34 protein-coding genes, 1 pseudogene and 1 riboswitch are annotated in these 40,549 nt (G+C 72.6%); of the genes and pseudogenes, 27 read left to right on the plus strand and 8 right to left on the minus strand.

Features of this window, described 5'->3' with window-relative positions; translation table 11 throughout:
* Positions 1–34 precede the first annotated feature (34 nt).
* Both G472_RS0117465 and G472_RS0117470 read right to left on the minus strand, forming a co-directional pair.
* Positions 35–1,063 carry a WD40 repeat domain-containing protein gene (locus tag G472_RS0117465; RefSeq protein WP_029009411.1) on the minus strand — a complete coding sequence of 343 codons (1,029 nt, stop codon included), beginning with the start codon at positions 1,061–1,063 and terminating at the stop codon, positions 35–37.
* Positions 1,060–2,019 (minus strand): CobW family GTP-binding protein, encoded by a 960-nt coding sequence (locus tag G472_RS0117470; RefSeq protein WP_029009412.1) that lies wholly within the window; start codon positions 2,017–2,019, stop codon positions 1,060–1,062. Before G472_RS0117470 ends, G472_RS0117465 begins: the two co-directional genes overlap by 4 nt.
* Before the next feature lie 138 nt (positions 2,020–2,157).
* Positions 2,158–2,374, plus strand: a riboswitch (cobalamin riboswitch).
* A gap of 31 nt (positions 2,375–2,405) precedes the next feature.
* Here G472_RS0117470 and G472_RS0117475 point away from each other — a divergent pair.
* The 8 genes from G472_RS0117475 to cobJ are packed head-to-tail and all read left to right on the plus strand — an operon-like array spanning position 2,406 to position 11,558.
* The gene (locus G472_RS0117475; RefSeq protein ID WP_029009413.1) at positions 2,406–2,591 is read left to right on the plus strand and encodes a CbtB domain-containing protein; all 186 of its coding nucleotides are present in this window, start codon (positions 2,406–2,408) and stop codon (positions 2,589–2,591) included.
* A 10-nt stretch (positions 2,592–2,601) separates the two neighbouring features.
* Positions 2,602–3,282 (plus strand): CbtA family protein, encoded by a 681-nt coding sequence (locus G472_RS0117480; protein ID WP_029009414.1) that lies wholly within the window; start codon positions 2,602–2,604, stop codon positions 3,280–3,282.
* Between the two features lie 28 nt (positions 3,283–3,310).
* A complete protein-coding gene (cobW, locus tag G472_RS0117485; RefSeq protein ID WP_029009415.1) occupies positions 3,311–4,366 on the plus strand; it encodes a cobalamin biosynthesis protein CobW in 1,056 nt (351 codons plus the stop codon).
* A 3-nt stretch (positions 4,367–4,369) separates the two neighbouring features.
* Positions 4,370–8,032 (plus strand): cobaltochelatase subunit CobN, encoded by a 3,663-nt coding sequence (gene cobN / locus G472_RS33895; RefSeq protein ID WP_051340951.1) that lies wholly within the window; start codon positions 4,370–4,372, stop codon positions 8,030–8,032.
* On the plus strand, positions 8,029–9,426 hold the full coding sequence (cobG, locus tag G472_RS33900) for a precorrin-3B synthase (RefSeq protein WP_084536723.1): 1,398 nt from the start codon (positions 8,029–8,031) through the stop codon (positions 9,424–9,426). Before cobN ends, cobG begins: the two co-directional genes overlap by 4 nt.
* Complete coding sequence (locus G472_RS0117500) at positions 9,419–10,057, plus strand: precorrin-8X methylmutase (RefSeq protein ID WP_029009416.1); 639 nt, start codon at positions 9,419–9,421, stop codon at positions 10,055–10,057. Before cobG ends, G472_RS0117500 begins: the two co-directional genes overlap by 8 nt.
* Positions 10,054–10,797, plus strand: a complete 744-nt coding sequence (locus tag G472_RS0117505; protein WP_029009417.1) for a precorrin-2 C(20)-methyltransferase — start codon at positions 10,054–10,056, stop codon at positions 10,795–10,797. The genes G472_RS0117500 and G472_RS0117505 overlap by 4 nt, the downstream gene beginning before the upstream one ends.
* On the plus strand, positions 10,794–11,558 hold the full coding sequence (gene cobJ / locus G472_RS0117510) for a precorrin-3B C(17)-methyltransferase (RefSeq protein WP_029009418.1): 765 nt from the start codon (positions 10,794–10,796) through the stop codon (positions 11,556–11,558). Before G472_RS0117505 ends, cobJ begins: the two co-directional genes overlap by 4 nt.
* Here the strand turns inward: cobJ and G472_RS33905 are convergent.
* Positions 11,540–12,325: a cobalt-precorrin-6A reductase gene (locus G472_RS33905; RefSeq protein ID WP_084536731.1), complete on the minus strand. Its 786-nt coding sequence runs from the start codon at positions 12,323–12,325 to the stop codon at positions 11,540–11,542. The genes cobJ and G472_RS33905 overlap by 19 nt on opposite strands.
* Before the next feature lie 32 nt (positions 12,326–12,357).
* Between G472_RS33905 and cbiE the strand changes: the two genes are divergently transcribed.
* Genes cbiE through cobM form a run of 3 tightly spaced genes read left to right on the plus strand, consistent with a single transcriptional unit; the run spans position 12,358 to position 14,749 of the window.
* Positions 12,358–13,602, plus strand: a complete 1,245-nt coding sequence (gene cbiE / locus G472_RS0117520; RefSeq protein ID WP_084536725.1) for a precorrin-6y C5,15-methyltransferase (decarboxylating) subunit CbiE — start codon at positions 12,358–12,360, stop codon at positions 13,600–13,602.
* Positions 13,587–13,991, plus strand: a complete 405-nt coding sequence (locus G472_RS0117525; RefSeq protein ID WP_035692806.1) for a cobalamin biosynthesis protein — start codon at positions 13,587–13,589, stop codon at positions 13,989–13,991. Before cbiE ends, G472_RS0117525 begins: the two co-directional genes overlap by 16 nt.
* Positions 13,988–14,749: a precorrin-4 C(11)-methyltransferase gene (cobM, locus tag G472_RS0117530; protein WP_029009421.1), complete on the plus strand. Its 762-nt coding sequence runs from the start codon at positions 13,988–13,990 to the stop codon at positions 14,747–14,749. The genes G472_RS0117525 and cobM overlap by 4 nt, the downstream gene beginning before the upstream one ends.
* Here cobM and G472_RS33910 read toward each other — a convergent pair.
* The gene (locus G472_RS33910) at positions 14,728–15,906 is read right to left on the minus strand and encodes a cobalt-precorrin-5B (C(1))-methyltransferase (RefSeq protein WP_084536726.1); all 1,179 of its coding nucleotides are present in this window, start codon (positions 15,904–15,906) and stop codon (positions 14,728–14,730) included. The genes cobM and G472_RS33910 overlap by 22 nt on opposite strands.
* 64 nt (positions 15,907–15,970) lie before the next feature.
* On the opposite strand from G472_RS33910, the gene G472_RS0117540 reads away from it, so the two are divergent.
* From G472_RS0117540 to G472_RS33940, 10 genes are all read left to right on the plus strand, one after another.
* Complete coding sequence (locus G472_RS0117540; protein ID WP_029009422.1) at positions 15,971–17,302, plus strand: cobyrinic acid a,c-diamide synthase CobB; 1,332 nt, start codon at positions 15,971–15,973, stop codon at positions 17,300–17,302.
* A gap of 94 nt (positions 17,303–17,396) precedes the next feature.
* The gene (locus G472_RS0117545; RefSeq protein ID WP_051340953.1) at positions 17,397–19,577 is read left to right on the plus strand and encodes a PhnD/SsuA/transferrin family substrate-binding protein; all 2,181 of its coding nucleotides are present in this window, start codon (positions 17,397–17,399) and stop codon (positions 19,575–19,577) included.
* Entirely contained in the window at positions 19,574–20,008 is a 435-nt protein-coding gene (locus G472_RS0117550) for a response regulator (RefSeq protein WP_029009424.1), read from the plus strand. Before G472_RS0117545 ends, G472_RS0117550 begins: the two co-directional genes overlap by 4 nt.
* Positions 20,009–20,264: 256 nt before the next feature.
* Complete coding sequence (locus tag G472_RS37350; protein ID WP_156927161.1) at positions 20,265–22,790, plus strand: PAS domain S-box protein; 2,526 nt, start codon at positions 20,265–20,267, stop codon at positions 22,788–22,790.
* On the plus strand, positions 22,787–24,529 hold the full coding sequence (locus tag G472_RS37355) for a sensor histidine kinase (protein WP_051340955.1): 1,743 nt from the start codon (positions 22,787–22,789) through the stop codon (positions 24,527–24,529). Before G472_RS37350 ends, G472_RS37355 begins: the two co-directional genes overlap by 4 nt.
* Positions 24,526–25,866 (plus strand): diguanylate cyclase domain-containing protein, encoded by a 1,341-nt coding sequence (locus G472_RS33925; protein ID WP_051340956.1) that lies wholly within the window; start codon positions 24,526–24,528, stop codon positions 25,864–25,866. The genes G472_RS37355 and G472_RS33925 overlap by 4 nt, the downstream gene beginning before the upstream one ends.
* A 423-nt stretch (positions 25,867–26,289) precedes the next feature.
* Positions 26,290–26,838 (plus strand): ABC transporter substrate-binding protein, encoded by a 549-nt coding sequence (locus tag G472_RS33930; RefSeq protein ID WP_281173348.1) that lies wholly within the window; start codon positions 26,290–26,292, stop codon positions 26,836–26,838.
* A 9-nt stretch (positions 26,839–26,847) separates the two neighbouring features.
* Complete coding sequence (locus G472_RS33935; protein ID WP_051340957.1) at positions 26,848–27,279, plus strand: ATP-binding cassette domain-containing protein; 432 nt, start codon at positions 26,848–26,850, stop codon at positions 27,277–27,279.
* A gap of 55 nt (positions 27,280–27,334) precedes the next feature.
* Positions 27,335–27,676, plus strand: coding sequence for an ArsR/SmtB family transcription factor (locus tag G472_RS0117580; protein ID WP_029009425.1), 342 nt, complete (start codon positions 27,335–27,337; stop codon positions 27,674–27,676).
* The gene (locus tag G472_RS33940; RefSeq protein ID WP_051340958.1) at positions 27,673–28,632 is read left to right on the plus strand and encodes an SRPBCC family protein; all 960 of its coding nucleotides are present in this window, start codon (positions 27,673–27,675) and stop codon (positions 28,630–28,632) included. The genes G472_RS0117580 and G472_RS33940 overlap by 4 nt, the downstream gene beginning before the upstream one ends.
* Before the next feature lie 190 nt (positions 28,633–28,822).
* Here the strand turns inward: G472_RS33940 and G472_RS0117590 are convergent, their stop codons facing one another.
* On the minus strand, positions 28,823–29,503 hold the full coding sequence (locus tag G472_RS0117590; protein WP_029009426.1) for a GntR family transcriptional regulator: 681 nt from the start codon (positions 29,501–29,503) through the stop codon (positions 28,823–28,825).
* Between the two features lie 79 nt (positions 29,504–29,582).
* Here G472_RS0117590 and G472_RS0117595 point away from each other — a divergent pair, with 79 nt between their 5' ends.
* From G472_RS0117595 to G472_RS0117605, 3 genes are all read left to right on the plus strand, one after another.
* Entirely contained in the window at positions 29,583–30,794 is a 1,212-nt protein-coding gene (locus tag G472_RS0117595; protein ID WP_051340959.1) for a benzoate/H(+) symporter BenE family transporter, read from the plus strand.
* A 164-nt stretch (positions 30,795–30,958) separates the two neighbouring features.
* Positions 30,959–31,207 (plus strand): hypothetical protein, encoded by a 249-nt coding sequence (locus G472_RS0117600; protein ID WP_084536727.1) that lies wholly within the window; start codon positions 30,959–30,961, stop codon positions 31,205–31,207.
* Positions 31,204–31,545 (plus strand): hypothetical protein, encoded by a 342-nt coding sequence (locus G472_RS0117605; RefSeq protein WP_029009429.1) that lies wholly within the window; start codon positions 31,204–31,206, stop codon positions 31,543–31,545. Before G472_RS0117600 ends, G472_RS0117605 begins: the two co-directional genes overlap by 4 nt.
* On the opposite strand, the gene G472_RS33945 is transcribed toward G472_RS0117605, so the two are convergent.
* Positions 31,512–31,694: a DUF2149 domain-containing protein gene (locus G472_RS33945; protein WP_084536728.1), complete on the minus strand. Its 183-nt coding sequence runs from the start codon at positions 31,692–31,694 to the stop codon at positions 31,512–31,514. The genes G472_RS0117605 and G472_RS33945 overlap by 34 nt on opposite strands.
* A 157-nt stretch (positions 31,695–31,851) precedes the next feature.
* Here G472_RS33945 and G472_RS33950 point away from each other — a divergent pair, with 157 nt between their 5' ends.
* Complete coding sequence (locus G472_RS33950; RefSeq protein ID WP_281173349.1) at positions 31,852–36,702, plus strand: DUF4347 domain-containing protein; 4,851 nt, start codon at positions 31,852–31,854, stop codon at positions 36,700–36,702.
* A gap of 14 nt (positions 36,703–36,716) precedes the next feature.
* Positions 36,717–38,690: an O-linked N-acetylglucosamine transferase, SPINDLY family protein gene (locus tag G472_RS0117620; RefSeq protein ID WP_035692808.1), complete on the plus strand. Its 1,974-nt coding sequence runs from the start codon at positions 36,717–36,719 to the stop codon at positions 38,688–38,690.
* Positions 38,691–38,832: 142 nt separating this feature from the next.
* Here G472_RS0117620 and G472_RS0117625 read toward each other — a convergent pair whose 3' ends face one another.
* Together G472_RS0117625 and G472_RS38185 are read right to left on the minus strand one after the other, a co-directional pair.
* Positions 38,833–39,237, minus strand: a complete 405-nt coding sequence (locus G472_RS0117625) for a type II toxin-antitoxin system HicB family antitoxin (protein ID WP_029009431.1) — start codon at positions 39,235–39,237, stop codon at positions 38,833–38,835.
* 51 nt (positions 39,238–39,288) lie between these two features.
* A complete protein-coding gene (locus G472_RS38185; RefSeq protein WP_084536729.1) occupies positions 39,289–39,489 on the minus strand; it encodes a type II toxin-antitoxin system HicA family toxin in 201 nt (66 codons plus the stop codon).
* Between the two features lie 894 nt (positions 39,490–40,383).
* Between G472_RS38185 and G472_RS40240 the strand changes: the two are divergent.
* Positions 40,384–40,549, plus strand: a pseudogene (locus tag G472_RS40240) (IS256 family transposase); the annotation flags it as partial.

The raw sequence follows: 40,549 nt of genomic DNA on the forward strand, positions 1-40,549 counted from the left end.
GGACGGCCGCGTCGATTCCGGCACCCCGGCTCCGTCACCCGCCGCCGGTCGGGCCGCGGGCCGGAACCGGAAGGCACGACAGGCGGCCGGCCTCGGTTCCGAAGAGCAGATAGCGCCCGTCACCGCTCCAGGCAAGCGCGCTTACCGGCGCACCCTCGGGCCGGGCGACCGCCACGGCCGCCGTCCCGTCGAGCGGTGTGATGATCACGGTGCCGTCGTCGTAGCCGGCGGCGACCACCGGCTCGCGCGGGTGCGGCGCCACCGCGGTGACCAGCCCGGCGCCGGCGCCGGCCGGTTGCAGCGGCGCCCGGTCCCACGGGCCGCCGCCGAAGAACGGCCAGCACACCACGCTCTCCGCCCCGCCGGTGGCGAGATGGCGTCCCCGCGCGGTCCACGCCATGGACCGCACCTTGGTGGGGTAGCCGCTCATCATCAGGTCGGCCCTGTCGCGCAGCCGCCAGCCGTGCAGGCCGTTCTCCTGAAGCGTCGTCATCACGTGGGTGCCCTCCGGATGCCAGAGGACGCCGAGGTGGGAGCCCTTCCACTCCAGCGTCGCCGGCGGACCGGGGCGCGCCGTCCACCACAGGCTGACGCCGCCGTACCGGGCAACGGCCAGGCGCTTGCCGTTGGGCGAGAAGGCCAGGCCGGCCACCGTCGCCGGGTGGTCCGCCATCGTCTCCCGCGGCCGGCCGGCCGGGTCCAGCAGATGGACCTGCCGGCCCGCGGCAAAGGCGCGCAGCCCGCCGTGCGGCTCGGCATCCACATGCTCGATCCAGCGCCCCGGCACCTCGGCCAGCGTCTCGGGCGCCCGGCCCGGGGCGATGCGGCACAGCCGGCCGTCATCGCCGCCGCTGAGGAAGCCCGCACCGTCGCCGTCGCGCGCCAGCGCCAGACAGGCGCCGCCGTGGGCCGCGACGACGGCGGGCGGGGCGCCGTCGTCCGCCGGATCGATCAGCCGCACCGTCCCGTCGCCCAGCGCCGCGGCGGCGTGGCTGCCGGCGCGGTTGACCGCCAGCGCGACGACGTAGGCGTCGGTGTCCCACCGCCGTTCCCGGACGCTCATGACGCGGCGCAGGCGGCAAAGCCGGCGCGCAGCGCGTCGGCGTCGAGATTGCGGCCGATCAGCACGAACCGGCTGGTCCGCGGCGCGCCCTCCGGCCACGGGCTGAGATTGCCGCTGTCGGCCAGCATGTGCACGCCCTGCACCACCGTGCGCCGGTTGCTGCCGCGCAAGGACAGGATTCCCTTGTAGCGCAGCAGGTCGGTGCCCCGGACGTTGATCAGCGTGCGGAACCACAAATCGAACGCCGCCGGGTCGAGGGGCCGATCCTCGCTCAGCGACACGCCGGTTACGGACTGATCGTGCTCGTGGTCGTCCTCGCCGAGGAAGTCCGGCTCCATCGCCAGCACCCGGTCCAGGTCGAAGGCGCCGAGCCCGAGGACATGGTCGAGCGGCACGGCGCACCGCTGCGTGCGGACGATTCGGGCGAAGGGGTTCATCGTCCGGATGCGGCGCTCCAGGGCGGCAAGGACCGCCTCATCCACCAGATCGGTCTTGTTGAGCAGCACCACATCGGCGAAGGCCACCTGTTCCTGCGCCTCGTGGCTGTCGTCCAGGCGCCGTTCCAGGTGGCCGGCGTCCGCCACCGTGACGATGGCGTCCAGCCGGGTGCGCGTCGACACGTCGGGGTCCACGAAGAAGGTCTGCGCCACCGGGGCGGGATCGGCCAGGCCGGTGGTCTCGATCAGGATGCCGTCGAAGCCGCCCTTGCGCTTGAGCAGGCCGTTGATGATGCGGATGAGGTCGCCGCGCACGGTGCAGCAGATGCAGCCGTTGTTCATCTCGAACACCTCCTCGTCGGCGCCGACGACCAGCTCGTTGTCGATGCCGATTTCGCCGAATTCGTTGACGATGACGGCAAACCGCTTGCCGTGGGGCTCCGACAGGATGCGGTTCAGCAGCGTCGTCTTGCCGGCACCGAGGTAGCCGGTCAGTACGGTGACGGGGATCACGGACATTGGCTCTTACCCTCCTGAGCGTGGATTTTAAGTTATGTTATAACATAACTTTCCCGCCCGACACCGGTTTGTTGGCCGATCGGGGGTTCCGGCGCCGTCCGACGGCACACGGCACGCTTGCAATCCTCCGGGGGCCCCGCCTAATGTGACCGCGATGGTGCCGCCGGGCCGAAGGGGCCGGCGGTTAAAAGGGAATGCGGTGAGGACGGCGACGTCCGAATCCGCGGCTGCCCCCGCAACTGTGAGCGGCGAGCCCACCCCCCACGAAACCACTGGCCCCCTGCCGGGGCCGGGAAGGACGGGGGGCGGGCGGCGACCCGCGAGCCAGGAAACCTGCCATCGCCCGACATTCCAACCCGCCGGGTGGGCGGAGAGAGGACCTGATCATGACCCGTATCGCCGCAGATGCCGGCCGGCCCGTCGCCGTGCGCCCGGTCGAGACCGTGACCGCCGCCCTGGGAGCACTCCTGCTGGGCTCCTTCCTGCTGTTCGGCGCCGGCTTCGCCCAGCCGGAGGCGATCCACGACGCCGCCCACGACGGGCGTCATTCCTTCGCCTTCCCCTGCCACTGAGCGGACGGCCATGTTCGGGCGGCTCGTCCTGGCCGCCGTGACCGCGGGAGTTCTCGCGGGCGCGGCGGTATCCGTCGTTCAGCAGGTCACCACGGTGCCGCTGATCCTGTCGGCCGAGGTCTACGAGGTGGCCGCCGAGGCCGCCGGCCATGCCGGTCACGCCGCCGCCCATGCCGGCGCCGGATTCGGCTTCGATGCGGCGCGCGTGGGGCTGACCGTGCTGACCAACCTGGTCATCGGCAGCGGCTACGGGCTGCTGCTCGCCGCCGCCATGCTGCTGATCGGGGCGCCGGTGAACCTGCGCCGCGGCGTCCTGTGGGGGGCCGGCGGCTTCGTCGCCTTCACCCTGGCGCCGGCCTTCGGTCTGCCGCCGGAACTGCCGGGCACCGCCACCGCCGAGCTGGCGGCCCGCCAGGCGTGGTGGCTGGCCGCGGCCCTGACCGCGGCGGCGGCGCTGCTGGCCGCCGCCTTCGCGCGCCGTCCCGCGTGGGTCATCGCGGCCCTGGCGGTGGCGGCGCTGCCGCACCTGATCGGGGCGCCCCATGCGGAGCCGGTGGGCAGCCTGACCCCGCCGGAGCTGGCGGCCCGCTTCGCCGCCGTGTCCATCGGCGTCGCCGCCCTGTTCTGGGCGGTGCTGGGTGCCGCCTGCGGCGCGCTGATGAGCCGGCTGCTGCCGGACGACGCCCGCTGACCCCCGCCCCCTGCCGGAAGCACCGCCCATGCCCGCCGCTCCGACCGCCGCCGCGCTCAGCGCGAAGGTCCCCGCCACCGTCGTCACCGGCTTCCTCGGCGCCGGCAAGACGACGCTGATCCGCAGCCTGCTGGAGCAGGCCGACGGGCGCCGCCTGGCGCTCATCGTCAACGAGTTCGGCGACGTCGGCGTCGACGGCGAGATCCTGCGCGCCTGCGGCATCGAAGGCTGCCGCGACGACGACGTGATCGAGCTGGCCAACGGCTGCCTGTGCTGCACCGTCGCCGACGACTTCGTGCCCGCCATCGAGGCGCTGCTGGCCCGCCCGCACCCGCCCGAGCACATCATCATCGAGACCTCGGGCCTGGCCCTGCCCAAGCCGCTGGTCCGCGCCTTCAACTGGCCGGCGGTGAAGACCCGGGTCACCGTCGACGGGGTGGTGGCGGTGGTCGACGCCGCCGCCGCCGCCGAGGGGCGCTTCGCCCCCGACCCCGCGGCGCTGGAGGCGCAGCGCCGCGACGCCGGCACGGTCGACCACGAGACGCCGGTGGAGGAGGTGTTCGAGGACCAGATCCTCTGCGCCGACCTGATCGTCGTCAACAAGACCGACCTGGTGGACGCCGACGGGCTGGCGCGGGTGGAGGCGCTGATCCGCGACGCCCTGCCCCACCGGCCCCGGCTGGTCCACACGGCCGGCGGCCGGGCGGATCCGCGCGTGCTGCTGGGCCTCGGCGCGGCGGCGGAGGACGACCTGGACCGCCGCCGGAGCCACCACGAGGACGACGGCGACCACGACCACGACGACTTCACCAGCTTCGTGGTGGAGCTGGCGCCGCAGCCCGACCCCGACGCCCTGGCGGAGCGGCTGCGCGCCGTCGCCGCCGCCCACGGCGTGCTGCGCCTGAAGGGCTTCGTCACCGTGCCGGGCAAGCCCATGCGGCTGCTGGTGCAGGGTGTGGGCGCGCGCATCCAGGCCCACTACGACCGCCTGTGGAAGCCGGGAGAGGAGCGCACCGGCCGCCTGGTGGTGATCGGCGAAACCGGTCTGGACCGCGCGGCGGTGGAGGCGGCGCTCGCCGGCTGAGCCATGCACCTCCTCGCCACCCGCCAGGAGTCGCTGGAGGCGGCGCCGCAGGCCGTCGACCTGGGACACCGCCCGGCGGACCTGGTGGTGCTGTCCTTCTCCGACAGCGACCTCGGCGCGCTCGCCGCCGCCGCCCGGGCGGTCGGCGCCGACCGGCGGCCGTCGCTGCGTCTGGTCGCCCTCGGCCAGCTCGGCCACCCGCTGTCGGTGGACCTCTACGTCGATGCGGTGATCCGCACGGCGAAGGTGGTGGTGCTGCGCCTGCTGGGCGGCGCCGGCTACTGGCGCTACGGGCTGGAGCAGGTGGCCGCCGCCTGCCGGGAGACCGGGGCGGCGCTGGCCGTGCTGCCGGGCGACGGGCGGCCCGACCCGGCGCTGGAATCCCACGGCACGGTGCCGCCGGAGGTCACCCGGCGCCTCTTCGGCTACTTCGCCGAGGGCGGGCCGGACAACATGGCCAACCTGCTGGCCTACGCCGCCACCCTGGCCGGCACGCCGCTGGCGTGGGCGGAGCCGGCGCCGGTGCCGCGCTTCGGCCTCTACGACGGCTGGCGCGGCGCCGTGCCGGCGGACGCGCCCGCCGCGGCGCTGGTGTTCTACCGCGCCTATCTGCTGGCCGGCGATCTGGCGCCGATCCACGCCCTGGCCGACGCCCTGGCGGAGCGCGCGCTGGCGCCCCGCCTCTACCACGTCTCCTCCCTGAAGGAGCCGGACGCGGCGGCCTGGATGCGCCGCACGCTGGCGGCCCTGCGGCCCGGCGTGGTGCTGAACGCCACGGGATTCTCCGCGCAGGTGCCGGGGGAGGACGGGACACCCCTGGACGCCGCCGGAGCGCCGGTGCTCCAGGTGGTGCTGTCCACCGGCGGCGAGGCGGCGTGGCGCGGCTCCCTGCGCGGGCTCGGCCCCTCCGACCTCGCCATGAACGTGGTGCTGCCCGAGATGGACGGGCGCATCCCCGTGCGCGCCGTCGCCTTCAAGGCGGCGGGAGAGCCCGACCCCGACCTGCAGTTCGCCGAGGTGGCGAGCCGGCCGGTGGCCGACCGCATCGCCTTCACCGCCGACCTCGCCGCCGCCTGGGTGCGCCTGGCGCGCACGCCGCGGGCCGACCGGCGGCTGGCGCTGGTGCTGTCCGACTACCCCGGTGCCGGGTCGGCGGGGGCCGGCACCGGCCACGCCGTCGGCCTCGACACCCCGGCCAGCGTGACGGCGGTCCTCGACGCGCTGCGCGCCGCCGGCTACGGGGTGGCGGGGGCGCCGGCCGACGGGGCGGCGCTGATGCGGGCGCTCGCCGCCGGCGCGGCGGAGGCCGCCCTGTCGCTCGCCGACTATCACGCCCTGGTGCCCGCCGCCGTGCGCCGGCGCATCACAGCCGTCCGGGGCGAGGCGGCGGCCGACCCGCTGGTCACCGACGGCGCCTTCCGCTTCCGCGCCGTGCGCTGCGGCGCCGTCGTGGTGGCGGTGCAGCCGAGCCGCGGCGACGGGCCGCTGACCACGGCGCAGCACCATGACCCCGAGACGCCGCCCGGCCATGGCTACGCCGCCTTCTACGCCTGGCTGCGCCGGGCCGTCGGCATCCACGCGCTGGTCCAGATGGGCGCCCACGGCACCCTGGAGTGGCTGCCCGGCAAGGCGGTGGCCCTGTCGGCGGAGTGCTGGCCGGAGATCATCGGCGGCCCCCTGCCCTGCCTCTACCCCTTCATCGTCAACAACCCCGGCGAGGGGGTGCAGGCGCGCCGGCGCATCGGCGCCGTGCTGATCGGCCACCTGACGCCGCCGCCGGTGCAGGCCGGCCTGCACGGCCCGCTGGCCGAGCTGGAGCAGGCCATCGACGAATACGCCCAGGCGGACGGGCTGGACCCGCGCCGGCTCGGCGTGCTGCGCGAGACGATCCTTGATCTGGCCTGGCGGTCCGGCGTGGCGGCGGACTGCAACCTCTCCCCCGGCGACGACCCCGACGCCGTGCTCGCGCGCATCGACGCCCACCTCTGCGACGTCAAGGAGATGCAGATCCGCGACGGCCTGCACGTCTTCGGCGCCGCCCCCGACGCCGGCGCCCGCGCCCGCCTGCTGGCCGCCGTCGCCCGCTTCCCCCGCCGCCGCGGCGACGGGGAGGATGCCGCCCTGCCGCGGGCGCTGGCCGCCGATCTGGGCCTGCCGACGGACAGCCTGTTCACCGCCCCGCCCGGCACGCCGTGGGACGGCCCGCCCCTGCCCGGCGAACGGGCGCGCACCGTCGCCGACGTGCGCGCGGCACTGGACCGCATGGCGGTGGAGCTGGTGGCCGGCCGCGCCGCGCCGCGGCCGCACTGGACGCGCACCGCCGCCGTGCTCGGCGCGGTGGCGGCGGAGCTGGCGCCGCGCCTGGACGCCTCGGCGGAGCGGGAGATGGCGGCGCTGCTGGACGGGCTGGACGGGCGCTTCATCGCCCCCGGCCCCGGCGGCTCGCCGGCGCGCGGGCGGGCCGACGCCCTGCCGACCGGGCGCAACCTCTTCGCCATGGACCCCCGCGCGGTGCCGACGCCGTCCGCCTGGACGCTGGGCTGGCAGGCGGCCGACGCGCTGCTCACCCGCCATTTGCAGGACCACGGGGCGTGGCCGCAGCGCCTGGTGGTGGACTGCTGGGGGACGCCGGCCATGCGCACCGGCGGCGACGAGCTGGCCCAGGCCATGGCCCTGCTCGGCGTGCGCCCGTTGTGGGAGGGCGGCTCGGGCCGGGTCACCGGGTTCGAGATCCTGCCGGCCGGCGTGCTGGGCCGGCCGCGCGTCGACGTCACCCTGCGCATCTCCGGCCTGTTCCGCGACGTCTTCCCGCAGCAGATCGCCCTGTTCGACCAGGCGGTGCGCGCCGTCGCCGCCCTGGAGGACGAGGACGGTGAGACCAACCCCCTGGCCGCCGCCGTCCGGCGCGAGACGGCGGAGCTGGCCGGCGCCGGCCTGGCCGCCGGGGACGCGGCGCGCCGCGCCGCCGCCCGCGTCTTCGGCGCCGCGCCGGGCGGCTACGGCACGGCCCTGTCGGGGATGATCGCCCGCGGCGAGTGGCGCGACCGCGCCGCCTTCGGCACCGCCTATCTGGAGGGGGGCTGTCACGCCTACGGCGCCGGCCTCGACGGCGTGGCGCTGCCCGCCCTGTTCCGCCGCCGCGTCGGCGGCGCCGACGGGCTGATCCACCACCAGGACCAGCGGGAGCACGACGTGCTGTCCCACGACGGCCATTACCAGTACCAGGGCGGCTTCGCCGCGGCCGCCGCCCTGGACGACGCGGCGCCGACCCTCTATCACCTGGACAGCGCCGAGCCGGACCGGCTGACGGTGCGCACGCTGGGGGACGAGATCGCCCGCACCCTGCGCGGACGCGCCGCCAACCCGCGCTGGATCGCCGGCATGATGCGCCACGGCCACCGCGGTGCCGCGGAGCTGGCGGCGACGGTGGAGGCGCTGTTCGCCTTCGCGGCGACCACGCGCGCCGTGCGCGACCATCATTTCGACCTGCTGCACGAGGCTTATGTGGACGACGACGCCGTCTGGGACTTCCTGATCGAGGCCAACCCCGCCGCCGCGCGCCATGTGCTGGACCGGCTGGAGGATGCGCTGGGGCGCGGCCTGTGGCATCCCCGGCGCAACCACACCGCCCACGCGCTGCACCGCCGCCGCGAGGGCCTGTCATGACCGCGCTGCCCGCCGCCGCCGGGCCGCGGCCGCGCCGGCGCGGCGCCTGCCCCGGCGCGGTCGCCCCCATGATGGTGGGGGACGGGCTGCTGGTGCGGGTGCGGGTGCCGGCCGGCGTGCTGCCCGCCGCCGCGGCGCGGCGCATCGCCGCCCTGGCCGCCCTGGCCGCCGCCCACGGCAACGGCCTGATCGAGCTGAGCCACCGCGGCAACCTGCAGATCCGCGGCGTCACCGCCGCCACCCTGCCGGCGGTCACCGCCGGGCTGGACGCGCTGGGCCTGCTGGCCGCCGACGCGGTGAGCGAGGCCGTGCGCAACGTGCTGACCGCCCCCGCCGCCGGCATCGACGCCGACGCCGTGCTGGACGTGCGGGCGCCGGCGCTCGCCCTCGACGCCCGTCTGGCGGCCGACGCCGCCCTGCACCGGCTGCCGCCCAAGTTCGGCTTCGTGGTGGACGGCGGCGGGCGCGCCCATCTGGCCGACAGCCGCACCGACTTGCGCTTCGACGCCGTGGCGACCCCGGCGGGGCCGCGTCTGCGGGTGGCCGCCGGCGGCACCCTGGCGGACGCCGCACTGCTGGGCCTGTGCACCCCCGGGGCGGTGCCCGACGTGGCCGCCGCCGCCGCCATCGCCTTCCTGGACCTGCGCGCCGCCCTGCCCGAGCCGCCGCGCCGCATGGCCGGGCTGGTGGCCGCGGCGGGGGCGGCGGCGCTGCGCGCCCGCATCCCCGGCCTGGAGCCCCTAACCGACACCGCCGCGCCGGAGCGGCCGGTGCGCACCGTGCTCGGGGTGCGGCCGGGCTGGCTGGGCGTCGCCTTTCCCTTCGGCCGGCTCACCGCGGCGACGCTGGAGACCATGGCCGATCTGGCCAACGCGCACGGCACCGGGGAGCTGCGGCTGACCCCGTGGCGGGCGCTGCTGCTGCCCGGTGCCGGCGGCGCCGCGGCAGAGGCCGCCCGGGCGGCCGGCGGCGTTCTCGACGACGGCGACCCGCGCCTGGCGGCGACCGCATGCAGCGGGGCCGCGGGCTGCGACGTCGGCACCACCGACACCCACGCCGACGCCCTGGCCCTGGTGGCGGCGGCCCCGGCGCTGATCGCCGCCGGCGGCACCCTGCACGTCTCCGGCTGCGCCAAGGGCTGCGCCCGCCCCGGCCCCGCCGGCGTCACCCTGAGCGCACAGGACGGCCGCTACGACCTGGGCGTGCTGGCCTCCCCCGGCGGCCCGGTGCGCGCCCGCGCGCTGGACCCGGCCGCGGCGGTGGCGGCGGTGGCGGCGCTGGACCGGCTGCTGCGTGCCAACCGCCGTCCCGGGGAGGACGCCGATGCGGCGCTGGCCCGCCTGGCGCCCGAGATCGACCGCCTGTTCGCCCGCGAGGAGCCGCCCGGTGCCTGATTCACCCTACGACTACATCCGCGACGGGGCGGCGATCTACCGCCGGTCCTTCGCCACCATCCGGGCGGAGGCGGTACTGGACCACCTGCCCGACGACCTGAAGCCGGTGGCGGTGCGCGTCATCCACGCCTGCGGCATGGTGGACGTGGCGGCCGACCTGATGTTCTCGCCCGACGTGGCGGCGGCCGGGCGGGCGGCGCTGAAGGACGGCGCCCCCGTGCTGTGCGACAGCGAGATGGTCGCCCACGGCATCACCCGCGCCCGCCTGCCGGCCGGCAACGCCGTGCTGTGCACGCTGCGCGACCCCGCCGTGCCGGATCTGGCGCGGAGCATCGCCAACACCCGCTCCGCCGCGGCGCTGGAGCTGTGGCGGCCGCACCTTGCCGGGTCGGTGGTGGCCATCGGCAACGCGCCGACGGCCCTGTTCCGCCTGCTGGAGCTGCTGGCCGACGGCGCGCCGCGCCCGGCGGCGATCCTGGGCTTCCCCGTGGGCTTCGTCGGTGCCGTCGAGAGCAAGGACGCGCTGGCCGCCGCCGGGTTCGGCATCCCCTATCTCGCCGTGCGCGGACGGCGGGGCGGCAGCGCCATGGCGGCGGCCGCGGTCAACGCGCTGGCGAGCGAGGACGAATGAGCACCCCACCCATCCCCACCGGCACCTTCTACGGCATCGGCACCGGCCCCGGCGATCCCGAGCTGATGACCCTGAAGGCCGTGCGCGTGCTGCGCGCCTGCCCGGTGGTGGCCTATTTCTGCAAGCGCGGCAGCCGCGGCAACGCCCGCCGCATCGCCGGCGCGTTCCTGACCGACGAGCACACCGAGCTGCCGCTGGTCTATCCGGTCACCACGGAACTGCCGGTGGAGCATCCCGACTACGGCCGGCAGATCGAGGAATTCTTCGACCGCTCGGCGGCCGAGGTGGCGGCCCACCTCGCGGCCGGGCGCTCGGTGGTGGCGCTCAACGAGGGGGATCCGTTCTTCTACGGCTCGTTCATGCACCTGTTCCTGCGCCTGGCCGGGCGCTTCCCGGTGGAGGTGGTGCCGGGCGTCACCTCGATGGCCGGCTGCGCGGCGCTGCTGCCCACGCCGCTGACCATGCGCGACGACGTGCTGTCGGTCATCCCCGGCACGCTGGGGGAGGAGGAGCTGGTGCGGGCCCTCGGCACCGCCGACGCCGCGGTGGTGATGAAGCTGGGCCACAACCTGCCCAAGGTGCGCCGCGCCGTGCGGGCGGCCGGGCTGGAGGCGCGCGCCTGGTACGTGGAGCGCGGCACCATGGCCGACCAGCGCATGCTGCCCCTGGCCGAGGCGCCGGAGGACGGCGCCCCCTACTTCTCCATGGTGCTGATCCCCGGCCGGGGGCTGCGGCGATGAGCGCCGGCCGCGTCGTCGTCGTCGGGCTGGGGCCGGGCGGTTCCGACTGGCTGACGCCGGAATCGGCGCGCGAGCTGGCCGAGGCCGAGGACCTCGTGGGCTACGGCCCCTATCTGGACCGCGTGCCCGCCGGGCCGCAGGTCCGCCACGCCTCCGACAACCGGGTGGAGCTGGACCGCGCCCGCCTCGCCCTGGACCTGGCCGCCGGCGGGCGGCGGGTGGCGGTGGTGTCGGGCGGCGATCCCGGCGTCTTCGCCATGGCGGCGGCGGTGTACGAGGCCCTGGACGCCGAAGCCGGCGGCACCGGCCGGCGCGACGTGGAGGTGCGGGTGTGCCCCGGCATCACCGCCATGCAGGCGGCGGCGGCGCGGGCCGGGGCGCCGCTGGGGCACGATTTCTGCGCCATCTCCCTGTCCGACAACCTGAAGCCGTGGGATGTGGTGCTGCGCCGTCTGCGCCTGGCGGCGGAGGCGGATTTCGTGATCGCCCTCTACAACCCGGTGTCGCGGGCCCGCCCCTGGCAGCTCGGCGCCGCCTTCGACGCCCTGCGCGCCGTGCGCGACCCCGCCACGCCGGTCATCCTCGGCCGCGCCATCGGGCGCCCGGACGAGCGGCTGACCGTCACCACCCTGGCCGCCGCCGACCCCGCCGCGGCGGACATGAGCACGGTGGTGATCGTCGGCTCCTCCCACACCCGCACCCTTGCCGGCCCCGGCGGCGCCCGGGTCTACACCCCGCGCCGCTACGGCACCGGGGGGTGAGCGTGGCCGCCGGCACCGCCGCCGGGCGCCGCCTCCCGGCGCTCCAGCCACGCCGCCGCCGCCGCGGGGTCGTGCACGACGGGGGCCGGGCCGGGCGGCGGGCGGTCCACCATCACCACGGGAATGCCGCGCCGGCGCGCCGCGTCCAGCTTGGCCCGCGTCGCGGTGCCGCCGCTGTTCTTGCTGACCACCGCGTCGATGCGGTGCTCCTCCAGCAGGGCCAGTTCCGCGTCCGGCGCGAAGGGGCCGCGGTCGAGCAGCAGGGTGAATCGGGGCAGCGCCGGCATGGGGTCCGGCGGATCCACGGTGCGGATCAGGTAGTGCTTCTCCGGCACCGCCGCGAAGGGCGCCAGCTCCTGCCGGCCCACCGTCAGGAACACCCGCTCGCCGAGGCCGCGCAGGGCCGCCGCCGCCGCCGCCATGTCGGGAACGGCGATCCAGCGGTCGCCCGGCTGCGCCGTCCAGGGGGCGCGGCCCAGCACCAGCAGCGGCACCCCCAGCCGCCCGCAGGCCGCGACGGCGTTGGCGGAGATGCGCGCGGCGAAGGGATGGGTGGCGTCCACCACCGCGGCGACCCCCTGCTCCGCCAGCCACGCCGCCAGGCCGTCGACGCCGCCGAAGCCGCCGATGCGGGTGGGCAGGGGCGGCAACACCGGGTTGGCGGTGCGCCCGGCCAGCGACACCGTCGCGGCGATGCGGGGATTGCCGGCCAGCCGGCGGGCCAGCGCCGTCGCCTCCGTCGTGCCGCCGAGAATCAGGACCTTCATCGCACCGCCGCCCCCCGCCATCGAGACCGCCCATGATTAGCACATCCTCCCCGCCGGCGGAGCGCTGGCTGTCGGTCGTCGGCATCGGCGAGGACGGCTGGGACGGGCTGTCCCCCGCCGCGCGCGCGCTGGTGGAGCGGGCCGAGCTGCTGGCCGGCGGGGCGCGCCACCTGGACCTGGTGCCGGAGCGGCCGGGGCAGGCGCGGCTCGCCTGGCCGTCGCCGCTGACCGACGCCCTGCCGGCCCTGCTGGCGCGGCGCGGCCGGCCGGTGTGCGTGCTGGCCAGCGGCGATCCCTGCTGGTACGGCATCGCCACGACGCTGGGGCGCGCCGTGCCGGCGGCGCAGACGCTGGTCGTCCCGGCCCCCTCCGCCTTCAGCCTCGCGGCCGCCCGCCTGGGCTGGGCGTTGCAGGACACGGTCTGCCTGTCGGTGCACGGCCGACCGGCCGAGCTGGTGCTACCCCATCTGCAACCGGGCGCCCGGCTGCTGGCGCTGAGCTGGGACGGCGCGACGCCGGCCCGCCTGGCCGCGCTGCTGCGCGCCCACGGCTTCGCCGCCTCGCGCCTGGTGGTGCTGGAACGCCTGGGCGGCCCGCACGAGCGGGTGTGGGAGACCACCGCGGCGGCGTCCGCGGTGGAGCGCGCGGCCGACCTCAACACCGTCGCCATCGACTGCGTCGCGGCGCCGGGCGCGCGGGCCCTGCCCCGCACCCCCGGCCTGCCCGACGCGTGGTTCGCCCACGACGGCCAGATCACCAAGCGCGAGGTGCGCGCCCTCACCCTGTCCCTGCTGGCGCCGCGCCGCGGCGAGCGGCTGTGGGACGTCGGCGCCGGCTCGGGCTCGGTGGCGGTGGAATGGATGCTGGCCGACCCCGCCAACCGCGCCGTCGCCATCGAGGCGCGCCCCGACCGGGCGGCGCGCATCCCCGCCAACGCCGCCGCCTTCGGCGTGCCGGGGCTGGAACTGGTGCAGGGCCGCGCGCCGGACGCCCTGGCCGGCCTGCCCGCCCCTGACGCGGTGTTCATCGGCGGCGGCGTGACCGTGCCCGGCGTGATCGAGGCGTGCTGGGCCGCCCTGCCCCCCGGCGGCCGGCTGTGCGCCAACGCCGTCACGGTGGAGGGCGAGGCGGTCCTCGCCGCCGCCGCGGCCCGGCTGGGCGGCACGCTGACGCGGGTGGCGGTCAGCCGGGCGGAGCCGCTGGGCGGCTTCCTCGGCTGGCGGCCGCTGTCGCCGATCACCCTGTGGCGGGCCGACAAGCCATGGGGGGCGCCGTGATCGCCGCCGGCCTGGGCTGCCGCCGCGGCTGCCCCGGGGCGGAGATCGCCGGGCTGGTCCGCGCCGCCTTCGACGCCGCCGGCCTGGACGGCGCCGCCCGCGCCGCCGCCGTGCTGTTCGCGCCGGAGCGCAAGCGCGGCGAGGCGGGACTGCCGGCCGCCGCCGCCCTGCTGGCCCTGCCCCTGCGCTTCCTGCCCGATGCGGCGCTGGCCGCCGTGGCGGACCGCTGCGTCACCCGCTCGCCCCGCGTCGCCGCGGCGGTCGGCCTGCCCTCGGTCGCCGAGGCGGCGGCGCTCGCCGGGGCCGGCCCGGCCGGCCGGCTGCTGCTGCCCCGCCTGTCCACCCCGCGCGCCACCTGCGCGCTCGCCCGGCCGGAGACCGCGCCATGACCGTCCACTTCATCGGCGCCGGCCCCGGCGCCCCGGACCTGCTGACCATCCGCGGCCGCGACCTGATCGCCGCCTGCCCGGTGTGCCTCTACGCCGGCTCCCTGGTGCCGCGGGAGATCCTGGCCCACGCCCCGCCGGGCGCCCGCATCGTCGACACCGCCCCCATGACCCTCGACACCATCGTCGCGGAGTTCGAGCGGGCGCACGCCGCGGGGCAGGACGTGGCGCGCCTGCATTCGGGCGACCTGTCGGTCTACAGCGCGCTGGGGGAGCAGACGCGGCGCCTGCGCGCCCTGGGCATCCCCTACACCATCACCCCCGGCGTGCCCGCCTTCGCCGCCGCCGCCGCCGCCCTGGGGCGCGAGCTGACGCTGCCGGAGGTGGGGCAGACCGTGATCCTCACCCGCACCGAGGGGCGCGCCTCGGCCATGCCGGCCAACGAGACGCTGGAGGTGCTGGGGGCGTCCGGCGCCACGCTGGCCATCCATCTGTCGATCCACGTGCTGGACCGGATGGCGGAGCGGCTGCTGCCCCTCTACGGGGCGGACTGCCCGGTGGCCGTGGTCTACCGCGCCTCCTGGCCCGACGAGCGGGTGGTGACCGGCACGCTCGCCACCATCGCCGGGCAGGTCGCCGCCGCCCCCATGGAGCGCACGGCGCTCATCCTGGTGGGGCCGGTGCTGGAGTCCGGGGATTTCCGGTGCAGCGCCCTCTATGACGGGTCGCACCTGCGCCGCTACCGCGGGCTCGGCTCGTGACCGGGGCTGCCGGGGCAGCCGGGGCCGCGCCAGTCCGCCACCCCGGCGACGGCGCCGGCGCGGTCGACCGCCAGCACCTCCACCGCCACCGGCGCGCCGTCGAGCACGCCGAGCGCCACCCCCTGCGCCAGCGCCGCCACGCGGTCGCCCAGCGGCAGGCCGGCGCCCTGCGCCATGCCCAGCACCTGCGCGGCGGTGTTGGCGCCGCGCGCCGCCGCCGCCAGCTCCGGCCCGGCCCCCAGTTCGGCCAGCCGGTCGGCCAGCCAGTCGGTGTCGATGCGGCTGCGCCTGGAGTGCAGGTCCAGGTGGCCCTGCGCCAGCTTGCTCAGCTTGGCGAAGCCGCCGGCCAGGGTCAGCCGCGGCACGGGGTGGCGGCGCAGGTATTTCAGCGTGCCGCCGGCGAAGTCACCCATGTCGATCAGCGCCACCTCCGGCAGCCCGTGGCGCCGCACCGCCGCCGCTTCGGAGGTGGAGCCGGTGCAGGCCGCCGCATGGCCGATGCCGGCCGCCCGCGCCACGTCGATGCCGCGGTGGATGGACGCGATCCAGGCGCTGCACGAATAGGGCACGACGATGCCGGTGGTGCCCAGGATCGACAGGCCGCCGACGATGCCCAGGCGGCCGTTCATGGTGCGGCGCGCCAGCGCCTCCCCGCCGGGGATGGAGACCTCCACCACCGCGTCGGCGGGCACGCCGGCCCGCGCCGCCGCGTCCTCCACGGCGCGGCGGATCATGGCGCGCGGCACCGGGTTGATGGCCGGCTCACCCACCGCCAGCGGCAGGCCGGGGCGGGTGACGGTGCCCACCCCCTCGCCGGCACGGAAGGTGACGCCGCCGCCGGGCGCGCCGCGGCTGACGCGGGCGCACACCAGGGCGCCGTGGGTGACGTCGGGGTCGTCGCCGGCGTCCTTGATCACGCCGGCCGCCGCCCAGCCGTCGCCGCGCTCCGCGCGGGCCAGCGCGAAGGACGGCGTCTGCCCGCCCGGCAGGGTGACCGTCACCGGGTCGGGAAAGCCGCCGCCGAACAGCGCCGCGGCGGCCGCACCGGCGGCGGCGGCGGCGCAGGTGCCCGTCGTCCAGCCGTAGCGCAGCGGCCGCCCGCCATCCGCGCCGCCGCCCCCGTCCGTCCCGTCCTCGCCGTCTGAGCGTTCCGCCATGGCCCCGTCCGACCTGCCGCCTGCCCACGATCTAAGCCAAGCCGCCGCCGCCGTCCATGGGGTGATGCCGCCGCCGGGCGTGATCATCGCCGCGCCGGCCTCGGGCTCGGGCAAGACGACGCTGACGCTGGGCCTGCTGGCGGCCCTGCGCGCCCGCGGCGTGGCGGTCGCCGCCGCCAAGGTCGGGCCGGACTACATCGACCCCGGCTTCCACGCCGCCGCCACCGGCCGCCCCGGCGTCAACCTGGACGGCTGGGCCATGCCGCCGGCCCTGCTGGACGCGCTGGTGGTGCGGGCCGGGGCGGGAGCGGATCTGGTGGTGTGCGAGGGGGTGATGGGGCTGTTCGACGGTGCGGCCGGGCCGGGACCGGGCGGCACCGGCTCCACCGCCGACATCGCCATGCGGACGGGGTGGCCGGTGGTGCTGGTGGTCGACGTGCGCGGCCAGTCCCATTCCGCCGCCGCCCTGGTGCGCGGCTTCGCCGGCCACCGCCCCGGCGTGCGCATCGCCGGCGTGGTCCTGAACGCCGTCGGCAGCCCGCGCCACCGCGCCATGGTCGAGGAGGCGATGGCCGAGACCGGCATTCCCGTGCTGGGCGCACTGCCCCGCGACCCGTCCCTGAGCCTGCCGGAGCGCCACCTCGGCCTCGTCCAGGCGGAGGAGACCGCGGGCCTGGCCGGTCACCTGGAACGGCTGGGCCGGCTGGTGGCGGCGCATGTGGACCCGGGCCGGGTGGTCGCCCTGGCCGCGCCGGCCGCGGTGGCGACGGCGGGTGCGGCCGCCCGCGGCCCGGCGGTGCGGCCGTTCGGGCAGCGGATCGCGGTCGCCCGCGACATCGCCTTCGCCTTCGCCTACCCCCATCTGCTGGACGGCTGGCGACGGGCGGGGGCCGAACTGCTGTTCTTCTCGCCGCTGGCCGACGAGCCGCCGCCGGCCGACGCCGACGCCGCCTTCCTTCCCGGCGGCTACCCGGAGCTGCACGCCGGCCGCCTCGCCGCGGCGGCGCGCTGGCGCGACGGGCTGCGCGCCTTCGCCGCAACCCGCCCGGTCTACGGGGAGTGCGGCGGCTACATGGCCATGGGTGCGACGCTGGAGGACGCCGACGGCACCGTGCACCCCATGGCCGGGCTGCTGGGGGTGCGCACCTCCTTCGCGCGGCGGCGTCTGCATCTCGGCTACCGGTGGGCGCGCCTGCTGGCCGACGCCCCGCCGGGTCCCGCCGGCAGCGTGCTGACCGGGCACGAGTTCCATTACGCCACCACCGTGGACACCGGCGGCGACGCCCCCCTGTTCGCCTGCACCGCCGCGGACGGCACCGATCTGGGCCCCGTCGGCGGGCGGCGGGGGCTCGCCGCCGGCTCCTTCATCCACCTGGTCGCCGGCCCGGTTGGTTGAGCGGGCCAATGATCCATCTCAATGCCCCATTCCGTACGGTCGCGTTAGATATCACTAAACATTGAATTAAAGCCGGCGATCCGGGACAGGGGCGATGGGTTCGGTCGTGGCTGCGTTATCCCGATGGTTCCCGGCGTCCTGCGCCCTGCTGCTCGCCGTCTGCCTGCTGCCGGCCGTCGCCCGGGCCGGGAATGGGGCCGCCGAACTGCGCTTCGGCGTCTTCGCCTATCTGGGGGAGGAACGCACACGGGCCAAATACCGGCCCCTGGCCGATTACCTGAACGACGCCCTGCCCGACCTCCGGGTCCGGCTGGAGGTGCTGCCGCTCGACGGTATCCATGAGCGCATCGCCGACGGCAGCCTCGACATCGTCACCACCAACCCCAACCACTTCATCGTCAGCCGCGGCCGGCAGCCGCTGACCGGGGTCATCGCCACCCTCGTCGAATCCTACGACGGCCGGGCACTCGACCGCCTGGGCGGTGCCATCCTGGTGGAGGATCGGCGGACCGACCTGACCCGTCCGGCCGACCTGCGCGGCCGGATCATCGCCGCCCCCAGCACCGAGCACATCGGAGGCTACCGGGCGCAGGCCCTGGAGCTGCTGGAAGCCGGCGTCCGCCTGCCGGCCGATGCGACGGTGGTGGAGGTGGGGCAGCACGACACCGCGGTGCAGGCCGTGCTGGACGGGCGCGCCGACGCCGCCTTCGTGCGCAACGGCGTCCTGGAGCATTGGGAGCGCAGCGGCAAGGTGGCGCCGGGACGCCTGCGCCTCATCAACGAACGGGCGGTGCCCGGCTTCCCGCACCGGGTATCCACCCGGCTCTATCCCGAATGGCCCGTCTTCGCCCTGCCTCACGTGAACGAGCGGGTGGTGCGCCGCGTCGCCGCCGCCCTGTTCGCGCTGGAGCCGGACCACCCCGCAGCGGTGGCGGCGGGCATCCACGGCTACACCATCCCGGCCGACTACCTGCCGGTGGAGGAGCTGGCGCGCACCCTGCGCCTGCCCCCCTTCGACCGGGCCCCCGACGTGACCCGGGCCGACCTGTGGCGGCATTGGGGGACGGTGCTGAGCGCCCTGGCCGCCGCCGGCCTGGTGGCCGCCGGGTCGGCGGCGGTGCTGATGGTGGCGCTGGGCCGCGAACGGGCGGCCCGCCACCGCTTCCAGACGCTGCTGTCGTCGCTGGGCGAAGGGGTCTATGGGGTGGACCGGCAGGGACTGTGCACGTTCATCAACCCGGCGGCCCTGCGCATGCTGGGCTTCACGCGGGACGAGGTGGTCGGCCACGACCAGCACGCCCTGTTCCACCACCGGCGCCCCGACGGCTCCCCCTATCCCCACGGGGAATGTCCGGTCCGCCGGACGCTGGAGGACGGCGCCTCGCGCGAGACGGAAGAGGTGTTCTGGCGCAAGTCGGGCGAGCCCCTGCCGATCCGTCTCAAGGTGGAGCCGGTGCACGGCGTCGGCGCGGACGCCGGCGCCGTGGTGACCTTCGCCGACATCTCGGAGCTGAAGGCGGCCGTGGACGACCTGGCGCGCTCCAACGCCGATCTGGAGCAGTTCGCCTACGTGGTGTCCCACGACCTGCGCCAGCCGCTGCGGATGGTGAGCAGCTACACCCAGCTTCTGGCGCGGTCCCTCGGCGACAGCGGCGACACCTCGGTGCGGGAGTTCATGGGCTTCATCCGCGACGGCGCCCGGCGCATGGACCAGATGCTGGTGTCGCTGCTGGAGTATTCGCGCGTCGGCCGCGGCGGCGAACCGATGGAGGATCTGGACAGCCGCGCCCTGGCGGACGAGGCGATCCGCTTCCTGTCCCCCGCCATCGCCGAGGCCGGCGCCCGCGTGACCATCGAAGGGGACTGGCCCACGGTCCGCGCCAGCCGCAACGAGGCGGTGCGCCTGTTCCAGAACCTGATCGGCAACGCCGTCAAGTACCGCGCACCGGGGTTCCCGCCGGTGGTGGACCTGTCGGTGCGGCCGGTCGCCGGGGCGTGGGAGTTCACGGTGCGGGACAACGGCATCGGCATCGACCCCGCCCAGTTCGGGCGCCTGTTCAAGGTGTTCCAGCGCCTGCACGTGCGCGACGCCTACGAAGGCACCGGCATCGGGCTGGCCATCTGCCGCCGGATCGTCGAACGGCACGGCGGCACGATCACCGTGGAGTCCGAGGGCGCCGGCCGCGGCAGTGCCTTCCGCTTCACCCTTCCCGACACCGGCGCCGCCCCTGCGGCGGCGCCCCGCTCCGCCTCCTGCCAGGAAAGCCGTCCATGAGCCCAGATCAGCCGCACTTCACCATCCTGCTGGTCGAGGATGAACCGGCGGATGCCGAACTCGTCCGCATCGCCTTCCGCGAGGCCCGCCTCCTGGTCGACCTGCACCATGTGGCCGACGGGGTGGAGGCGCTGGAATTCCTGCGCCGGGCCGGCGCTCCGCGCCCCGACCTCATCCTGCTCGACCTCAACATGCCGCGGATGAGCGGTCTGGAGTTCCTCGACGCCATCAAGGGCGATCCGATGACGGCGGGGATTCCGGTGGTCGTCCTCACCACCTCCGATTTCGACCAGGACGTCCACCGCGCCTACGCGAAGGGCGCGTCGAGCTACATCGTGAAGCCGGTGGACGTGGAACAGTTCATTGCCGCCATGAAGATGATCGAGCAGTACTGGGTCACCATCGTCACGCTGCCCCGCAAGGGTCCATAACTCCTCGCGGTTGCGTCAATCGGACGCACTGCCAAACGTCGTAGGGATCGATACAGAGTCTGAACCGATTCCGACGACGGTGAGCCACCGTGATCCTGCGGTGACGGACACGCCCGGCGAGGCAACGATACGGCAACGCGGAGTGTTTTCCACAGCACCGCCGGGGGACAGCACAGTGGCAATACCAGGGACCATCGGAAACGCCGGATGCGAACGCGGGCACGACGCGTTGCTCCGGATCCGGCGGGTCATCCTGTTGCAGACCGCACTGCCCTTCCTGGCACTGCTGGCGGGCATCGTCCTGTTCCTCCATGACACGACCCGGGACAAGCAGGGCCGATACCTTGCCGGCTACGATGCCGTTCTGGAGACCGCCTATCGGGCGGCCCTCGACCGCTACGTGCTGGTCATGGACACGCTCCATTCCGAGACGCTGGACCGTGGGGAGGTGATCCGCCTGTTCGCCGAGGGAAGCACCGCGGACGACGCCGGGGAGCGCGATCGGCTGCGCGACGCGCTGTACCGGATGCTGCTGCCCACCTATCGCACCCTCACCCGGCACAACGTCCACCAGTTCCATTTCCACCGGGCCGACGGTACCAGCTTCCTGCGCTTCCACCGGCCCGAGCGGGCCGACGACCCGCTGATGGACGTCCGTGCCTCCATCCGGATCGTCAACCGGGAGCACCGGCCGGTCAGCGGGTTCGAGGCCGGCCGCATCATCTCAGGCTTCCGCTTCGTCCGGCCCCTCGCTCTCGAAGGCCGGCATCTCGGCAGCGCCGAGATCAGCGTGTCCTTCGAGGCGATCCGCGACGCCATGGGCATCCTGAAGGCGGGGCGGGAGTTCGACTTCCTGCTCAACGCCGACGTCGTCGCCCCCATCCTGTTCGAAAGCCAGCGCGCGCTCTACCACCCCTCCGGCCTCCATCCCGCTTACTGGGAAGAGGACCGGCTCGCGGCGGAGCGTCCGGCCCCGGTGCCGTCGCACGCCGTGGCACAGGCCGCCGCCGTGCTGCGCGCGGACGCCGACGTGCAGCGGCGGATGTCCGACGGGGGCACCTTCACCACCACGGTGAACGCGGGCGGGGAGACGCTGGCCGTTTCATTTCTGCCGGTCCGCGACATCGAAGGCAGGCAGGTGGCCTACGTCATCGCCTACAGCCCGACCACCGCGGTTGCGGAGCTGTGGACCGTCTTCCTGACGGAGGTGACGGTGGCCGTCCTGCTGGTGGCGGTGGCGTTCTTCCTGGCATACCGCCTGCAGGTCGATCGCCGGACCCTGTTCGAGCGGACCCGCCAGCTCAACGCCATCGCCGACGGCATGGGGGAGGGGCTGTACGTCCTCGACCGGCAGGGCAGGGCCACCTTCGTCAACCGGGCAACCTGCCGGATGACCGGCTTCACCGCCGCGGACCTGCTGGGCCGGCCGATCCACGACCTGATCCACAGCCACGCCGGCAACGACGGGCTGGCGCTGGCGGACTGCCCGATCTTCCGCACCGTCCTGACCGGCCGGGATTTCTCGGGCATCGAATCCTTCATGGACAGGCAGGGGCGGGTCTTCCCGGTCGAGGTGACGAGCCGCCCGCTGGTGGAGAACGGGGCGGTGACCGGCGCGGTCACCATCTTCCGCGACATCACCGAACGCGACGCCGCACAGCGCGCCCTGCGGGAGCGGGAGGAACTGTACCGCTCGGTCGTCGGCACCCTGTCGGAGGGCATCGTCATCGTCGACGGCTCCGGCGTCATCGCCGACTGCAACCCGGCCGCCGAACGCATTCTCGACATGCCGGCGGACGTCCTGCGCAACCGCTCCGCCATGGATCCCGGGTGGGAGGCCGTCGGGCCGGACGGGGCGCCGCTCCCTGCGGACTCGCTGCCGGTGCGGCGCTGCCTGCACACCGGACAGCCGGAGCGCGACCGGCTGATCGGCCTTCCCCGCCCCGGCGGCCGCACCGCGTGGATCAGCATCACCTGCGAACCGTTCCGCAAGGGCGATGACGGCGGCAATGGGGTGGTCGTCTCCCTCACCGACGTCACCGCGCGCGAGGAAATGGACCGCGAGCTGCGGCGCTCCAACACCGAACTGGAACAGTTCGCCTACGTGGTGTCCCACGACCTGCGCCAGCCGCTGCGCATGATCAACAGCTACACCCAGTTGCTGGAGCGCCGGATCGCCGGTGTCGCGGACGAGGAGGTGCGGCAGTTCATGGCCTTCATCCGGGACGGCGGCCGGCGGATGGACCAGATGCTCGTCTCGCTGCTGGAGTATTCGCGCATCGGCCGCAAGGGCGAACCCATGCAGGAGGCGGACAGCCGCGAACTGGTCGACGAAGCCCTGCTGTACCTGGGTCCGGCGGTGGCGGAGTGCGACGCGGACGTGAGCATCACCGGCACCTGGCCACGCATCGTCGTCTCGCGCAACGAAGGGGTGCGCCTGTTCCAGAACCTGATCGACAACGCCCTGAAGTACCGCCGCCCCGGCGCGTCGCCCCGCATCGAGATCGCCGCCGCCCGCGCCGACGGGGACGCGGACTTCCTGGTGCGCGACGACGGCATCGGCATCGACCCCGCCCAGATGGAACGGCTGTTCAAAGTGTTCCAGCGCCTGCACACGCGCGACCGCTACGAGGGCACCGGCATCGGACTGGCCGTGTGCCGCAAAATCGTCGAACGGCACGGCGGCCGCATCCGGGTGGAATCACACGGTGAGGGTCACGGCGCGACCTTCCGGTTCACCCTGCCCGCGGCCCCCGCCGGTGCGGAGGGTTCCGGGCCATGATCCACCCCGTTCTCATGGCCGCCATCCTGGCTCTGGCGGCCGTCCTGGCCACCCCGGCCCCTTCGTGTGCCGGCGCGGAACCCTCGTTCCGCGAGATGTTCGAGCGCCACACCGCCGTCATGCTGCTGATCGACCCCGCCAACGGGGCCATCGTCGACGCCAACCCGGCCGCCGAGAAGTTCTACCGGCACGCCATGGAAGCGCTGCGCACGATGACGATCCAGGAGATCAACGCGCTGAGCGACGAACAGGTGGCGCAGGAACTCCGCCTCGCCAGCAGCGAGGGGCGCACCTACTTCGTCTTCCGCCACCGGCTGGCCACGGGAGAGATCCGCACGGTCGAGGTCCGCTCCCACCCCTACGAGTTCGCCGGCCGGACGCTGCTGCTGTCGATCGTCACCGACATCACCCCGCTGCGCCGGGATGAGGACACGCTGTGGCACTATCAGGCACGCCTGGAAGCGACGGTGGACGAACAGGTGGGCGAGTTGACGGCAACGCAGCGCCGGCTGACGCAGTTCCTGCTGGCCGGGGGTGCCGTGCAGACGGCGCTGATCGTCGTACTGGTGATCACCATCCGCCGCCGCCGCGATTCGGAACGGCGGTTCCGCGACGTCTCCGAAGCGGCCGGCGAGTACATCTGGGAGATTTCCACGGACGGGCGCTACCGCTACGTCTCCGACCGCTCGGCGGAGGTGCTGGGCTATCCCCCCGCCGACCTGGTGGGGCGCACGCCGTTCGATTTCATGCCCGAGGACGAGGCCCGCCGGGTGCGCGGGTGGTTCGCCACGGCACTGCGGCGGGGCCGGCCCTTCCGGGGCTTCCAGCACCGCGGCATCGACGGCCGGGGCCGGGCGATCTGGATCGAGATGAACGGCCTGCCGGTGCGCCGGCGCGGCGCGGTGGTCGGCTTCCGCGGCGCCGGGATGGACATCACCGAGCGCAAGCGCGCGGAGGCCGAGCGCGAACGCATGCTCGCCGCGCTGGCCCGGTCGAGCGAGGAGATGGCCCGGCTGGCCGAGGTCACCGCCCACCATTTCCAGGAGCCGTCGCGCCGGCTGGTCAGCTACGCCCAGCGGCTGCGCTCGGTCATCGCGGCCCGGCCGGACGACACCGACAGCCGCCTGGCGCTCGACATCATCGAGCGGGAGGCCATGCGTCTGCGGTCCCTGGTCCGAGACGTCCAGTTCTATCTGGCCGCCGGCCAGGCCGACCCGGAATCCGGCCCCACCGACGCCGACGCCGTCCTGGCGCACGAGCTGCGCCTGATGGGGACGGCGCTGGAGGGCGCCGGGGCAGCGGTGACCGCCGATCCGCTTCCCGCGGTCGCCGTCGGCCCCCGGCGCCTGCAGGCGATCCTGCACGCGCTGCTGGACAACGCCCTGCGCTTCCGGCGTCCCGACCGGACGCCGGCCATCCATCTGTCGGCGGCGCGGCGGGGCGACCGGGTGGAGTTCCGGGTCTGCGACAACGGCACGGGCATCCCGCCCGCCTATCGGGAACGGGTCTTCCGCCTGTTCGAGCGTCTGGACGGCCGGCCGGGCAACTCCGGCGTCGGGCTCTCCATCGTCCGTCGCATGGTGGAAGCGGCCGGCGGCACCGCGCGGATCGCGGATTCGGCGGAGGGTGGCGTGTGTGTGGTGTTCGACCTGCCGGCCGCTGCCGGCGGGAACGACGGGGCGGCACCGCCGCCATCGGGGATGCCGGCCGGGGCGCCGGCCGGGGAGATCGCATCATGAACGGAACGTCCGCGCCCCTGCGGCTGAACCAGCGTCCGTCGGTCCTTGTCGTGGAGGACGAACTGGGTGACGCCACCCTCATCCGCATCCAGTTGCTGGAACGCGCCTCCGACGCCTTCGACGTCCGCATCGCCCGATCACTGGCCGAGGCCGCGGCATTGCTGGGCGGAGGCCGGGAGGAGGATGCCTTCTGCCCGGACGTCGTGCTGCTCGACCTGAACCTCCCCGACAGCACCGGGATCGAGACGGTGCGGCGCTTCAACGGTCTGGCTCCTGCGGTGCCGATCGTGGTGCTGACCGGGCTGGACGACAACACGATGATCACCGCCGCCCTGGAGGCCGGCGCGCAGGACTATCTGCTGAAGGGCGAGGGCGGGTTCGGCCTGCGCCGCGCCGTGCGCTACGCCATGCTGCGCCACCAGCGCGACAAGGACGACCGGCTGGCCGCGACGGTGTTCGCCGTCACCGACACCGCCATCGCCATCGTGTCGCCCGGGGGTACGGTGGAACGGGTCAACCCGGCCTTCCGGCTGGTCACCGGGTTGGCCGGCATCGACGTCATCGGCAAGCCGCTGGACGCCCTGCTGGAAAGCCGCGACGGCGGCGGGCCGGACGATGCCGGCGGATCGGACGGCTGGCGCCGCGCCGCGGACGGCGAGGTGTGGGAGGCCGAGATCTGGTCCCGCCGGCCGGACGGCCATCGCTACTGCGCCTGGGTGCGCGTGCACCCCGTGCGCATCGGCGGCGCCCCGGTGGAACACTACGTGGTTCAGATCAACGACATCACCGCCCGCAAGGATACCGAAACCGAACTGGCCCGCCGCGCCACCCACGACCACCTGACCGGTCTGCCCAACCGCTTCCTGCTGAACGACCGCGTCGATCAGGCGATCCGGACGTCGCTGCGCGACGGCACCGGATGCGCAGTCCTGTTCATCGATCTGGACGGGTTCAAGCCGGTCAACGACACGCTGGGCCACGCCGCGGGGGACCGGGTGCTGACCGTCGTCGCCCGCCGGCTGGTGGATCTGGTGCGGGCGTCGGACACCGTGGCCCGGCTGGGCGGCGACGAGTTCGCCATCCTGCTGCCCGGCTGCGCCGGCGTGCAGGAGGCGGCGTCGGTGGCCGACAAGGTGCTCGCATCCCTGGCCCTCGCCATCCGACTGGAGGACGGCGAGGTGCGCATCTCCGCCAGCGTCGGCATCGCCTGCTATCCGGTGGACGGGCGCGACGGCGCCACCCTGATCGAGGCCGCCGACGCCGCCATGTACCGCGCCAAACGCCGGGGAAAGAACGCCTACGCCCTGGCCACGGACGACACCCGCGGCGCGGCGTAAGGGGCGGGAGGCTCAGAAGCCGCCGCTTGACAGGAACCCGGCGGCGGCTTCTCTCATCGCCGCGCCGGTGTCGGCCGGGACCTCCACCGTCTATCCCCTGACCCTGGAGAACTGCGGCACCACCATCACCCTCGCGCAGGCACCGCGCCGGGTCGTCTCCATCGGGCAGAGCAGCACCGGGATCCTGCTGTCGCTCGGCCTGGCCGACCGGATGGTGGGAACCGCCGTGTGGTTCAGCCCGGTCCTGCCGCGCTTCGAGGCGGAGAACGCGGGCATCGAGCGGCTGGCCGACAATGATCCGAGATTCGAGGCGGTGGTCGCCTGCGAACCGGACCCGGTGACCGCCCGGTTCGAGTGGCACGTCGGTCCCACCGGATCGGTGGCCACGCGCGAACGTTCGCCGGGCCGGGGATTCCCGCCTACGTGTCGCCGGCCGATTGCGTCAAGGACAACACCACCGGCGGCGACGGCACCCGCAAGGTTCCCTTCTCCATGGAACCGGTCCACCGCGAGATCCGCGAGCTGGCCGCCATCTTCGACGTTCAGGACCGCGGCGAAGCGCTCGTCGCCGACCTGAAGGCGCGCGAGGCGGCGGCCATCGCCTCGGTGCGGGGCGTCGGTGCGCGCGACGTGCCGGCCGTCGTCCGGTTCTCCGGCAAGGAGGTTCAGGGCGACCCGTTCGTCACCGGGGCGAACGGGATTTCCGCCTATCTGTTGCAGACGCTCGGCGTGCGCAACGTCATCACCACCGACGACGAATGGCCGCTGACGAGTTGGGAGAGCATCGCGGCCGACGACACCGCCGTGAAGCTCGCCATCCTGGAAAGCGATCCGGTGGTCGGCAAGCTGGACGCGGCACGCAGCAAGCGGTTCATCCTGATGGACGTGGAGGCGATGCACGCCTCGGTCCGCACGGTCGACGGCATCGAGGCGATCGCCGGCGCCATCGCGCGGTTCGGGCTGGTGTCGTGACGGCAAGGGGTGCCGCGCGCCGGAAGCCGGCTGCGGCAGGACCCGGCGCAGACGCCGGGCGAACTGCTGCCGGACGAACCGGCCAACCACGTGGACATCGCCCACCAACTGGAGGTGCTCTCCCTGCTGCGCCGGCTGCCGGCGACCAGCGTGGTGGCCCTGCACGACCTCAACCTCGCGGCGATGTTCTGCGACTCCCTGGCGGTGCTCCGGGACGGCCGCGCCGCCGCCGCCGGTCCCCCGGCCGAGGTGCTGACCGAAACGACGATCCGCGCCGTCTTCGGCGTCGCCGCCAGGGTCGAACGCTCCGCGCACAGCGGACGGCTGCACGTCCGGTACCTGCCCGACCGGGAGGACACCGCCGACGCGCACCCGGCCCCCGGTCACGTGGACGGAACGGGGATTCGCGATTTCCGGCGGATGGCGCGGGAGAAAACTTAGCGACTTGGCTATGTTTTCTCCTTGCGCCGCCGGCATGCATGCGATAGTTAGATACATGACTAAGCATGAGCCCGATCTCTCGCTGCTCTTCCATGCGCTGGCTGATCCGACCCGCCGCTCGATCCTGACCCGGCTTGCCGAAGCACCGGCGCGGGTGACGGATCTCGCCGGCCCCACGGGGCTGCGCCTGCCCACGGTGATGAGGCACCTGTCCGTGCTGGAGGAGGCCGGGTTGATCTCCACCGCCAAGGACGGGCGGGTGCGCACCTGCGCCATCGTGCCAGAGGCGCTGGACCCGGCGCGGACCTGGCTGGATGAACAGCGGGCGATTTGGGAGGGCCGGCTCGACCGCCTGGACGCATTCGTGACCAACGTGATGAAGGAGCGCACGAAATGACCAGAACCCCGGATTCAACCGGCATGGCCGGCCCGGCACCGGACAACAGGAATGACCGTTTTGCCACCCTGACCTTCGAGCGCGAGGTGGCCGTGTCGCCATCGGTGCTGTGGCAGGTCTGGACGGCCCCGGCGGCACGGATGGTCTGGGCGGCACCGGCACCCTCGGTCACCGTGGAATTCACCGAGGCCGACAGCCGGGCGGGCGGACGCGAGGTCTCGCTCTGCAAGGTGGAGGGGCAGCCGGACATCCGCTGCGAGGTCGGCTGGCTGGACATGCAGCCGGGGCTGCGCAGCGTGAATTACGAGTTGGTGTCGTCCGAGGGCGTCACGCAATCGGCCGCACTGGTGACGGCGGAAGTCTCGGGCGCGGGCGAGCGCAGCCGGCTGGTCGTGACGGTGCAGCTCTCCTCCCCGGCCGGCAACATGGAAGCGGGGTACCGGAAGGGCTTCGGCGCGGCGCTCGATAACCTCACGGGCGTGGCCGGGCGCACCATGGTGCTGGAGCGCGTGATACGGGCACCGCGGGCCGTGGTCTGGGGTGCGTGGATGAATCCCGAGACGCTGCCGCAGTGGTGGGGGCCGGAGGGGTTCTCCTGCCGGACGACACGGATCGATCTGCGGGCGGGCGGCGAGTGGGTCTTCGACATGATCGGGCCGGACGGCACGGTCTACCCGAACCACCATCGCTATGGCGACGTCCGGACCGGTGAGAGAATCGACTACACGCTCCTTTGGGGTGAGAACGGGCCGAAACATGCCGACGCCTGGGCCTCGTTCGAGGACCGGGACGGGGCAACGAAGGTGACGTTGGGGATGGTGTTCAGCACGGCTGCCGAGTTTCAGACGGCGAAGGGCTTCGGGGCTGTGGAGCTGGGTCAGCAAACCCTGGGCAAGCTGGAACGCTTCGTCGCATCCCGCTCCCGACCGGCCGGCACGCCGGGCGGAACCCGCTGACACGAACCCGGAGATGGAGCGCGTGGCCGGCCCCGGCCACGAGTCCGCCGGCGATGGCCGTGACGATCACCCGGCCCGCCGGCACCGACCACCGGCGGAGGGCTGCCTGCCTCATAGCATTCCTGAACTCCGGGATATGCGAAATTCATCTATGAGAATCGCCCCCCTCTCAGGGTTGCTGCGACTACGTTCACTCTTGACCGGCGAAGAATGCCGCAATGTTGTCGGCAGCAGCACCGATATGATGGCGCAATATCTCGACGGCCCGTCTTGCGTCACGATGTTCTGCCGCAGCCAGCATGTCCCGATGCTCGTCCTGTGACAGGTGGGACCGCCCCTTGGCTGCGAGTTGGAAGCGCAGATAGCGGTCGAACGAGGCCAGATAATTTTCCGTCAGCGCGATCAGCTTCGGGCGCCCTGCGGCGCCATAGAGCGTCATGTGAAAACGACGATTGAGTTCGCCCATGCGGCCGGGGTCCTCTTCACCATCCATCTCGGCGATGAGGTCACCGGCGCGCTCGAAATCGGCCCGGGTCAAATGCGGGATCGACCGCTCCAGAACGGCCGGTTCCAGCGCGAGCCGGATGGCATAGATGTCGGCGGCATCGGTGGCGGAGATGTCCGTCACCACTGCGCCCTTGTGCGGAACGAAATCCAACAGCGCCTGAGCTTCCAATTGCCGGAGCGCTTCCCGGATCGGCATCCGGCTCACCCCGAAGGACGCGGCGAGGTCTTCCTGGCGCAACGGCGTGCCGCCGCGAAGCCGGCCCGTGAGGATGGCGGTCCGCAAGGTTGCTTCCACGAACTCCGTGGCGGTGCGGTGCCGGCCACCGGCTTCCGCGATCAGCGCTGACAGGTCGAGCTTGGGCATCACAAAATATCCAATTGTCTATTGGATCCAATTATGCCACGGTGAATCGCCATTGTCACCTGCCCAAAGCCGTTCCCCGATGACCCATTCCCCTTCTTCAGCACCGCCGCTCACGGTTTCGTCGGCGATCCAGCCCGTAACCGCCGGACTTCTGGCGGCGGCCGTCGGCTTCGCCGGCGCGTTCGCCATTGTGCTTCAAGGTCTGGCCGGCGTCGGCGCAACACCGGCCGAGGCGGCTTCGGGTCTGCTGGTTCTGTGCGTCGGACAAGGCGCTCTGGCCATTGTGCTCGGCCTGCGCCACCGACAACCCCTCAGCATTGCCTGGTCAACGCCGGGTGCCGCCTTGCTGATGGGGGCGGGCGTGCCCGATGGCGGTTTTGGTGTCGCCGTCACAGCCTTTCTGATCACCGGTCTTCTGATCGTGATTGCCGGGCTATGGCGTCCTCTCGGTCGGGCTGTCGCCGCCATCCCCCTGTCGCTGGCCAGCGCGATGCTCGCCGGCATCCTGATGGAACTGTGCCTCGCGCCGGTCCATGCCGTTGCTCAACTGCCGGCCCTGGCATTGCCGATCATCCTCGCCTGGGTGCTCGCCTGGTGTCTGGTCCGCCGGTATGCGGTGGTGATCGCCGTTCTCGTGGCGAGCGTGATCGTCACGGCCACGACCACCATCCCGGCCGATGCGTTCGACCTTCTGAGACCGAAGCTGATCTTCATCCGGCCCGTGTTCGATCTCCTGCCGGCGATCGGCATCGCCATTCCGCTGTTCATCGTCACGATGGCTTCGCAGAACGTGCCCGGTGTCGCCGTTCTGAGAACAAGCGGCTACGATACGCCGGTCGATGAAGTGTTCGTGTCGACGGGATTGGGCAGTGTCGCCACGGCCGTGTTCGGAGGTCACGCCCTCAACCTGTCCGCCATCACCGCCGCCCTCTGCGCAGGGCCGGAGGCGGGAGCCGATCCGAATCGCCGCTATCTGGCAAGCGTCGCAGCAGGAGTCGCCTATCTCGTGCTGGGACCGTTGGCCGGCTTCGCGGCGGCTTTCATCGCCGCGTCTCCCCCCTTGCTCATCCAGGCGGTGGCCGGATTGGCTCTGCTGTCCAGCCTGGCGGCGTCGCTGACAACGGCTCTCGAAAGGGAATCGCACCGACTGGCGGCGCTCATCACCTTCATCACGGCGGCGTCCGGCATATCATTTCTCGGCGTCGGTGCGGCATTCTGGGGTCTGTTGGCCGGTGCCCTTCCGCTGCTTCTTGAAAGGGGCATCGACGCCATGAAACGAAAAGCATCCTGAGGCTTGAGCGCGCAATTCCGTCGGCACGGACGCTGTGGCGTGATCGGCGTCGGCGGAACGGCGTGACGGCTGCGACAGCCTTCCGTTGGCCGGTGATGGGGACTCGCACCTCCGGTTTGTTATGATATAACATAGCGAATCACCTGAACGAGGCAGCGACGACCATGACGAACGCAACGGCCGGCTCTCCCCCGCCCGAACACCCGGGGGCGGCTCTCGACCTGATTCGCGGGGTGTGGAGCGAGGCCGACGCGGGCGGACTGCCCGACCATATCGTGGCCCGGGCCATGATGATCGAGGCGGTGGACCGGCTGGCCGGGCTGCACGGGCCGGAGGTGACGGCCAGCCTGCTCGACCGCCTCGGCACGGAGGTTCTGCGCAGCGCCGACCGGGGTACCGGGCCGTTGCAATGAGCGGCGTCACCAACAACCGCATCGTCGGCGCCCGCTCCTGGCGCGAAGCGCGGCGGGTGCTGCTGCACCCCCGCTTCTTCGACGGATTCCGCGATGCCCTGGATGGCCTGCCGTTCAAGTACCGGGAGCTGGACGGCTGGCCGTTGCTGGACCAGCACCGCTACGAAAACGGCCGCGAGCTGGCCATCGAGTGCCGCTGCGGCGGCATCGCCGTGCGCTGGACCGACCGGACGCGCATCCCGCGGGAGCTGAAGGCGCTGGTGGTGGCACGCGCCCGCTCCCGCTGCGCCGGGACGCCCGCACCCTACCGGCCGTCCGCCGCCGTCTCCGGCACATAGATCAGGCGGCCGTCCGGCAGCCGGTAGGCGACGCCGGCCCTGGTCCCCTGCCCTTCACCGATGGCACCGTTCGATTCATAGCGGGTGAGGTCGCGGCCGTCCTTGACGGTGATGCGCATGTCCGCCTCGCCGGGGTTCTCCACCGGCATCCGGACCCGCTGCGCCAGCAGCTCTTATCGGTTGCAAAAACCTGGAATCAGGGACTGATGGCCGACGATTAGTAGAAATCCGTAGCAATTCCTTTCTTGCTGCGAACCCGAAAATATCGCTATCGGGATATGCACGACTCTCTAAAAGGGGTAGATGATGGCGGGCGCTATCACGGATTGGCGCAATCGGCTGGCCGGGGACGGCGATGCGAACCGCTTTCCCTCTGATCGCGTCGAGGATGTCGCGACAGCAGGGCCGTTCCCCGGGCCGGTCACCCTGCGGACCGCCGATCCCGCGGCTAACGACGGCCGGCTGGAGATCGCCTTCATCGATCCCGCGGTCGCCGGGTGGACGGCCCTGGTCGAGGGTGTCCGGCCGGGGGTCGAGGTCGTGCTGCTGTCCGCGTCCGGCGACGGCATGACGCAGATCGCCGGGTATCTCGCGCTGCGCGGCGGGGTCGACGCCATCCATGTGATGAGCCACGGATCGACCGGGCGCCTGGCACTGGGCACAGCCAGCCTCGACCTGGCGGCGCTCGGCCGATACGACGAGGAACTCGGCGCCATCCGGGCGGCGTTGAGCGAACGCGGCGACCTGTTGATCTACTCCTGCGATACGGGCGCCGGAGCGGTCGGTGAAGCGTTCGTGATCGCCCTCGCCACGGCAACCGGTTCGGACGTGGCCGCCTCCGCCAATCCCACGGGCGCCTCGGTTCTGGGTGGCGACTGGGTGCTGGAAACGACGGTCGGCGCCATCGAGACCACCGGTGTGCTGTCAGCCGGAGCCGAGAGCCGGTTCGGCCATCTGCTGGCCGCACCGGTCAACACCGCAAATCCCGCCATCTCCGGCACGGCGACCGTCGGCAACGCGCTGAGCGCAACAACCGGCACCTGGACCGACCCGGACGGCGATCCGCTGAGTTTCACCTACCAATGGTACCGGGCCGCCGACAGCAACGGCACCGATGAGTCCATGATCAGCGGCGCCACATCCACCTCCTACACGCTGACCACCGCGGATGCCCACAAATACCTGCGCGTGAGGGTCACTGCAAACGACGGTAACGGTCCCACGCAGACGGCCAGTTCGGCACGCACGCAGGTCATCAATTCGCCGCCGGTCAACACCGCGGTGCCGGGGGTCAGCGGCACGGCGACGGTCGGCAACGCGTTGGTCGCAACCACCGGCACGTGGAGCGACGCCGACAACGATAGCCGGACCTTCACATACCAATGGTACCGGGCCGACGACAGCGCGGGGACCGGCGACACGATCATCGCCGGCGCCACGTCCGTCAGCTACACGCTGACCACGTCGGACGCCCACAAATTCATGCGCGTGGAGGTCACCGCCAACGACAACAAAGGCGGCGTCGTGGCCGCAACCTCGACGCGCACGGCGGTTGCCAACTCTTTACCGGTCAACAGCGTAGCGCCGAGCGTCTCCGGCACGGCGACCGTCGGCAATGCGCTGACCGCGTCCAACGGCACCTGGAATGACGCCGACGGCGACGGCCGCACCTTCACCTACCAATGGTACCGCGCCAACGATACCGCGGGAACCGGCACCGCCCAGATCAGCAATGCCACGTCCAGCAGCTACACACTGACGACCGCGGACGCCCACAAGTTCCTGCGCGTGGTGGTCACCGCCAACGACGGCAACGGCGGCACGCAGACCGCGGCCTCGTCGCTCGTGCAGGTCACCAACTCGGTACCGACCAACAGCGCCGCACCGACAATCACCGGCACGGCGACCGTCGGCAACACGCTGAGCGCAACCAGCGGCACCTGGAGCGACGCCGACGGCGACACGCTGACCTACACCTACCAATGGTACCGCGCCGACAACACCGCCGGCGGCAACGAGGCGGCGATCAGCGGCGCCACCAACAGCAGCTATACGACGGGTGCCGGTGACCTTATCAAATTCATCCGCGTGGCGGTGACCGTCAGCGACGGCAGAGGCGGCACACAGACCGCCAGCACCACCCGCACCAGGGTAACGGCGCCCAACAACGCACCGGTCAACAGCATCGTGCCGAGCATCTCCGGCACGGCAACCGTCGGCAACGCGCTGAACGCAACCGACGGCACCTGGAGCGACCCCGACGGCGACCCCCTGACCTACACCTACCAATGGTACCGGGCCGACGACAGCGCGGGGACCGGCGACACGATCATCACCGGCGCCACGTCCGCCAGCTACACCCTGACCACGTCGGACGCCCACAAGTTCCTGCGCGTGGAGGTCACCGCCGACGACAACAACGGCGGCGCGCCGACCGCCAGCTCGACGCGCACGCTGATCACCAACTCGGCGCCGGTCAACAGCGTGGTGCCGAGCGTCTCCGGCACGGCGACGGTTGGCAACGCGCTGAGCGCAACCACCGGCACGTGGAGCGATGCCGACGGCGACAGCCGCACCTTCACCTACCAGTGGTACCGGGCCAGCGACAGCGCGGGGACCGGCGAATCCATGATCAGCGGCGCCACGTCCGCCGGCTACACCCTGACCACCGCGGATGCCCACCGGTTCCTGCGCGTGGTGGTCACGGCCGACGACAGCAACGGCGGCACGCAGTCCGCGTCCTCGGCGCGCACGCAGGTCACCAACTCGGCACCGACCAACAGCGTGGCGCCGACGGTGACCGGCACGGCCAACGTCGGCGCCACGCTGAGCGCAACCAGCGGCACCTGGAGCGACGCCGACGGCGACACGCTGACCTACACCTACCAATGGTATCGCGCCGACAACACCGCCGGCGGCAACGAGACGGCGATCAGCGGCGCCACCAACAGCAGCTACACGCTGACCCAGGCCGACCAGTCGAAGTACGTCCGCGTGGTGGTCACCGCCAACGACAGCAACGGCAGCTCGACGCAGACCGCGACGTCCACGCGCATGCAGGCGCTCGACGCGACACCGCCGACCATCACCGGCGTGACCATCCCCGACAGCGCGGCGAAGATCGACGATGTGATCACCGCCACCATCACCGTGGCATCGGACAGCGACACCTACTCGCTGCAATCCGGCACCATCGCGGGCTTCGCGCTGGGCAATTTCACCAAGGTCAACGACACCACCTACACGGCCACCTTCACGGTCACCGCCGGCGGCACCGACGTGGCGGCCGGCGCCGACATCCCGGTCAACCTCGTGCTGGTCGACAGCTCCAGCAACGCCAACACCGCCTACACCACGCCCATCAGCCAGGCGGCTGATTCCATCGACGCGACCGCGCCGACCCTGTCCGTCTCCTCCCCCGCGGACGATGCCACCGGCGTGGCGATCGGCGCCAACATCGTGCTGACCTTCTCGGAGTCCGTGCAGGCCGGCACCGGCAGCATCGTGCTCAAGCGGGTGTCCGACAATGCGGTGGTCGAGACCTTCACGGTCGGCTCCGGCAACCGCGTCACCGTCTCCGGTAACCAGGTCACCCTCGATCCGACCGCCGATCTGGCCCACGCCACCGCCTATTATCTGGAGATCGACACCGGCGCCATCGCCGACATGGCCGGCAACGGGTACGCCGGATTCAGCGGCAGCACGCAACTGAACTTCACCACGGCACCGCCCCCGCCGCCGGACAATGGCCCGACGACGGTGACGACGCCCGTGATCGGCAGCCAGGTGACGGTGGTCGGTTCCACCACGACCACCACCACCGTCGACGGTGCCGTCGTGGAGCAGCAGCGCCTCACCACCGGCAGCGGCACGGTGGTGGAGATCATCACGGTGCCGGTGGTGCCCGGCACCCGCACCGAAGAGAACACCAGCACCCCGCAGGCCGACATCCCCCTGGTCAGCGAGTCCGCGACCGGGCGGATCGTCCTGCAGGCCAGCGTCCCTGCCGGGGTCGGGCTGCGGGTGGAAGGGGTCACCGGGACGCTGGCCCCGGCCAACGCGCTGGCGGGCCTGATCCAGGCGATCGAGGCGCGCACGGCCGACCGGCCGGAATCCCGCGGGGCGATGACCGGTGTGGGCCAGAGCTTCCTCGGCTCCCTGCCCGCCGACGCCGACCTCCTGGTGCGCACCATCGTCCCGACGGTGGCGGCGGGAACCGCGACGGTGGCGGGCAGCCTGCGCATCTCCGGTGACTCGCCGACCGGCGGCTCCGCCCGGGAGGCGCTGGTGATCGACGCCTCCGGCCTGCCGTCGGGCACGGTGATCGAACTGGACAACGTCTCCTTCGCCGCCGTCGTCGGCGCGGTGCGGGTCACCGGCGGTGCCGGGTCGCAGACCGTGGTCGGCGACGACCGGGCCCAGTACATCGTGCTGGGGGACGACGACGACACCCTGCGCGGCGGCGGCGGCAACGATTTCGTGGCCTCGGCCGAAGGCAACGACGTGCTGTTCGGCGACGACGGCAACGACACGGTGGCCGGCGGCGTCGGCAACGACGTGCTGTACGGCAACCGCGACAACGACCTGCTGTACGGCAACGCCGGCAACGACACGATCTTCGGCGGCCAGGACAGCGACACCGCGTTCGGCGGCATGGACAATGACGTGGTGTACGGCCAGCTCGGCTCCGACGTGCTCTACGGCAACAAGGGGGCGGACACGCTGTTCGGCGGCCAGGGCCATGACACCCTGTTCGGCGGCCAGGGCGACGACGTGCTCTACGGCGGCATGGGCAACGACGTGCTGGACGGCAACCAGGGAGCGGACACCCTGTGGGGCGGCGCCGGGGCCGACCGGTTCGTCATCCGCCACCCCGCGGAAGGCGGCGACGTGATCGCCGACTTCGAGACCGGGGTCGACCACATCGTCATCGTCGGCCCCAACTTCGGCAACATCGCGACGGGCGTCCTGTCGGCGCAGCACTTCGCGCTGGACAACCCGCTGTCGGCCAACGCCTCCTTCGTCTTCAACACCACGACCGGCGTGCTGTCCTTCGATGCGGACGGCACCGGTTCGGGGGCGGCGGTGGCGATTGCCACCCTCAACGTGCGCACGCTGAGCCACACCGACATCCTGGTCGTCGGGGCCGGCGGGTGAGCCCGGTGGCAGAGATGGAGGAGACACCGTGCGCACCGACGCTGTCCGATGCACTGGCCCTTCATGAGGCCGGACGCCGGGCGGAGGCCCGGGCGCTGTATCGCCGCGTGCTGGCGCAGGTCCCGGCGGACGCCAACGCGTGGCACCTCCTCGGCGTGCTTCACGCCGAGGAGGGCGACCACGAGGCCGGCGAAGCCTTCATCCGCCTGGCGCTGACCATCGTCGAGGTTCCCGAGTTCCACTACAACCGCGCCATGTCGCTGGTGGCGCGGTCCCGGTTCGACGAGGCCGTCGCGGCCCTGGACGCCTGCGTCAGCCTGAACCCGGACCACACCGACGCCCGGTTCCACCTCGCGAACCTCTACCGGATGCAGCGGCGGCCGAACGAATCCATCGCCGCGTACCGTCATGCCATCGCCATCCGGCCGGACTTCGCGCAGGCGCATGCCAACCTCGGCGTCATCCTGCAGGAGGTCGGCCAACCGGACCTGGCCATCGCGTCCTTCTGCGCCGCGATCCAGCACCAGCCGAACCATGCCGAGGCCCACAACAACCTCGGCCACGCGCTTCAGATGCGCGGCCTTCTCAGCCAGGCCGCGGCGTCCTTCAGCGTCGCCATCGGCATCCGGCCGAACTTCGCCGCAGCCTGGTCGAACCTGGGCAACGTGTTCAAGGAGCAGGGGCAGCCCGACCGGGCCATCGCCGCCTACCGCACGGCCCTGTCTCACAGTCCCGGCTACGCGGCCGCCCACAGCAACCTCCTCATGGCGCAGCACTACGCCACGGAGTGCACCAACGCCGACATCCTGGCCGCGGCGCGCGATTGGGGGACACGCCTTGTCGGCCCGACGGAGCCCCGTCCTTTCGCCGCCCCCCTGACGCCCGGGCGGCCGCTGCGGATCGGCTATGTGTCGGGTGACTTCAACAGCCACCCCGTGGGCTATTTCCTGGAAAGCGTCCTGGGCGCGCACGACCGGTCGCGGGTGACGGTCGTCGCCTACGCCAACAACAGCCGGAGCGACGGTCTGACCGACCGGCTGCGCGCGCGGACCGACGCCTGGCGCGAGATCGTCGGGGTCGGCGACGACGCGGTGGAGGACCTCGTCCGCCGGGACGGGATCGACGTGCTGGTGGACCTGTCCGGCCACACCGCCGGCAACCGCCTGACCCTGTTCGCCCGGCGGCCGGCGCCGGTGCAGGTGACCTGGCTGGGCTATTTCGGCACCACCGGCCTGCCGGGCATGGATTGGATCCTGGCCGACCATACCGTGGTTCCGCCGGGGGACGAGCGGTACTTCACGGAATCGGTCCGGCGCCTGCCGAACAGCTACCTGTGCTTCACGCCGCCGGCGGACGACGTGCCCGTCGCGCCGCCGCCGCTGCTCGCCTGCGAGTCCGTCACCTTCGGGTGCTTCAGCAACCGGGCCAAGATCAGCCCCGCGACCGTGGAGCTGTGGGCGCACCTGCTGGCGGCGCTGCCGCGGGCGCGCCTGCTGCTGAAGGCTCGGCAGTTCGGCGACGCCGGCGTGCGCCAGGCCCTGCGCGACCGCTTCGCCGCCCACGGCATCGCCGCGAACCGTCTGCGGATGGAGGGGGAGTCGCCCCGGTCGGAATACCTGTCTGCGTACGGCCGCATCGACGCCGCGCTCGATCCCACGCCCTTCGCGGGGGGAACGACGACGGCGGAAAGCCTATGGATGGGGGTGCCGGTCGTGACCCTGCGCGGCGACCGGTGGGCCGGACGCATCAGCGCGAGCATCCTTGCGACGGTGGGCCTGGCCGACCGGCTGGTGGCGAACGACCCCGCCGACTACATCGCCAAGGCCGCCGCCCTGGTGGCGGATGCGGCCGGCCTCGCCGATCTGCGCGCGTCACTGCGCACCCGGCTCCTGACATCGCCGCTGTGCGATGCACCGGCGTTCGCCCGCGCCCTGGAGGACGCCTACCGCTCCATGGTCGAGGCGGCGGCCTCCCGACCGGGAGGGTAAGGGGGCACGACACGAGAGTGATCGGATTGTCCGGGATGTGATACGGCCGGAAACCAATGGAACGGAACGTTACACGGGCAGCCTCCAAAGCTACCGGTGGATGAACGGGCGGCCGTCGGGCCGCCCGTTGCGTTTTGCCACATTAACGCCCGGCTTGCTGGATCAGCTCCCGGCGAGCGGCCGCTGCGAGGAAGCCGGATCGAGAGGTCTCCCGTCGCTTGGCTTCCGCGTCGATGGCGGCGAGCAGGCCCTCGTCCATGGTGATGTTGATGCGGATAGCCTTGCCGGGGAGGTCCGCCCGCACCAGCAGCCTTCCGGCCTCCTCCACCTCCGGATCCCTTGCGACGTCCTCCAGCCGGGACGGTTCCGGGATGGGGTCGCCGTCCTCGACCATACCGGCGAGGTGCAGCGCAAGCGCAGCCTCGGCGTTGGCGAGGACGGCCTCCGAGGATTCGCCGAACGTGACGCATCCCGGGAGGTCGGGAAACGACGCGCTCAAGCCGTCTTCCGTACGTTCGAGGATGATAGGGTAGTATCGCGCACCCATGATTGCTTGCCCTCAATATTTAGTTATTTGGTAAGACCGAGTTGCCGGTCCTCACCGGAGCTTCAACCCGGACTGCCGTTCAATCGACTTAAGAGTACCGATGGGAATGTGTCTAACGGGGTGCTGAACTGTCACTCGACCTTTCTTTGTTGGGTGTTTGAACTGCTTGTGGCTGCCTTCGTGGTTCGCTTCGTACCATCCGTCGGCGGTGAGGCTTGCGATCACCTCTTTGCTGCTGAGTGTCTTCCCCATCCTCCGCTCCGTTGCTGATATGTGTATTCATACACACCGGAACGGAGGTCATCAACACGGAATGTGTATTGACACACACCAATTTCAAGGGAGGGGCGTCGCGCGCAAAAAACGTCCGTTTGTGACGCTCTCTATCGGCAGGGGGGCCAGCGCAACCGCGGCTGATGGTGTGCCGAAACAAGGGACCGAATGGGTGTGCCATGGCAGAGTGCGTCCGTTGAGTTATGGCGCTCTGGACACCCATGCTGATCGGTTACGCCCGCGTCTCCACCCATGACCAAAACCTCGAACCTCAACGCGATGCGTTGGTGGTTGCCGACGTCGACACCGAGCGGGGTCTACACCGACAAGGCGACAGGCGCAAACCTATCGAGCGGTCATGGACGTGCAACCGTTCGTGCAGGGGGTGATCGCCCGCTTCATGCTGGCCTGTTCACCTCCTCCGTCCTGAAAAGCCGGTAGCGGAGAGGGCAAACGTCGTTCGCGGCTGTAGCGAAAAGGAACTGCCGGATGGGTGAGGCAAAGGTAAAGAAAGAGCAATTCCGCAAGACGGCACCGGTATGCGTCTTCTGCGGTGTTCGAGACGGTACAACTAAAGATCACGTTCCCCCGAAAGGGATGTTTCCGCCCCCACGCCCTAACCTCATTACTGTACCGGCCTGCGTTACCTGCAACGGCGGCGCGTCAGAGATTGATGAGCGATTCCGCACCATGCTGAGCTTGAAGGTGGGGGCCGCGTCCCCCGAGGTGGTGTACGAGCTGTGGGTAAGCGGCCCGCCGCAGCGCCCCCCAGAGCTGGCGTAGGCGGGCCGCTTATCCACAGTGGGGCGGTCATCGAGGATCTCCGGTAGGTTCGGGTCACCACAACCTTGAACGAGACTGGCGAGGACCCCGATGACCATGGACAGAATGGCGCTTCACGAGCTTCTGGAGAAGGGCTCTGATTTGGACCTGCTGCGCGAGATGATCGGCTATGTCGCGCAGCGCCTGATGGACCTGGAGGTCGACGGCCTGTGCGGCGCCGGACACGGCGAACGCACGCCGGAGCGCGTCAACCAGC

The organism is Azospirillum halopraeferens DSM 3675, from assembly GCF_000429625.1.
In the GTDB taxonomy this organism is placed as follows: domain Bacteria; phylum Pseudomonadota; class Alphaproteobacteria; order Azospirillales; family Azospirillaceae; genus Azospirillum; species Azospirillum halopraeferens.

Coding starts and splice junctions, on each gene's coding strand:
- G472_RS0117465 (WP_029009411.1), bottom strand. CDS start 1,063: ATGAGCGTCCGGGAACGGCGGTGGGACACCGACGCCTACGTCGTCGCG.
- G472_RS0117470 (WP_029009412.1), bottom strand. CDS start 2,019: ATGTCCGTGATCCCCGTCACCGTACTGACCGGCTACCTCGGTGCCGGC.
- G472_RS0117475 (WP_029009413.1), top strand. CDS start 2,406: ATGACCCGTATCGCCGCAGATGCCGGCCGGCCCGTCGCCGTGCGCCCG.
- G472_RS0117480 (WP_029009414.1), top strand. CDS start 2,602: ATGTTCGGGCGGCTCGTCCTGGCCGCCGTGACCGCGGGAGTTCTCGCG.
- cobW (WP_029009415.1), top strand. CDS start 3,311: ATGCCCGCCGCTCCGACCGCCGCCGCGCTCAGCGCGAAGGTCCCCGCC.
- cobN (WP_051340951.1), top strand. CDS start 4,370: ATGCACCTCCTCGCCACCCGCCAGGAGTCGCTGGAGGCGGCGCCGCAG.
- cobG (WP_084536723.1), top strand. CDS start 8,029: ATGACCGCGCTGCCCGCCGCCGCCGGGCCGCGGCCGCGCCGGCGCGGC.
- G472_RS0117505 (WP_029009417.1), top strand. CDS start 10,054: ATGAGCACCCCACCCATCCCCACCGGCACCTTCTACGGCATCGGCACC.
- cobJ (WP_029009418.1), top strand. CDS start 10,794: ATGAGCGCCGGCCGCGTCGTCGTCGTCGGGCTGGGGCCGGGCGGTTCC.
- G472_RS33905 (WP_084536731.1), bottom strand. CDS start 12,325: ATGAAGGTCCTGATTCTCGGCGGCACGACGGAGGCGACGGCGCTGGCC.
- cbiE (WP_084536725.1), top strand. CDS start 12,358: ATGATTAGCACATCCTCCCCGCCGGCGGAGCGCTGGCTGTCGGTCGTC.
- G472_RS0117525 (WP_035692806.1), top strand. CDS start 13,587: ATGGGGGGCGCCGTGATCGCCGCCGGCCTGGGCTGCCGCCGCGGCTGC.
- cobM (WP_029009421.1), top strand. CDS start 13,988: ATGACCGTCCACTTCATCGGCGCCGGCCCCGGCGCCCCGGACCTGCTG.
- G472_RS33910 (WP_084536726.1), bottom strand. CDS start 15,906: ATGGCGGAACGCTCAGACGGCGAGGACGGGACGGACGGGGGCGGCGGC.
- G472_RS0117540 (WP_029009422.1), top strand. CDS start 15,971: ATGCCGCCGCCGGGCGTGATCATCGCCGCGCCGGCCTCGGGCTCGGGC.
- G472_RS0117545 (WP_051340953.1), top strand. CDS start 17,397: ATGGGTTCGGTCGTGGCTGCGTTATCCCGATGGTTCCCGGCGTCCTGC.
- G472_RS0117550 (WP_029009424.1), top strand. CDS start 19,574: ATGAGCCCAGATCAGCCGCACTTCACCATCCTGCTGGTCGAGGATGAA.
- G472_RS37355 (WP_051340955.1), top strand. CDS start 22,787: ATGATCCACCCCGTTCTCATGGCCGCCATCCTGGCTCTGGCGGCCGTC.
- G472_RS33925 (WP_051340956.1), top strand. CDS start 24,526: ATGAACGGAACGTCCGCGCCCCTGCGGCTGAACCAGCGTCCGTCGGTC.
- G472_RS0117580 (WP_029009425.1), top strand. CDS start 27,335: ATGACTAAGCATGAGCCCGATCTCTCGCTGCTCTTCCATGCGCTGGCT.
- G472_RS33940 (WP_051340958.1), top strand. CDS start 27,673: ATGACCAGAACCCCGGATTCAACCGGCATGGCCGGCCCGGCACCGGAC.
- G472_RS0117590 (WP_029009426.1), bottom strand. CDS start 29,503: ATGCCCAAGCTCGACCTGTCAGCGCTGATCGCGGAAGCCGGTGGCCGG.
- G472_RS0117595 (WP_051340959.1), top strand. CDS start 29,583: ATGACCCATTCCCCTTCTTCAGCACCGCCGCTCACGGTTTCGTCGGCG.
- G472_RS0117600 (WP_084536727.1), top strand. CDS start 30,959: ATGACGAACGCAACGGCCGGCTCTCCCCCGCCCGAACACCCGGGGGCG.
- G472_RS0117605 (WP_029009429.1), top strand. CDS start 31,204: ATGAGCGGCGTCACCAACAACCGCATCGTCGGCGCCCGCTCCTGGCGC.
- G472_RS33945 (WP_084536728.1), bottom strand. CDS start 31,694: ATGCCGGTGGAGAACCCCGGCGAGGCGGACATGCGCATCACCGTCAAG.
- G472_RS33950 (WP_281173349.1), top strand. CDS start 31,852: ATGGCGGGCGCTATCACGGATTGGCGCAATCGGCTGGCCGGGGACGGC.
- G472_RS0117620 (WP_035692808.1), top strand. CDS start 36,717: ATGGAGGAGACACCGTGCGCACCGACGCTGTCCGATGCACTGGCCCTT.
- G472_RS0117625 (WP_029009431.1), bottom strand. CDS start 39,237: ATGGGTGCGCGATACTACCCTATCATCCTCGAACGTACGGAAGACGGC.
- G472_RS38185 (WP_084536729.1), bottom strand. CDS start 39,489: ATGGGGAAGACACTCAGCAGCAAAGAGGTGATCGCAAGCCTCACCGCC.